Source organism: Acinetobacter sp. 5862 (genome assembly GCF_024494585.1).
GTDB lineage: Bacteria > Pseudomonadota > Gammaproteobacteria > Pseudomonadales > Moraxellaceae > Acinetobacter.
Genome location: NZ_JANHGP010000053.1, coordinates 114,015 through 171,685, shown reverse-complemented (window position 1 = coordinate 171,685; position 57,671 = coordinate 114,015). Strand labels below are relative to the sequence as shown.

Genomic DNA, 57,671 nt, shown 5'->3' with positions numbered 1-57,671 from the left:
AAATATTGTTGCTGAAGGCGATGAAGATCGTGGGGTGATTGTAAATACAGCTTCAGTTGCTGCTTTTGATGGGCAAATTGGACAAGCGGCTTATTCTGCATCAAAAGGTGCTGTAGTTGCGATGACGCTTCCGATTGCGCGCGAGTTAGCACGTCATCAAATTCGTGTTTTAACCATTGCACCAGGGATTATGGAAACTCCAATGCTGAAAGGCTTACCGCAAAATGTACAAGATGCCTTAGGGCAAATGGTGCCTTATCCATCACGTTTGGGACGTCCTGAAGAATTTGGTCGTTTAGTTGCACATATTGCTGAAAATTCATATTTAAATGGTGAAGTGATCCGCTTAGATGGCGGTATTCGTATGGCTGCGAAATAAATTTATTTAAATCATTTATAGATTTATTTATAAAACAGTTGTGAATGAAAATTTACAACTGTTTTTGTTTTGATATGGTTTATTCATAAACTAGCTTTGAGTTTTAGTCATTTCTGCTGGTTTTTGTACAATTTTGCAAATCATTCATTCACTCAATAGGGGGGTATAGATGAAATATCCAATTTTGATCTGTTCTGCATCTAGCTTGTTTTTAAATGGTTGTGTTGGAAATATGAACCCAACAGGCGGCAACTCAAATCCTCATTCTTCCAACTGTACGTTCACTTATGCAGTAACCTAAATCATGCATGTTATGCGTCAATGAAGGTGCTCCTAAGCGAGCATGGTGCTGCCAATAAATAGCTTTTAAATCAGTATATTTCTGATGGACATACATCTGTCGCTTTCGCCAAACATAGTATCCCGAAGTGCTAACACTTAGACATTTACAGGCACAAGAAACCGTAACCTTAGTCACAGCTATAAGCTGTTAAAGTCGATAAAATATGTGATTTTGTAATCACTTCGAATATATTACTCAATTATCGGATCATAAAATCAGCATTAGGTTTATATATGCATATTGATTTAAACAGCGACTTAGGCGAAAGCTATGGTGCTTGGAAAATGGGAAATGATGAGCAGATTCTTGCGATCGTGAGTAGCGCTAATATTGCATGCGGTTTTCATGCAGGCGATCCTGTCAATATGTTAAATACCTTAAAACAAGCGGCTGCTCAAAATGTTAGTGTGGGAGCGCATGTTTCGTATCCAGATCGGGTTGGTTTTGGTCGCCGTAATATGGATGTATCTTATGATGAATTATACGCAGATGTCCTTTATCAAATCTCAGCGCTGCAAGGGTTGGCTCAAGTCGCTGGAACAAAAGTGACTTACGTCAAACCACATGGTGCTTTATATAACACTATTGCCACCAATTTAACTCAAGCTCAAGCAGTGATTGATGCAATACAGCATTCAGATAAAAAATTAGTGTTAGTTGCATTGGCGGGTTCGCCTTTAATTAATTTTGCTCGTAAGCAGGGAGTTGTCGTTATTTCTGAAGCGTTTGCTGATCGTGCTTATCATCGTAATGGTGAACTAGTTTCACGCCGTTTAGAAGGTGCTGTTTTACATGATGCAGAAGTCGTAGCTCAACGTGTACTGAGCATGATTCAGAACGGAGGTATTGAGTCGATTGAAGGGGATTTCACTACAATTCAGGCAGATACCATTTGTTTGCATGGTGATACCTTTGGGGCGGTACAAATGGCAGAAAAGATTCGCCAAGTATTGTTAGAAAATCAAATTGAAGTTCGTGCTTTTAGTCTTTGAATGAGTTTTAAACATTTTAAAAGAGCTGTTTTATGCGATTTCTATCCGTTAATTTAGATTGTTTTTTGATTGAGCTTGAAAGTTTAGAAGAAACAATGGCGGTTCATTACTGCTTAAAACAAGCACAGCATCCTCATATAAAAGAACTTATTCCTGCGGCACGTAGCATACTGATTTATTTTGATTCGTTATTGGTCGAGATGCATACAGTGATCCGATGGATTTCAAGCCAAAAAATCAGTCAGGATACTTTGCGTCAAGGGAAGGAAATCGTTATCGGTGTGCGCTATAACGGTATTGATTTAAATAATGTTGCTGAATATTTAGGAATAAGTACTGAACAAGTCATTCAGAAACATACCAACTCTTATTGGCAAGTTGCATTTATTGGCTTTGCTCCCGGCTTTGCTTATCTAACCAATCCTGAGCAAGTATTTAGGAGTATTCCACGCTTAGCATCACCACGTAAAAAAGTTAGTGCAGGGGCAGTAGGTTTAGCAGGCGAATATAGCGGTATTTATCCTCAAGATAGTCCGGGAGGATGGCAGTTGATTGGACAGACTGATGAGATATTGTGGGATATTCATCGACAACAGCCTGCTTTATTACTGCCGAGTGATCATGTCATCTTTAAGGATGATAGTCATAATCCAACCCAAATTTGTATGCCTGCTCAGAGATTTTCTCAAAGAAAATCGATTAAAAAACCTGCTGTGTTACGCGTTAAAAATGTTGGCTTACAAGTATTGATCCAAGATGAAGGACGTAAAAATTTAGCTGAGCTAGGCGTGGGGCGGGCAGGTGCTATGGATCAAAAGGCATTTCGTCAGGCAAACTTAATTGTTGGCAATCCACAGAATGCAGCCGTCATGGAAGTTTTAAATGGTGGATTGCGATTACAGGTTTTAGAAGCAACAGTTATTGCTGTGACAGGTGCGGAAACGGAAGTCTGGATTACTTATATTGGCGCGGATAAAGTTAAAGTGGCTTTGTATCAGCCAATTGCTTTAGATTATGGTGATGAAATTTATATTTCAGCACCGAGTGCAGGGATTCGTAATTATATTGCGCTACGTGGCGGTATCGCTGTTGAGCAAGTACTAGAAAGTGCTAGTTATGATTCTTTGGCTGAATTGGGTACAAAACCAATTCAAGTGGGTGATGAGATTCATTTTGCCCAATTAAAAACGCAGCCTGTCAGCTTAAATCTAATACCGATTAAATTACCTAAACGAGATGAGATTATTGAAATAGATCTCGTGTTAGGGCCGCGTACAGATTGGTTTGCCGAAGAAAGCCTTGATTTATTGTTTAAACAAACTTGGTTAGTGAGCACAGAGAGTAATCGAATTGGATTGAGATTAGTGGGTGATCAGCCTTTAACGCGACAATTCGAGCAAGAATTACCGAGCGAAGGTTGTTGTACAGGTGCTTTGCAAATTCCTCCAAATGGTCAGCCTGTATTATTTATGAATGATCATCCTATTACAGGTGGTTATCCTGTGATTGCGGCGGTCGCATCCTATCATTTGGACTTAATTGCACAGATTCCAGCTGGTTGCCATATTCAATTTCGTAAAATTTATGATTTCATGGATGTCAAAAAAGATGCATAAAAAACATAGGTTGCTGATTGCGAATCGCGGAGAAATTGCTGTACGCATTATTCACGCATGTAAAGATATGGATATTACATCAGTGGCGATTTATGCAGATGATGATATTGCCAGTTTGCATGTTCAACTTGCAGATGAAGCTTGGGCATTATCAGGACAAACAGCACAGCACACTTATTTAGATATCAATAAAATTATTGACATTGCGTATAAAGCCCAAGTGACCATGATTCATCCTGGTTATGGTTTTTTATCAGAACGTGCCGAATTTGCCCAAGCTGTGATGGATGCGGGGCTGATTTGGATTGGACCATCTCCTGAAACTATCCATAAACTTGGTGACAAAATACAAGCGCGTAAAATTGCACAGTCGGTAAATGCACCTTTGGTTCATGGTACTGAACAACCACTTCAATCAGCTCAAGAAGCCGTATATTTTGCGAAACAGTATGGTCTGCCGATTGCGATAAAAGCTGCTTATGGCGGTGGTGGACGTGGTTTAAAAGTTGCTTGGCAATTGAATGAAGTTGCCGATTTATATGAATCGGCTGTGCGAGAAGCATTCGCTGCTTTTGGTCGAGGAGAATGTTTTGTTGAACAATATTTAAATAAGCCTCGGCATTTGGAAGCACAAATTATTGCTGATCAACAGGGACATATTGTCGTTGTAGGAACGAGAGATTGTTCTTTACAACGCCGTAATCAAAAGCTAGTCGAGGAAGCACCTGCACCATTTATTAATGAGCATATTGAAGCTCAGTTAGTGCAATCTGCTATTGCAATTTGCCGCGCTGCAGATTACGTCGGGGCAGGTACCGTCGAGTATTTACTTAGTCAAAATGGTCAACTTTCGTTCTTAGAGGTTAATACACGTCTACAAGTTGAGCACACAGTTACTGAGCAAACTACGGGCCTAGACTTAGTTGTAGAACAAATTCGAATTGCTTTAGGTCAACCACTTTCGATTCAAGAAATGCCAAAACCAATAGGACATGCAATTGAATTCCGAATTAATGCGGAAGATCCAGCACGTGGTTTTATCCCAGCATTTGGACAGCTTACTCGTTTTCACCCACCATCAGGAATTGGTATTCGTCTTGATACGGGGGTGATGACTGGAAGTGTTGTTTCAAGTCATTTTGATTCTTTAATTGCGAAATTAATTGTGACTGGTGCAACTCGCGAGATTGCAATTCAACGGGCTAAAAGAGCGCTTGCCCATTTTGAAATAGAGGGCATTGCTTCAGTATTACCATTCCATCGTGCAATCCTGTCAGATGCTGACTTTATTGATGAATTTAAAGTACATACACGTTGGATTGAACAAGATAGTCGCCATGATTATCCTCACTATTCACGTAGTAAACTGAGCAATCAAGTTGAATTACAACGTTATCCAATTGAAATAGATGGAAAGTTGCATCAGATTGGCTTACCAAATGGATTTTTTAGTTTAGTCGGGACACCCCCACCCAATCAGAAACAAAATGATTCTGATCAGAACCCAAGTAGTAATAGTGTCTTAGCACCGATGAGTGGTGTAATCACCGTGTGGAAAGTTCAAGAAAATGATCATGTAAACCAAGGTGAGACAATTGCAATTATGGAAGCAATGAAAATGGAGGTCCCTGTGATTGCTCCACAAACGGGGAAAATTCAAAAGCTGATAGAGATTAATCAGACTGTTGAAACGGATTCAAAAATTGCTGAGATAAATTAGAGTTTTTGTATATAAGACAGCTAAAGGATATGCCATTAAATCTCTAAAATGAGATCTAATGGCTTTGGCTAAATTAACGACGTTTATTATAAACTGCCAGAGCAGCAGGTAAATTTTTACGCATATCACTAATACGTTGACTATTTGATGGGTGAGTTGATAAGAATGATGCACCACCAGCACCATCTACACGATCCATTTTTTCCCAAAGACTAATTGCTGCATTTGGATTATATCCTGCTTTTGCCATCAGCATTAACCCACCAAAATCAGCGCGACTTTCTAAATTACGAGAATAGGGTAAACCAATACCAATTTGACTACCTAAAGCAATTGCCGCATTACCTGCTTCACCAATATTCGCACCCGCATAAGTCGTACCAATCCCAATCGCTAAGTTTGTAAGTGCTTGTGCACCAATTTTACTTTTGGCATGTTCTTCTAAGGCATGGGTCATTTCGTGTCCCATAATTGCTGCGATTTCATCATTGGTCAAATTCAGCTTGTTCACAATACCCGTATAGAAAACGACTTTCCCACCTGGCGCAACATAAGCATTTACAGTATCTGATTTTAGTACTGCTAACTGCCAATCAAAACGCTGACCGGTTTGGTTCATTTGGTCAGCATACGGTTTTAAGCGCAAAAATACTGAATTAATACGTTGATAAGTATTTGAGCTCATATCCAATTGATTCTTGGCACGAGCTTCCTGTGTCATCTTTGCAAAGCTTTGAGCCGACTGAGCATTTAATGTGGCACTGTCAGCACCTGCCATATCTGCAAATGATGCACAACCTGAAATCGTTATTACAGTCATTGCACAAAGGCTTAAAGCCAATTTTTTCATACTTATTTGCTCCAAATCAGTATCTTATAAATATACCCATGATTAACAAGAATTATAAAAAAAGTTCGCAAGGCTTTATATTCTGATTATCTCTATAATCATAGTAATTATGTAAGCAGAATTGATGAAAAGCTAAATAGCTTAGCTTCATCTGGATAAAATTAAAGCCAGTGGTTTGCACTGGCTTTGAAATTAGCTTAAAGCTAGAGGGGATTAATCCTCATCATCAAATTCATCTTCAGAAAATGCGTTATCATCTAAAGAAGTATCAAAAATTAAAATTGCTTTACCATCAGTTTGAATCATGCCTTGATCTTCAAGTGTTTTTAAAACACGACCAACCATTTCACGTGAACACCCCACAATACGACCAATTTCTTGACGTGTAATACGAATCTGACGACCATTCGGTAGAATCATTGCCTCAGGCTGCGCAGATAAGTCAATTAAACAACGCGCAATACGACCAGATACATCGATAAATGCTAAATCAGTGACTTTACGCGTTGTATTCTTCAGACGGCGAACAAGCTGAGCAAATACAGCATAGCTCAGGTCAGGGTATTGCTTGCTGAGTTCGTGGAAATTTTCATATGAGATTTCTGCAATTTCGCAAACATCTCGAGTACGTACTTCTGCGGTACGTTGAGGGTTATTTTCAAACAGCCCCATTTCACCAAAGAAATCACCTGGATTGAGATATGCAACAACAATTTCACGCTCATCATCTTCACGTAATATGATTGACACTGAACCTTTTAATATTAAATACAGTGATTTTGATTCCGTTCCAGCGTCAACAATCGTGGTGCGTTTAGGGTATCTATTAATATGAGCACGTTTTAGCAATGCTTTAACTGACTCAGGTAATTGACCTGGAGACAACGCATCAGTGCTAAGATGTGAAAAATTTGAAGTCATGCTTAAAATTTCCGAATTTGGATAAAACCGATCGCACAGGCCCCATGGAGCCTTTTCTACACAGAAGAGATGAAATTCCTTATCAACTCATTTTATGTTAGTGTACAAGAACTGAAGTAAATTTATAACGTTTTTCGGGTAGTTGCAATGCAAACAAGTGTACATTGGTTAGAGAATGTTGCTTTTGAAGCGAAATCAGAAAGTGGTCACAGTGTAGTGATGGATGGTTCTGCTGAGTATGGTGGTGAAAACCGTGGGCCACGTCCTATGGAGTTGATTTTAATGGGACTTGGTGGGTGTGCTTCGTTTGATATTGTGACTATTTTAAAGAAATCACGCCAAGATGTGACCGATGTTGTATGCCAGTTAAAAGCGGAGAGAGCTGATTCTATTCCTGCGGTGTTTACAAAAATTCACTTACATTTCGTAGTAACAGGTAAAGCGGTTAAAGCAAAGCAAGTTGAAAAAGCAGTTGAGCTTTCAGCAGAAAAATATTGTTCTGCGAGCAAAATGTTGTCTGATGGTGGTGTAGAAATCACACATGACTTTGAAATTGTAGAAGCTGATTAAGACTTAATTATTAAGTTTAACTAAAAAGTGATCTATTTGTTTTAGATCACTTTTTTATCGACATAGTTTTTATTTCAGTAATAATTGTGGGTCTACCCGTGCATCATTTAAACTCATTCCCCAATGTAAGTGTGGACCAGTGACTCGACCTGTATTTCCTACTAAACCTAAAAGTTCACCTTGAGTAATATGTTGTCCCTTTGAAACTTCAATTTTACTGAGATGGCAGAACATACTGATTAAACCTTGACCGTGATCAATCAAAACAGTCTTAGCATTGAAAAAATAATCACCCGTTTGAACGACAATGCCATCTGCTGGCGCTACAACTTTTTGGCCAATTGGTGCTGGAATGTCTAGACCTGAATGTGGGGGCGCGTTCTTCATTATTAAAGAAACGTTTGCGTCCGAATGAGTTAATAAATTTGCCTGCTGTTGGTGGAATAAAACTTGGAAATTTAGTCCAATAGCTTTGACTGAAAGAATTATAAATCTCATTTTGTTCTTTTGCTTCCGAAGCATATCGATCAAGTTGATTTTGATTCGGATTAACATAGTCTTGGTTTTTTACATTGAGGTGTTGTTCAGCATATTGATATGGCAGTATTTCAATCTGTATGGGCATAGTATTGGTTGTTAGGCTTAACCTTCCCAATGGGGTAGAAAGAGGAATTCCAAAAATAGCGTATCGTTGAGTGCCTTCTTGTATAATTAGAATCGGTTTTTTCTCATAGAAAAACTTGGGTAATCGTTGATGGAATTGGAATAACGGCTATACCGCCTGCATGTCGTAAATTCTGTGGTAATTGAGCGATAGCCATCTGAATAGGGAAAAGCAAATACTAGCTATTACAATTCTTCTTAAATGCATAACGATCATTTTTAAATGAAGTAAAGACTTAAGGTAAAAGTTTCACCCTAAAATAACAATATGGATATTGTTTAAATCAGAATAGATAGAAAATTATACAAAATATACTTGAAATAGATTGTTTATATACCCATATTATTACTGAGTTTTATAAAGTTTAATTTAAACAAAATATTGAAAAATATATAAATTTTATTTGAAATTTTAAAAAGTGTTCCCATCTTAGTGATAAGTTAAAAATTTGTTGTGAGGAATAACAAGAATGCGCTTTGAAAAATTTACGAACCGTCTACAGCAAGCTCTTTCAGATGCACAATCATTGGCAATGGGTAAAGACCATACTTCTATTGCGGGTATTCATATTTTATCGACTTTACTAGAAGAGCCTGCCAATTTAAGTTTGTTGCAGCAATCAGGTGCACGCTTGCCAGAGTTAAAACAAAAGTTAGAACAAGCAATAAGAAATGCACCGACTTTATCAAATCCAACTGGAGATATTAATCTTAATCCTGAAGCGGTAAAGATCTTAAATTTAGCTGATCGTTATGCGCAAAAAGCAGGTGATGAATTCTTATCAACAGATTGGGTGTTATTAAGTTTAGCGGAAACGGGTGAAACCAAAACGATATTAAACAGCGTTGGGGTAACACCAGATAGTTTACGCAAAGTAATTGAAAATATTCGAGGAAATGACAAAGTCATGAGCAATAATCATGAAGATCAACGCGATTCATTGAATAAATATACCATTGATTTAACAGAACGTGCTTTGGCTGGTAAGCTTGATCCAGTTATTGGTCGTGATGATGAAATACGTCGCACGATACAGGTTTTATCACGCCGAACTAAAAATAACCCAGTCTTGATTGGTGAACCTGGCGTGGGTAAAACTGCGATTGTTGAAGGTCTAGCGCAACGAATTATTAATGGTGAAGTTCCTGAAAGTCTAAAAAGTAAACGGGTATTATCTTTAGATATAGGTTCGTTGCTTGCAGGCGCTAAATATCGTGGTGAGTTCGAGGAACGTTTGAAAGCCGTTCTGAATGATCTTGCAAAACAAGAAGGTGAAATCATTCTATTTATTGATGAATTACACACGCTTGTAGGTGCAGGAAAAGGCGATGGTGCAATGGATGCAGGTAATATGTTGAAACCTGCTTTAGCACGTGGTGAGTTGCGTTGTGTTGGAGCAACAACTTTAGATGAATATCGTCAATATATTGAGAAAGATGCTGCCCTAGAGCGTCGTTTCCAAAAAGTACTCGTTGATGAACCAAGTGTGGAAGATACCATTGCGATTTTACGTGGTCTAAAAGAAAAATATGCAACGCATCATGGCGTTCAAATTTTAGACTCAGCAATTATTGCAGCTGCAAAAATGTCGCATCGTTATATCACGGATCGTCAATTGCCTGATAAAGCCATTGATTTAATTGATGAAGCTGCTTCACGTATTAAAATGGAGATCGATTCTAAACCCGAAGCTTTAGATAAACTTGATCGCCGTTTAATCCAATTGAAAATGCAATTAGAAGCAGTGAAGAAAGATGCAGATGCTGGCAGTAAAGCTGAAGTGAATCATCTTGAACAGCAAATTGCTGAAAAGCAAAAAGAATATAATGATCTAGAGGAAATTTGGAAAGCCGAGAAGACACTCGTTGAAGGTGATAAGAAAGCTCAAGTTGAATTGGATCAAGCCCGTGTTGCTTTAGAAAAAGCAAAACGTGAAGGTGATTTGGCTGAAGCAGCACGCTTACAATATGGCGTGATTCCTGAGTTGCAAAAACGCTTGGAACAAGCGGAAGTCGCTGAGGAAAATGAAGAACCGAAGCTAATTCGTACCAAAGTGACTGAAAATGAAATTGCTGAAGTAGTGAGTGCGGCAACAGGCATTCCTGTGGCGAAAATGCTACAAGGTGAACGTGAAAAACTACTGAATATGGAAGAGTTTTTACATAACCGTGTAGTCGGGCAACATGAAGCCGTGGTTGCAGTTTCCAATGCAGTCCGCCGTTCACGTGCAGGTCTATCTGATCCGAATCGTCCGAGTGGATCATTCTTATTCCTTGGACCGACAGGTGTGGGTAAAACTGAGTTAACTAAAGCATTAGCAAACTTCTTGTTTGATAGTGATGATGCAATGATTCGTATCGACATGTCTGAATTTATGGAAAAGCATTCTGTCAGCCGTTTAGTGGGTGCTCCTCCGGGATATGTGGGTTATGAAGAAGGCGGGGTTTTAACAGAAGCTGTTCGTCGTAAGCCATATAGTGTGGTGTTATTTGACGAAGTGGAAAAAGCTCATCCAGATGTATTCAATATCCTGTTACAGGTATTGGATGATGGTCGCTTAACTGACTCTCAAGGCCGTGTTATCGATTTTAAAAATACGGTCATTGTGATGACATCTAATTTAGGCTCACAAGATGTACGTGAATTAGGTGAAGGTGCAACTGATGAGGAAGTTCGAACAGTGGTCATGAGCGCTGTAACTCAGCATTTCCGTCCAGAGTTCATTAACCGTATTGATGAATTAGTCATTTTCCATTCGTTGAAAAAAGCTCAAATTCGTGGTATCGCGGACATTCAATTGGATCGTTTACGTTCACGTCTGAGCGAACGAGATATGGCTTTAACTGTTGATGATAGTGCATTTGATCTATTGATTGATGCTGGTTTTGATCCAATCTATGGTGCACGACCACTAAAACGTGCAATACAGCAACAAGTTGAAAATAACTTGGCTCAGAAAATCTTATCTGGTGAATTCCAGCCCGGAGATAATATTCTGATTAAAGGTGATAGTGGTCAGCTTGTGTTTGATAAAATGAAACTTAGCTAAATCTAATTTGAATGATTGGCTAAAAAGATGGCGATGAAAATCGCCATCTTTTTTTATATCAGTGCAATTTATCTGATTTCTTAAAGAATATTATCAATGACATTGCGATTTTATGAAAAGCTTGCTAGTTTCGGAATAAATAAGAAAAAAATTCAGGATGAATTAAAATGGAGAATAAGCAGCATTATTACACTTATATTGGTGTAATTGTGTTCATAACAGCATTTCCGATCGTAGGTTGGGCTGCACAGCCGATGACAGAGGGAACTTTGGCCTTACAAACAGGTATGTTGACCAAGGCGCTGCCTAATATTATTGAGAAAGCACAGCGAGATGCGATGCAGCCAGAAGAGGAGCGTTGGCGTACGCAACGTGTTTTAAGCGATCGTAATTTACGTGAAATAAGAATTAGTATGCTTGCTGAAGGTGCTTTATCGCCTTATGAAGAACAAAAGAAAACGTCTGTAATGGATGTGCGGGAAAAGAAGAAAGCAAGTATGAAGCCCCATGATGAGGCTCCAGATAACTTCATGATTTATGAGTTTGATTCTCCTAATGTAAAAAGAACCAAATTCACATTTAAATAATGAGAAAAATCATTCCTTAAATTTGATTATGTTGGATTTTCCAAGCACGATGAATTTTTTGATTACGTTTAAAGTCTAAGCCTATCGTTTCAGAAGTAATTTCTTCGACATGATAGATTGCTTCGATTTCTTCATCTAACTCAAACCCACGATAGTTATTTGAGAAGTACAAAGTACCATCACTGGTTAAACGATTCATTGCACGTTTAAGCAGGGAAACATGATCACGCTGTACATCAAATGTACCATAAAACTTTTTTGAGTTAGAGAAAGTTGGAGGATCAATGAAGATGAGATCATATTGTTCATGACCTTCTTTTAACCATTCAAAGCAATCACTCGAAAAGAACATATGTTGTTCATCAGCATGATCTACCGTTAAACCATTCAATACAAAATTTTCTTTTGACCAATTCAAATAAGTATTTGATAGGTCGACACTCGTGGTACTTGCTGCACCGCCAAGTGCTGCATGTAAGCTAGCAGTTGAGGTATAGCTATAAAGATTAAGAAAGTGTTTGCCACGTGCTTCTTTGGCAATTCTTAGACGAATTTGACGATGATCTAAGAATAAACCAGTATCTAAATAGTCTGTTAAATTGACGAGAATTTTAGCTTTGCCTTCCTGTACAATAAAACGTTTAGACGCAGTGCTTTGTTTCTCATATTGATTGGTTCCCGTTTGCTTTGCACGGGTTTTGATAAAAATTGCGTCACGATTTAAGCCAGTCACTGCACGAATGGCAGCTAAACCCAAATTAAAACGTTTTTTTGCTTTTTCAGGATCAATTGTTTTTGGTGGTGCGTATTCCTGAACATGCAAACGATCTCCATATAAATCGATGGCAATGTTAAAATCAGGTAGATCGGCATCATACAAACGTAAGCAAAAAATATTTTCTTTCACAGCCCATTTTTTTAAGGCTTGCATATTTTTTTGCAAACGATTGGTAAAGTCTTCTGCACCTTCAATTTTTTCAAATTGCTGAGGTTGCCACGTCGCTAAGAATGGTTGAACTACGGCTGCAGGTTTTACTGTGCCGAAACGGATATAAATTGGAAGTTTACCATTCATCAAACGTAAAGTTTGAGGTTCGGTGATAGCCAGTACATCTGCTTGTTCAATTTGTGCTGCAATCACGGCAACAGGCTGATTTGGAAAATTCTTCTGTAATAATCCTGATAAACCTAAATAGAATGATCGACTAGAGGCCTTATCACCTAAACGTTCCCCATAAGGAGGGTTGGTGACAACAAAGGCTTTTTTACCTTCAGCATGGAAATCATCCCAATCTGCTAAAGTCCGTTCTTCAATTTGAATTTGGTCGAGTATTTTTTCAAAACCTGCTGCAATGATGTTTTGGCGAGTGGCTTTAACCGCTTCCCAATCCGCATCGTAGGCATAAAACTTGGGTAGAGGTTGCTCTAAAGCCTTTGCATGACGTTCTGCTGCTTCTGCTTTCAGTGATAACCACAATTCACGATCATGTCCATGCCAACCATTGAAGCCAAAGCGACGTACTAAGCCTGGTGCACGATCGGTTAAAATCATTAATGATTCAATAATGAATGTTCCTGAACCACACATTGGGTCAAGAATAATGTCAGGCTGATATTGTGCTAATTGAGCTTTTTGTAGAATTGCCGCTGCCAGATTTTCTTTAATTGGCGCATGGGTCATAAAACGGCGATAGCCACGCTTATGCAGAGAATCACCTGATAAATCTAGGCAGTAAGTATGCTCAGTTTTGCCAGCCAATACATAAAGTGTAATTTTGGGTTGTTTAATATCAATACTTGGGCGTTTGCCAACCGCCTCCATAAATGAATCAACAACACCATCTTTAACTCGTAGTGTAGCAAACTGTGTATTGACTTTAATTTCGCGTTCTACATGTAGGCGAACAGCAAAGGTACTTTGTGGTGCAAAAACAAGAGACCAATCAAAGCTAATCGCACCCTCGTAGAGTTCTTCTGCAACATCACGCGCGTCATGTGTGAATTCAAGTTCATGGGTATGTATTGGTAACAACACACGAGAGGCTAAACGAGACCACATACAAACGCGATAGGCATTCTCAAGTGTGCCTTTAAATATTAAACGCCCAGCAAAACGTTGGATATTTTGAATGCCTAAATTCCCAAGTTCTTGTTGTAATAAGGTTTCAAGCCCGTCAGCACAGGTCACCCAATAGTCTGTTAGACGTGGTTTAGCGTTCATTCAAATTTCCAAAAACATTTTTAGCAATCGACTATTTTAACTGATTTTGGAAGAGAAATACGGTTTTTCTTTTGATGTTTAGCCTTATTATGTTCCATAGATTAATTCTAATTTGTGGTCTAAGGCATATTGTGAAACTCTTTGGATTAGTAATACGGTATTACTTATTTAGATTGAATCACGTCTTTGCTTTAAATTTTCAGCATATGTTTTTTACTTATCAGATAAGTTCACCATGTCATAAAATAATTTTTATTTGTTTTGAATGGTTGGTACATATTTTGCTTTCTAAAGCTGGATTATCAAGAAATACTTCTCCCAACGATGTGAGGACTTTATGAAAGCAAATACGAACCATGAACTTGTACTAAATGCCGAAGCTTTTTCTGTTGCAACTCAAATGTATGTGCGTTTAAGACGAGTCTGTAGTCGTGTGATTGATGTGATGTATTTGGTGCATGACCAAGCTTATGCTAGATATATTATGCAAATTGCACTGGAAACGCGCGATGCCGAATTAGCGCATTATGTTGAGCGTTTAAGTCATTTGCTTGATTTATATCCTGAGTCTGAATCAACATTATTTGTAGCAGAACCAAAGCAAACAAATGATGAAGAACTTTACTTTGCCGAAGTCACTGAAGAGGAAATCTATCGGGCACAAGTATCGCATCACTATATTGGTGCGCTCCGCTAGCCGAATCTGTTGCAACTCTCTCATTTAATGCAACATAATGGTGAAAAGTTGTTCTGCGAAAGTAGAGAAATTGGGCTACACTATGCAAGTTTTGGTGATTCGACCTATAGGAATCTTTTATGCATATTGCAGCCCTGCATCAACCAAGTCAGGTTCAATTGAATCAACAAGGAAATTTAAAGCACTTCTTAACCATTGAAGGTCTTTCTAAAGAAAGCCTGACCAAGATTTTAGATACCGCACAAAGTTTTTTAGACGACAATAATAATTTGATTAACCGTCCGTTGTTAGAAGGGCTGACGGTAATGAATCTTTTTTTTGAAAACTCTACTCGAACTCGCACTACATTTGAGGCAGCTGCAAAACGTTTGTCTGCAAATGTTCTGAATATCGATATTGCACGTTCAAGTACCTCTAAAGGTGAAACCTTACGTGATACGCTTTGGAATTTGGAAGCGATGGCTGCGGATATTTTCGTAGTTCGTCATTCATCTTCTGGGGCAGCACATTTTATTGCTAAAGATGTTTGTCCTAAAGTGGCAATTATCAATGCAGGTGATGGTCGTCATGCGCATCCAACGCAAGCGATGCTAGATATGCTGACCATTCGCCGTGAAACCAAGAAGCCATTTGAAGATTTAACTGTGGCGATTATTGGTGATATTAAACATTCGCGTGTAGCACGTTCCAATGTGGCTGCTTTACAAACACTAGGTTGCAAAGATATTCGCGTGATTGCACCAAATACGCTGTTACCGGTTGGTTTTAATGAATATGGCGAAAATGTACGCCTGTTTAATAAAATGGATGCAGGCGTAACAGACTGTGATGTGATTATTGCATTACGAATTCAAAATGAGCGTATTGATTCACCTGCATTATCTTCACAATCTGAATTTTACAAAATGTATGGACTTAATAAAGAACGCTTGGCGCTCGCTAAACCTGATTGCATCGTTATGCATCCTGGTCCAATGAACCGTGGTGTTGAAATTGATTCAAGTATTGCGGATGGAGATCAATCGGTTATTTTGAAACAAGTAACCAACGGTATTGCAGTACGAATGGCGGTACTGGCACTTGCGATGCAAGGGCAGTTACAAGAACAAGGTTTAATTGAAGCGATTGCACTTTAAAGGATAGATCACATGAGTATTGTAAAAATTGAAAATGTCCGTGTGCTCGATCCAATTCAAAAAACTGATCAAGTTCAAACGGTTTATATTAAGAATGGTAAATTCGTTGATAGCGCAGATCAAATTGATGAAACGATTGACGGTCAAGGTAAATGGTTAATCCCAACCATGGTTGACTTGTGTGCACGCTTACGTGAGCCAGGGCAACAACAACATGGGACGTTAAAGTCAGAAGGTAAAGCTGCGCGTGCAAATGGTATTTTACATGTCATTACTCCACCAGACTCAAAGCCAATCGTACAAGATAATGGCGCACTTATTCATGGTCTGATTGAAAAGGCACAATTAGATGGTGGTATTTATCTACATATTATCGGTGCACAAACTCAAGGTTTGAATGGGAAGCAGCCGGCTAATATGGCAGGTTTAAAGAAAGGTGGTTGTACTGCTGTTTCTAATGCCAATGCAGCATTTGAAAATGATGATGTTGTGATTCGTACTCTTGAGTATGCTGCTGGTTTGGATTTGACCGTTGTCTTCTATGCCGAAGAGCCACAGCTTGCAAAAGATGGTTGCGCGCACGAAGGTTTTATCGCTTCTCGTCAAGGCTTACCAATGATTCCAGCGATCGCGGAAACAGTTGCAATTGCTAAATACCTTTTGATGATTGAAGCAACAGGCGTGAAAGCACATTTTGGTTTATTGTCTTGTGGTGCGTCAGTTGATTTGATTCGCGCAGCTAAAGCTAAAGGTTTGCCAGTCACTGCGGATGTTGCGATGCACCAATTACATTTGACTGAACAACTCACTGATGGTTTTAACTCACTTGCGCATGTTCGCCCACCATTACGTTCTGAGCAAGATAAAGCTTTGTTACGTCAAGGTGTGAAAGAAGGCGTGATAGATGCAATTTGTACTCATCATGAACCATTAAGTAGCTCAGCAAAAATGGCGCCTTTTGCAGAAACACAACCAGGAATAACGGCTTTTGATACTTATGTAGCTTTGGGTGTACAACTGATTCAAGAAAGTCTGTTTGAACCATTAGAATGGGTTGAAAAAGTGACTTCAATTCCAGCGCAGGTTGCAAATATGACTGAACGTTGGCAGCAAGAAGCAGGTTGGGTGTTGGTTGATCCAGAACTAGAATGGGTAGTATCAAAAGAGACAATTTTATCTCAAGGTAAAAATACACCTTTGCTAGGCCAGACCTTGAAAGGTAAAGCGGTACAGACATTCATCTAAACTTTGTTTCTGAGCAGAATAGGTTTTGTGACTTATTCTGCTTAACTTTTTAGTGATTTAATTCATTATTAGAAATTTTCCGTAAATAATTTAATAATGGATAGCTTTGCTTGTATATAGGTCGAATAAAAATGAGAATTACATTTATTGGTGCAGGACGCGTTGCTTATCATTTAGCAAAAGTATTACATCCTGATCACCAGATTGTACAAGTTTTTAGTCGTGATTTAGAAAAAGCAAATCGTTTAGCATCTTTAGTGGAAGCTACTGGGATTAATCATTTTGATCAATTAAATCCCAATACTGATCTCGTTATTATTGCCATATCAGATCAATCCATAGCTGATGTTATTCAGAAAATTAATCATTATTTACAGCAAGCATTAATTGTTCATACCTCAGGAAGCACCAGTTTAGAGGTGCTTTCAACAGTACATGAGAGATCTGGCGTATTTTATCCCTTACAAACTTTTAGTCATGAGCGTGCGATTGATTGGGCAGAAACACCTATGTTTGTCGAGGCAGTTCGGCACAATGACTTGGAGTTGCTCGCTTCATTAGCACATAGTCTGACTTCGAAGGTTTATCAATATAGTTCTCAACAACGTCAGACATTACACATGGCTGCTGTTTTTGCATGTAATTTTAGCAATTACTGTTATGATCTTTCTAAACAAATTGTTGATGAGCAACAGGTTGATTTTTCTTTACTTTATCCATTGATTTTAGAAACTGCTCAAAAAGCAACGATCAATAATCCTAAAGAAATGCAAACAGGTCCTGCAATGCGTGGTGATGAAAATATTCTAAAAATGCATCAACAGTTATTAGAAAAGAATTCAGGAAGCGATCTTGTGGATGTTTATAAACTTTTAAGTGAAGGTATTATGAAACGACATTTACATGGAAAATAATGATAGGGAAACCATTTCATTTTATTTGTGATGGACAAAATTTGAATGATTTTTAATATCAAGAGATGTTAGAACATCATGTATTTGTATTCTAGAAAATCGAGCGATTATCTGTAAATACATTGAGCTGATATCATTTGTTAAATATCAGCTTAAAAAAAGAATGTAAATGTGCCTCAAGCTTAATCAATTTTTCTGTTTAAAACGATGTTTACATTTGAGACAAAGATAGTCTTGGAAAATATTTTTGTCGATCGCCACACCTGCTTTTTTCCCAAAAATATTACCCGCGATTCCTCCAGTAATTCCGACACTAATTGCACCTACAAATGTTCCAATAGTCCCACCCACAATGACGCCTAATGGACCTGCTACAGTACCAATCGTGGCACCAACTGATGCACCTGTTGCAGCTCCACCCACTGTTCCAGCCGTAGTTCCCGCCGCTGTCATTAGAACTCCGCCTGTTGTTTTTAGTAATTTGTTATGATCACGTACTTCGATTTCTGTAGAACCACATTTAGGGCATTGCAGAGTTTTTTCCATAAAACCAACCTATCTTCATCTTTGGGCTAAATCATTGCACAGAATAGAGCACTCATTGTTTATGAAACGATAATTTCTTCATTTGAGATCAAAATGATTCATTATTTATTTTAGCTAAACATGAATAAAAAATATTTATAGATCATGTAAATAGAGGGCTGTAAATTTGAACACATTTGATTTTACAAAGTAAGCATATAGGTTTGATAGGTACAGCTTTTATAAGTTGTTTTAATAATTCACTTTTTGTCTTTTATATTTGAAATTTAAAATTGAGTTGGTTTTTAATAGGTTGAAATAGCATTAAATGTTGATATTTAATGCTATTTTTTAATTTTGATGAATTACTACTTTATTTTTTTGAAAATAAAGTCATTGATCTTATGACCAGATTCAAGTCCACGACGCTCAAATTTGGTTACTGGACGCCATTCAGGGCGAGGGTAGCTATTACCTTTACCTGCTAAATTTTCCATGTCTGGACGATTATCTAAAATATCAAGCATCCATTCTGCGTATGGCTCCCAATCAGTAGCAGCATGGAAGGTACCCCCAAGCTCTAACTTCTGTTCAACCAGTTGCATACGTTCATGAATCACAAAGCGGCGTTTAAAGTGACGCTTCTTCTGCCATGGATCTGGGAAGTACAGTTGCACACAGTTAATGCTGTTGTCAGGCATTTCACGTAATACTTGAATCGCATCTGCGTCAAGTACAAATAAATTCTTCAAGCCAGCCATACCAGCTTCATACACGCATTGTGCAATTCCTGGTACATGTACTTCGATTCCGACAAAATTACGTTCTGGATTGGCTTTTGCCATGAGTACCAAAGAACGCCCCATACCAAAGCCAATTTCAACAGTTAAAGGTCGTTCAGGATGTTCAAAGTGTTGACGTAAATCACCAACGGGGTATTCCAAAATTAAATCACGATAATCTTCTAAAGCAGTCCGTTGTGATGTATTAAGCGGAGCTGAACGACGCATAAACGTCACAATTTCACGGTGCTCAGGCAAATTGTCGAGTTCCGTAATTTGCGTTTCTAACTGATCGTTTGACATGATTCTGGAGATATAAATATAGAAATGCAGTATTTTAAGTGTTCATCAGGTCAAGTCAAATCTTTAAATGATTTTATTTGATCATTTGTTTTTCCAAACGATCAAAAACTTGTAAAAAAATCTTCATGTTTTTGTCACAGAGATTGAATAGCCTAATGTCGATTTAAACATTAAGTAAAAATTTATGAAAAATTTTAAATTCCATTCGATTGCAATTTGTTTCGGCTTATTGGGGGCTTCTTCGGTATTTTCTGTGGCACATGCCCAGTTGATGTTTAGCCAATATATTGATGGTAGTAATAATAAAAAAGGATTAGAAATTTATAATCCAGATCAAACAGCCGTTAATTTAGCTGATTATGAGATTCAACAGTTTAATAATGGTGGTACATCTAAGCCATTTGTCTATCCTTTAGTCGGAAACCTTGCGAGTAAGGGGCGCTTTTTAGTTGGACATACTGCCTTACAAACTGAGTTAGGGGATAAGATCAATCAAGTCGCTGCACTTTCGTTTAATGGCGATGATGCCATTTTATTGGTTTATAAAAGCAAAGTGGTAGATCGTTTTGGAAGATTGGGTGAGCAACCAGCTTCTGGTGGCTGGGGCACAACAACAATTAGTAAAGCGAATAGTTTTACTCGCTTGCAAACGGTAAATCCTGTAGCTGAGGTTGATCCTAAAACTATATTTGATCTTGATAATTCTTGGCGTGCATGGAAGGATCGGAATGATTTTTCAAATCTAACAGGCTCAACAATACCTCCTATTACTGAAATAGTCAGTTGCTCAAGTACGGACACCACGATTGCAGATTTAAATAATAAAGCAACTCAAGGGCAAAACTATACGCTCCGTGGTGTGATCACTGCTGATTATCGTTATGAAAATGGTTTCTCTGGTTTTTATATTCAAACTATTGATAGTAAAGCTAAACCAAACGTGAGTAATGCGATTTTTGTGTATATTCCAGCGAGTAGCTCTGTGAAAGGCGGGCAAGTTGGGGATGAAGTGATCTTACGAGGACGTTTGACTGCGTATCAAAACCAATTACAGATTGATCAGTTACAGCAAGATATTTTGACCTGTAATGGCAATATGGCAAATCAGGTACAGCCAAAAAGTGTTGATTTACCGTTTCATAGTTTGACTGAATTAACTGCCAATTCACCGCAACTTTATCAAGGGATGTTGGTAAAACTACCGCAAACTTTAACCATCAGTGAAAATTATAACTATGGTCGCTTTGGTGAGCTGTCACTGAGTAAGGAGCGATTATTTATTCCAACAAACTTATATCCACCTTTATCTGCTGAGGCAAAAGCATTAGCACAGAAAAACTTATTATCGAAGATTATTTTAGATGATGGTTATAACAATCAAAACAGAACGCCTTGGTTGCCGCAGAGCTTCAGTGCAACAAATAGTTTGCGCTCTGGTGATCAACTTAAGAACATTGAAGGGATTTTAGAATACCGTTTTAATGGTTGGCGCATTCAGCCTATTCAGGGACGTAGTCTCCCAGAATTGGTCACTAAAACACCATCAAGACCAAATGTTGCCACTAAAGATACGCAGTTGATACGTGCAGCAGCATTTAATGTCTTAAATTATGACAATGGCAAAACAGGATTTCCAACTGAGCGTGGAGCATCTAGTCAATCTGAATTTGATAAACAGCATCTGAAAATTATTAAAGCTTTAAAAGCAATTGATGCCGATGTATACGGTTTGATGGAAATTGCAAACAATGGCTATGATAAAAATAGTGCAATTGCATATTTAACCCAAGCTTTAGGCGCTGATTGGAAATATGTAGTTCCTGAAAATCAGGATCGTTTAGGAACAGATGTGATTGCTGTTGCCATTATTTATAACAGCAAACGTGTAAAACCTGTGAACAAGCCAGTTGTACTTGATTTAGGTGATAAGAATAGATCGACGATTGCGCAAACTTTCCAACCGATTTCTGGAAAGCAAATGTTCACGATTATTCCTAATCACTTGAAATCTAAAGGATGTACAGGTGTTGATACGAATACAACAGATGCTGATCAAAAAGATGGGCAGGGTTGTTGGAATCCAACACGTGTGAAAGCTGTTGAACAACTCGTTCAATGGATGGCAAAAAATCCAACTCAGGTTGAAAAGCCAAACATCTTAGTTTTGGGGGATATGAATAGTTATGCTAAAGAAGATCCGATTCAGGTGTTTGAAAAGGCAAATTACAAAGTTCTATTAAATGACAAAGTTGTAGGGCAAGGTGAGCAGGCTTATAGTTATGTGTTTGGTGTATCAAGTAATGCGGAAGGCTATGGCGGCGCAGGCAATTTAGATCACGCAATCGCAGATGCAAATTTATATAGTAAAGTAAAAAAAGCATTTACTTGGCATATCAATGCAGATGAACCAACAGTCTTAGATTACAACGAAGAATATAAAACCGATGCACAAAAAGCATTATTTTTCTCAGAAGATGCTTATCGCTCTTCAGATCATGATCCTGTAATTGTTGATCTTGATATGAGTGATGCCGAGAATAAACCTTCACCGTCAAATACTTCATCGGGGAGTTTTGGATGGTTATCGATCTTAGGTCTTTTGGGTCTTGCAAGTTTTTCCAAGCGCTCGAGAAAAGATAAAGTGTGATCTATGCAAAAAGAGGAGGATAGAAGTAATCTATTCTCCTCAAAAAATGATCTATTTGAGCAGGATATATACGATGATAATAAAAAGTTGACATAAGACTACTTGCAAAATCATGTAATTTCACTAATAGTCAGATCATTCAGTATTTTTTACTTTTTTTGACAAATTTGTGGAAACACATTTTGCAAATTATGGTAAAGCATTTTAGAACATCAGAGTTAGATAACAAGGATCAATTATGAAGTTGTATTACTCACCTGGTGCTTGCTCATTGGCAGCACATATTATTTTAAATGAAATAAATGTAGATTTTGATTTAGAACGCGTTGATCTAAAAACACATAAAACCTCGAAAGGGGTAGATTATTATGAAATTAACCCGAAAGGTTATGTTCCAGCTTTAGAGATTAATCCTGGTTTAATCTTAACTGAGAACGTTGCAATTTTACCGTTTCTGGCACAACACGATCCTAAACAGGATTTAATCCCACCATCGGGCATGGGGCGTGCCAAAGTCCTTGAATGGTTAGGTTATTTAAATTCTGAGTTGCATGATGCTTATGCAGTTTTCTTTAGTGGTAAGTTAACGGATGATGAAAAAACCAAAGCATATGCTGAGGTAGATCGTTTACTGAAATATATCGACAATTATTTAGCTGAATCAGAATATGATTATTTAGTGGATGATAATTTTGGTCCAGCAGATGCGTATTTATTTGTACTTACAAATTGGTCAAATCATATTGAACACGATTTAACACCATATATTCATATTATCGCTTTGCGTAATAAAGTCGCTGAACGTCAGTCGGTTCAAATTGCAATGCGTGATGAAGGATTACTCGGTTAGTTTTCTCTGCATTAAAAAAGCCTCTGTGATCAGAGGCTTTTTTATAATCAAAAGATTATTGTTGCGCTTTTTCTTTTACATCAGCAGCGCCGTTTTCAACTGCACCAGCAACTTTAGCAGTTGCATCACGTGCAGCGGCTTCAGTTTTTGCAGCAGCTTCAGCAGTTGCATGAGCAGTATGATCAGCAGCAGCATCGATTTGATCAGCAGCAGTATCAACTGCTGTAGCTACATTGCTTGTTGCAGCATCAGCAGCATTTTTCACATCAGCGCCAGCTTGTTCAGCAGCGTTTTCTAAATGTTCGCCAGTAGTTGCCCCAGTTTCAGGCGCTTTATCTTTATTACAGCCTACAAGTGCAACAGTAGCAGCGAGACCTAATGCAACAAGTAATTTATTCATTTTTCGTTCCTTTTCTTCGTGGCATCCAATAGGTATGGATAGCGAAAATATAAACATAAACTGTATGAATAATAAAGTTGAAAATTTGTTGATAACTTGTAAAAACACGCACTTACATTTTTGAAATGTAAATGCGTGCACATGTTTTTAGATTATTTTAAACATCAGAGCGAATCATATAATCAAAAGCTGATAAAGAAGCTTTGGCACCTTCACCTGTGGCAATGATGATTTGCTTGTAAGGTACGGTGGTACAATCCCCCGCAGCAAACACACCTTTGACATTGGTTTCATTACGATCATTGATCACAATCTCACCACGATTGCTGAGTTCAACCGCACTGTTCTTCAAGAAATCTGTGTTTGGCAATAAACCAATCTGCACAAAGATTCCTGCAAGTTCTACCGTATGTTCAACATCAGTCGCGCGATCTTTGTATTTCAACGCAGTGACTTGTGAACCATCTCCGACCACTTCAGTACTGAGCGCATTCAAAATCACAGTGGTATTCGGCAAGCTGTTTAGCTTGTCTTGTAGCACTTGATCTGCACGAAGCTTGGTATCAAACTCAACCAACGTCACATGCTCAACAATTCCTGCAAGGTCAATCGCAGCTTCTACACCAGAGTTACCACCACCAATCACCGCAACACGTTTGCCTTTGAATAATGGGCCATCACAGTGTGGGCAGTACGCAACACCACGGGTACGGTATTCTGCTTCACCCGGTACATTCATTTCTCTCCAACGTGCGCCTGTTGAAAGAATAATGGTTTTCGATTCAAGCTTAGCTCCATTTTCCAATTCAACTTCAACCAGACCATTGGCGGTCTGATCTGCACCTGTGATCTTGCTGACACGTTGCAAATTCATGATATCCACACCGTACTCACGTACATGGGCTTCCATATCTTGAGCAAACTTTGGACCTACGGTTTTTTGAACCGTGGTGAAGTTTTCAATGTCCATAGTATCCATGACCTGACCACCAAAGCGTTCAGCCACGATACCTGTTTTGATCCCTTTACGTGCTGCATAGATCGCTGCTGTACCACCTGCAGGACCACCACCAATCACCAATACATCAAAAGCATCTTTGGCATTGAGTGCTGCGGCATTTTTTTCAGCTGAGTTGGTATCTAACTTCGCCACGATTTCTTCCAAAGTCATACGACCTTGTCCAATATGTTCATTGTCTTGAAACACCATCGGTACAGCTAAGATTTTGCGTTCTTCAACTTCTTCTTGGAAAAAACCACCATCAATCATGGTCGCCGTTGCATTCGGGTTATAGATTGCAATCAAGTTGAGTGCTTGAACCACATCTGGACAGTTATGGCAGCTCAATGAAACAAACACATCAAAGTTTGCTTTTAAGTTTAAGCCTTTGATCTGGTTCAAGACTTCATCAGAGACTTTAGGCGCATAACCCGATACTTGTAATAAAGCCAAGATCAAAGAAGTAAACTCATGTCCCATTGGTAAGCCAGCAAAGAACACACGTGGTTGTTCACCTGCTTTAGCTACACCGAAACTCGGACGGCGAGCGTTTGAACCGTCAAAACGCGCCGTAACTTGGTCAGAAAGTTCTGCAATTTCAGTCACGAGTTCTTTGATTTTTGCAGCTTTGTCTGATTCATCTAAAGCCGCAACTAACTCGATTGGACTTTCTAAACGTTCTAAATAGGCTTTTAACTGGGTTTTAATATTTTGGTCTAACATGTAAATCTCCAAACTCTCAGCAGTTCAAGTCAGCTAAATTTATTCAATGAAGCCATAGTACGAAAAAATAATGAATAGGTAAAACAGTATGTTTTTATGGGTTTGATCGGATTTTTGAATTTAAGATAAAATAAACATTTTGAAGATTTTTATACCTAAAAATTTGAATATATTCAAACTTGTTATATAACTGCAATTATTTCATGGCATAGCCTAAAGGAAAAATAGCATGGCATTACAACGTGGCATCTACCAACACTATAAAGGGCAACTTTATCAGGTTTTCAACGTAGCGCGTCATAGCGAAACCGAAGAAGAATTGGTGGTGTATCAATGCTTATATGGAGATTACTCGATGTGGGTACGTCCACTCAGTATGTTTACCGAAACAGTTCAGCTTGAAGATGGACAGGTGATTCCACGTTTCAAATTGATACAGATCACTTAATTGTTTTATTGGGTCTTGCATCGCGATAGGCGATAGTGTTGTGGGCTACATCCCATCATTTTATTAAATGCACGGGTGAAGTTTGCAGGGTTGGAATAACCCAGTTCATAGGCAATATGGGTGATGGTAAAGGTTGAATTTTGTAGAAGGTCGATAGCGCGTTCAATGCTGATCTGCTGTTTTAAGGCATGAAACTCGACACCCTGTTGCTGTAAATAGCGTTGCAGGGTTTTGGTAGAAATATTTAGAACTTGAGCGCATTCAGTTAATGTTGGAATCTGATTGGCTTGTCTTAGCATCATGCTGACCCATTCAACAATTTCGCCCTGATGGTAAATTTTTTGAATCTGTTCCTGACAACGTTGTTCAACCACTTTTAGGCTATGAGCGTCCGCCAAAGGTAAGGAAAGTGCCAACTGTTCTTGATCAATCACGACACGGATGCCAGACATCCACGTATAGTTAAAATGAAAGCTGGCTTTGACTAAATGTAGATAACGTTCCTGATACACAGGTTCAGGAATGCTTAGATAAACCTGATAACGTTGTAGTTGCTGTCCAGCCAGTTCCAGCAGGCTGTAGTAAAAGCCAACCGCGATTGCTTCAATATGAAATGCTAAACATTGCTTATTCATTTGCAAGATTGGTTCAAGTAATAACTCAACCTTATGTTGATTAGCTGGAAATTGAATCGATAGCTTAAAGCTTGGCATAATTAGCCGAAAATATTGTACAATTAATCTCAATGCATGTTCTAAATTTGGACTGGTCATTAATGCATATCCAACCAAACTATGCGAACTGAGTTTTAGATTTTTACCGAGTTCAAAAGCCAAATCTTCTGTATTAGGTAGGCTCAGGCCAAGTGCAATAAATTGTTCAATTTGTTGAATTGATAAAAGCTCAGTTTTAGAAAGTTCGTTATGAAATGCGTTTAATACCTGATTATCATATTGATGAGTACCGATCAGAATTTCGATCAACCGCAAGTAATAACGAGACGGAATAACAGGGATTTGCTGTTTTTGCACAATAAAAAACCACTAAAGTCTTAAAATGATAATATCAAGTCTTAAAATGATAATATAGAGTGACTGCAAAAGAACACAATCAATTCAAGCAAAACATTTTGTGTTTGATTGAGGAGTTTCTAATGAATATGCATACTCAACTGGATGTAGAGCAAGCAACAACAACTTTTAAAGATAAAAAACGTCATTTGTGGTTATTGGGTTTGGCAGTACCGACCATTGCAATGGGTGGTTTAGCAGGTTATCAATTTGGACCGAAAAAAACCAAAAAATTCTTTGCCTCTTTTGGCCCATTATTTATTCATGGTGTTATTCCTGCATTGGATAAGTTAATTGGTGAGGACACAGAAAATCCACCACTTGATGCGATTGCAGATTTAGAAGCTGATCCATATTATTCTCGAATTGTTAAACTTTTTATTCCATTGCAATATGCGACCAATATTTACGGCACTTATTTGGCAAGTCGTAAAGGTACATCACTTGCAGATCAAGCGTTATTGGGTACTTTGGTGGGGATGGTGAATGGTATTGCCATCAATACGGCGCATGAATTGAGCCATAAAAGTGGTCGTCTCGAACATTATTTATCACATTTGGCATTAGCTCCATCGGGCTATAATCACTTCCGTATTGAGCATCCATATGGTCATCACCGCCGTGTTGCAACGCCAGAAGATCCAGCATCATCTCGACTTGGTGAAACTTTCTGGAAATTTTTACCGCGTACAGTGATTGGTAGTTTCAAATCTGCGATCGAAATTGAGAAAAATCGTTTAGAGCGTAAAAAATTGCCATTCTTCTGTAAAGAGAATGAATTGATTCATGGTTGGGCGATGTCTGCTGTGTACCATGCTGCTATGTTTAGCAAATTTGGAGTGCGTTCAGCACCGTTCCAAGTGACTCAGGCTGCCTATGCGATTACTTTGTTTGAATCAGTGAATTATATTGAGCATTATGGTTTAAAACGTGAAAAGAAAGCCAATGGTCAATATGAGCGTACTTTACCTGAGCATAGTTGGAACAATAACAATGTAGTGACTAACTTGTTCTTGTATCAATTACAGCGTCACTCAGATCATCATGCAAATCCAACACGTAGCTTCCAAACTCTACGTCATTTTGAAAATGCACCACAGTTACCAGCGGGCTATGGAGCGATGATTTTACCAGCCTTTATTCCTTCATGGTGGTCAAAAATTATGGATGATCGAGTAGTAGAGCATTACAAAGGCAATATGGAGAAAATTAATATTCATCCAAACGCAAAAGAAAAAATATTAGAGAAGTATGCTGAACAAGTTGAAGTCGAAGCTGCTTAATCAATTTAAATAAAAAAACCAGCCTTAATATAGGCTGGTTTTTTTATTTATGAGGCTAAAAGATAAAGTCGTTTAAAATGCAGATCAAACTCAAGGTATTTATGGACAAAAGCAGTCTTATCAGTTGTGCGTAGCAAATTGTCATAGATAAATTCTGGAACAGGATGATAAAGCTCGGCTGTGCCATTGCTGTAAAAAATTTTTAAGTAGCGTGAAGAAATATCATATTTCCAAAAGGTTACAACAACAGTTTTTTCCATATATTTTCCCTCATTTTAGTTTGATCATTTAGTACATACGAAAAACTCTTTATGTTTCATAATTTGACATTACTCCATGTAAAGCAGGCTGACAATTGATAATTGAATTTCGTTATAAATTTATAAGTATAAGAATTGTAAAAAATTTACTATTTAATTGAGATCGATGTATCGCAAAAAGGTGAGCAAATGACAAATAAAAAGAAACCACTCTTTTAGAGTGGTTTCTTTTCAACATTGTTAAATCTAAAAATTAGATTTTACCAACGAGGTCGATCGATGGAGCAAGAGTCGCTTCACCTTCTTTCCATTTAGCTGGGCAAACTTCGCCTGGGTGGCTTGCTACGAATTGAGCAGCTTTAAGCTTACGTAAAGTTTCTGAAACATCACGTGCAATTGCATTGTCATGAATTTCAGCAGTTTTAATTACGCCTTCTGGGTTGATGATGAACGTACCACGTAAAGCTAAACCAGCTTCTTCGATATGCACATCAAAAGCACGTGTTAATTGATGTGTAGGATCGCCAACTAATGGGAATTGAGCTTTACCTACAGCAGGAGAAGTTTCGTGCCATACTTTGTGAGAGAAATGAGTATCAGTTGTTACGATATAAACTTCTGCACCAGCTTTTTTGAATTCTTCGTAGTTCTCAGCAGCATCTTCAACTTCAGTAGGACAGTTGAAAGTAAATGCAGCAGGCATAAAAATTAGAACAGACCATTTGCCTTTAAGATCAGCATCAGTGACTTGAATGAATTCACCGTTACGGAATGCATCAGCTTTAAATGGTTTAACTTCAGTATTAATTAAGCTCATCATTGTCTCCATGATTGAGGTTTTATTGAGAGGCTAATGCCTTATTTGTTTACGAGGTTAAGAATAAATAATTTTTAGTTATTGGGGAAATAGTATTTTTACATGACTAAAATCGGAAAATTGAATGAATCAATATAAAACGATTTTCACCCTAAGATATAAGCCTATTTGACTCCAATAAGATGAAGCAAATATGACGAATACCTAAAACTAACTCGCATAACAACATGCAGTCGATAGTATTAAAATTCAAGGGTAAAATTGAAAAAATCTAAAAAATATAGAGAAAACCAAGATATACACTTAGATTTTTACCTATGTTTTGCTTGGTTTAAAAATAAGAAAATGCAAAAGTACCCTTGTGTATCAATTGAATAGTGCATGTTTTTGAAAAGAACTAAATGTGGTTGCTTTGCATAGCAACGCTTTAAGGCGTAAAATAGCTGATTAGTTTATTTTCTAGGAAAGCTGTTCAGTGCAGAGTCATTTAAATGTAGATCAATGGGTTATGGCACGTGACCGTCACCGTTTAAATCGACTGCGCAAAGATAAAAAAACACCACCAGCGGAAATCAAAAAACTTTTTCAACAGTCAAATGACAAAGTCAAACAACGCTTAGCGCGTATTCCCCAAATTAAACTCAATCAAGATTTACCTGTTACTCAGTATGCAGATCGCTTGATCGAAGCGATTCAAAAGCATCAGGTCATTATTGTGGCGGGTGAAACGGGTTCGGGTAAAACCACGCAGTTACCACAAATTGCTATGCTTGCTGGTCGTGGTCTCACTGGGATGATTGGGCATACTCAGTCGCGACGTTTAGCTGCTCGTAGTGTCTCGCAACGTATTGCAGAAGAAGTTGGGCAGAAACTGGGTGAGGCGATTGGCTTTAAAATCCGTTTTAATGAGCAGGGATCGCAAGATTCTATCGTGCGTTTGATGACGGATGGTATTTTGTTGGCTGAGCTGACGAACGACCGCTTCCTTTCAAAATACGACACCATCATTATCGATGAAGCCCATGAGCGTTCACTGAATATCGATTTCATCATGGGTTATCTCAAACAGTTATTACCAAAGCGTCCTGATTTAAAAGTAATCGTGACGTCAGCGACTTTAGATGTAAATCGTTTTAGCCAATACTTTAATGATGCACCGATTTTTGAAGTAGAAGGGCGCAGCTTCCCTGTTGAAGTACGTTATCGTCCAATTTCGGAACTCAGTATTATTGGTAGTGATGATGATGAGTTTGATGATTTTGAAGAGAACTTACCACGTGCTGTTGTACAAGCGGTCGAAGAGTGTTTTGCTGATGCTGAGAGTAAAGGGCATCCAGAACATGCTGATATATTGATTTTTGCCAGTACAGAGCAAGAAATCCGTGAATTACAAGAAACCTTACAGAAGTATGGTCCTCGGCATACTGAAGTGTTGCCTTTATATGCGCGTTTGGCACTCGCCGAGCAGCAAAAGATTTTCAGTCCAAGCGGTAAAGGTCGCCGTATCATTATTGCAACCAACGTTGCTGAAACAGCATTAACCGTTCCTAATATTCGGTATGTGATTGATAGCGGTTTTGCTCGTATTTCACGTTATAACTACCGTTCACGTGTGCAACGCTTACCGATTGAAGCGATTTCACAGGCAGCAGCCAATCAGCGTAAAGGTCGTTGTGGTCGTATTGCTGCGGGTGTGTGTATTCGTCTATACAGTGAAGAAGATTTTTTAAGTCGTCCTGAGTTTACCGAACCAGAGATCAAACGAACTAACTTAGCTTCTGTTATTTTGCAGATGCAAAGTCTTGGTTTAGGTAGTTTAGAAGCTTTTGACTTTATTGAGCCGCCTGATTTTCGTTTGGTGAATGATGGACGCAAGCTTTTGATTGAGTTAGGTGCATTAAGCGAACGTAAGAACGATTTAACTAAAGTCGGTCAAATGATGGCACGCATGCCGATTGATCCACGATTAGCACGTATGCTGATTGGTGGCGCTCATTTTGGTGTACTGAAAGAAACTTTAATTATTGTCAGTGCCTTGGCGATTCAAGATCCACGTGAGCGTCCTGCGGACAAGCAAATGCAGGCCGATCAGAAGCATGCCTTATTCAAAGAAGCGGACTCAGACTTTTTATTCTATTTAAAACTTTGGAATACGCTGCAAACCAGTCCTGAAACACAAACTGAAAATAAGCGCCGTCAATTTGCGCGTCAACATTTTTTAAGTTGGTTACGTTTACGGGAATGGAAGCAAACCCATCAGCAATTAGTTGAGTTGGCTGAAGGATTAAAGCTGAGCTTTAATGAAAAGGCAGCCAATTACGAAAATTTACATCGAGCATTATTAACAGGTTTACTGTCATTTATCGCCAATAAAACCGATGAACGTAATACCTTTATGGCGGTACGTCAGCAGAAAGCCAAAGTATTTCCTGCCAGTACACTGCATAAGACCAATACTGCTTGGGTGATGGCATTTGAGATGGTGGAAACTTCTCAAGTGTATTTACGAACTTTAGCAAAAATTGATCCTGAATGGATTTTATTAGCTGCACGTGAGCTATTGAAATATCACTATTTCGAACCACATTGGTCGAAAAAAGCAGGCATTGTGAATGCCTATGCGCAAATTTCATTGTTTGGTTTAATTATTGAACCAAAACGTATGGTGAATTTTGAGAAAGTTGATCAAGCCGCAGCCCATGAAATCTTTTTACGGGATGCCTTAACGACTGGTAATTTGGGTATTACACCGCCATTTTTAAAACACAACTTACTTAAACTTGAAGAAGTTGAGCGTGTTGAAGATAAACTGCGTCGTCGTGATTTAGTGGTCGATGAAGAAACTATTTATCAATTTTATGCAGCGAAAGTCCCAGAAGAAATTGCCAGCCGCCGTAGTTTTGAAGATTGGCGTGCAACAGTAGAGCCAGATCATCCGCGTTATCTTTTTGTAGAAGATGATGCCTTATGGATGAATGATCGACCAACCACACAGCAATTCCCAGATTATTTACATAATGGACAATTGCGTTTAGCTGCGAGCTATCGTTTTGATCCAAGCCATGATGAAGATGGTGCAACGGTTAAAATTCCTGTGCAGGCTTTGCCACAAGTAGATGAAAAACAATGGTCATGGGGGATTCCTGGGTGGCGTCAGGATTTAATTGAGGCTTTGCTCAAGGCGTTGCCTAAAGACAAACGTCGTAATTTAGTTCCGATTCCAGATACTGCGAAAAAACTGATGCAAGGTGTCGATGCAGTACATTTGCGTGAACATCTGTTTAGTTACTTGGCTTTTGCTCTGCGCGGTGAGCAAATTACTGAAAAAGATTTTTCTTTTGAACGAATTGATCAATATCTTGTACCTTTTATTAAAGTTGTGGATGAAAAAGGCAAACTCATTGCGCAAGGACGTGATTTAGACGAACTCAAAGCGCGTTGTCGTGTCGAAACTCATCGTCCTGTGAAGCAGCAAAAGGGTGAGTTCCAGACTTTTCCTGAAAATTTTGTATTTGAAGCGTCTCAAAAAGTCACGGGAGTGGTCGTAAAGCAATATCAGGCTTTGGTTCCAAGTAAAGTTTTTGCTGAACTTGATGTTAAAGATGAGTCGGGTGTGGTGATTCAAACCTTTAATGATCAGGATGAAGCAATTAAGCAACATCGTGAAGGCGTGATTCGTCTTTTACACATGCAATTGGGGGATTTAATTCGTCAATTGAAAAAACAGATTTCCAAACCATTAGCTTTGGCATATTCGCCTTTAGGTGATCGGGCGAAGTTGGAACAAATGCTGGTTTATGCAACCTTACAAGTTTCAATAAAATCCTTGCCTAAAGATACAGCGGAATTTAATCAGCTAATGGCTGATGTAAAAAAGCAATTCTTAGCAGATGGTCAAAAAGTTTTAATTGATATTACTGAGATTTTTACTCAATGGCAGCAAATTCGTCGCGAGTTATTGGTTTTAGATCAGGATATCTTTGGTCGAAGTGTGGATGACATAGAAGACCAACTTGATTTAATGTCGTTGGCGAACTTTGTCTACAGTAAACCTGTTGAGATGTGGCAGGAATACCCACGGTTTTTAAAAGCATTGCTATTGCGTTTGGATCGTTTGCCAAATAATCTACAACGTGACCTCGCTGCAATTGACGATATTGATCCATGGATGGACAAAGTATTTAAATTTAAAAATGATCCTAAAATCAAAGAATTGTATTTGATGTTGGAAGAACTTAGAATTTCCTTGTTTTCTCAACCGATGAAAACAAAGATGCCAATTTCACCAACTAGATTGCAAAAACTATGGGATCGATTAGCAATCGGTTAAACTGAGCAATAATGAAAGTTAGAAGCATTCTTTACAGGAGTTTTACATGGGCATTCGTATAACAGGTACAGGGTTATTTCACCCAACCGAATCTATTTCTAATGAAGAGTTGGTTGAAAGTTTAAATGCTTATGTAGAACAATTTAATCAAGAAAATGCTGACAAAATTGCAGCAGGTGAGATCGAAGCATTGCGTGGTTCAAGCCCAGAATTTATTGAAAAAGCTTCTGGTATCCAACGTCGTTATGTGGTCGAAAAATCGGGTATTCTTGATCCAAAACGCTTACGTCCACGTTTACAAGAGCGTAGTAATGATGAGCTTTCACTTCAAGCGGAGTGGGGCGTCATTGCTGCAAAACAAGCGATGGAAAATGCAGGTGTTACCGCAGAAGATATCGATGTTGTCATCTTAGCTTGTTCAAATATGCAACGTGCCTACCCAGCGGTTGCAATTGAAATTCAGTCAGCTTTGGGCATCCAAGGTTATGCTTATGACATGAATGTGGCTTGTTCTGCTGCAACATTCGGTTTGAAGCAAGCCTATGATGCAGTGAAATGTGGCGCACGCCGTGTATTATTACTCAATGTTGAAATTACCTCAGGTCATTTAGACTACCGTACTCGTGATGCACATTTCATTTTCGGTGATGTTGCGACGGCTTCAATTATCGAAGAAACTGAAACTAAATCAGGCTATGAAATCCTAGATATTCATTTGTTTACTCAGTTCTCAAATAATATTCGTAATAACTTTGGTTTCTTAAACCGTAGTGAAGATGCTGTTGTTGATGACAAATTGTTTCGCCAAGATGGTCGTAAAGTTTTTAAAGAAGTTTGCCCATTGGTTGCAAAAATTATTACTGCACAGTTAGAAAAACTTGAATTAACTCCTGAACAAGTGAAGCGTTTCTGGTTGCATCAAGCCAATGCCAATATGAATGAGTTAATTTTAAAATTGGTTGTTGGTAAAGATGCTGATTTAGAACGCGCACCTATTATTTTGGATGAGTTTGCTAACACTTCTTCTGCGGGCGTAATTATTGCGATGCATCGTACAGGTGAGCAAGTCAATAATGGCGAATATGCTGTGATCTCTTCATTTGGTGCAGGATATTCGGTTGGTTCGATTATCGTACAAAAACATATTGCTTAAGCTTTTAAAATGAACAAGATTAAGGAGCAATTGATTTGCTCCTTTATTTTTTTAACTTAATCGCCTATTTCACAGTTATAACATTCATCACCTGAAATTGGTGTGTCGCAAACCCCACATATTTTCTCTCCCCCATACTCATAATCATCACAAGTATCGTAGTCATTATTATAATGATGTGCATGATAAACTTTAGATTTATTATAAGTGCTTGTGTGCTGTTGATTAAAGTTTTTATAATGTGGGCGAGCATCTAAAAATTCGATTTTATTCGCATAAATTTCAGTAATATAACGTTGCTGATGATGGGAATCAGTCCATTGACGAGTACGTAACGCACCCTCAATATAAATTTTTGAACCTTGCTGTAAATATTGTTTGGCGATTTCTGCTAGATGATTCGACAACATAACATGATGTAATTCAGTTTGTTCTTTACGCTGACCTGATTTTTTGTCTGTCCAAGATTCATAGGTAGCAATTGAGAGTTTGGTAAATAATTCTTGTTGCCCTATAATAACTACCGTTTCAGGATTTTGATTTAATTCACCTATTAAAATAACTTTATTAATACCACGCATTTGTATTTATCCTATTGTATATTCTATCTATTATAGAATATACAATAGTATTTACTAAGCTTCCACTGTTTGAACCGCAATTTTCTTGGCTGGATCAATTTTACGTCGCACTGCTGGGACAGGTTCACCATAATACTGGCGGTCCGCAAAGTAGCTTGAACGAACCATCGGCGCTGACCAAATATTTCTAAAACCTAATTTACGACCATGTTCAGCATAACGCTCAAACTCTTCTGGTGTAACAAAACGATCAATCGGTGCATGCTGTTTAGAAGGTTGTAGATATTGACCAATAGTCACGTAATCTACGTCGTGCGCACGAAGATCATCGAGTAAAGCAATCACTTCCTCTTCTGTTTCACCAATCCCCACCATCAAACCACATTTCGTTGGTACGTCAGGACAGTATTCTTTAAACATTTTTAAAAGATTTAAAGAATGTTGATAGTCAGAACCTGGGCGCATTGCTTTGTATAAGCGAGGAACAGTCTCGATATTATGATTGAAAACATCGGGTGGACATTCGGTCATGATGCGTAAGGCAATATCCATACGCCCACGGAAATCTGGAACTAAAATTTCTAATAAAGTTTTTGGACTGAGTGCGCGCGCTTCTTTAATACAATCCACAAAGTGTTGAGCACCACCATCTAATAGATCATCACGGTCTACAGAAGTAATCACTGCATACTTAAGACCTAAGTTAGAGATGGTTTCAGCCATGTGACGTGGTTCATCAGGGTCAAGTGCGTTTGGTCGACCATGCGCCACGTCACAAAACGGGCAACGGCGAGTACAAATATCACCCATGATCATAAAAGTAGCAGTACCACCACCAAAACACTCAGGGAGGTTAGGGCAGGCAGCTTCTTCACAAACAGTATGGAGTTTTTGCGAACGTAGAGTTGTTTTTATACGCTGAACCTCTTCAGGTGCAGTCATTTTGACGCGAATCCAGTCTGGTTTACGAGGCACTTCAACCGTAGGTATAACTTTTACAGGAATTCTTGCGACTTTTTCTGCGCCACGAAGTTTTATGCCCTGTTCAGGTTTACGGTGTTCAGACATATTATTTTCTACAACCTATTGCTTGAGATATTCGATTATTATAGTCAAATTTATTGGTTTATAGGATGAATTAGGTATTCATTTTGAAAATGTGAATATATAAAAATATATGGTTGAGAAATACATCAAGCCATAGCATATTAGTTATCATATATATAGAAGTAAACAGCGAAGAGACAAAGGAGCTTTGAATGCCACGTAAGAAAGAGGTCGTTGGTGGGAATGTTGTAAAATTTGATGCAGTAATTCTCGGTTCTGGCCCAGCTGGTGAAGGCGCGGCAATGAAGCTAGCTAAAGCAGGTAGACGTGTAGCGATCGTTGATATACGTGATCAACTTGGTGGTAATTGTGCTCACGTAGGAACAATTCCGAGTAAAGCATTACGTCAAACAGTATCAAGTATTATTCGATATCAACGTGACCCAATGTTTCAAAAGGTCGGTGAGTGGAAACAATTCACCATGAAACAAGTGCTACGTAATGCACATAAGGTAATTCAACAGCAAGTTGATACGCATACACGTTTCTATGATCGCAACAAAATTGATGTGTTTCATGGACGTGCTTATATCCAAGATAAAAATACGGTTTTGATTTTTGGTCAGGACGGAATCAAAGATACGATCATTTGTAAGCAAATCGTGATTGCAACAGGTAGTCGTCCTTATCAACCACAAGGTTTAGATTTTAATCATCCGCGTGTATTTGATTCAGATAAAATTCTTGATTTGGATTATTCAATTCAAAAAATCATTATTTATGGTGCTGGTGTGATCGGTTGCGAATATGCCTCGATTTTCATTGGTTTAGACCATAAAGTTGATTTGATCAATACTCAACAAAAGCTTTTAAGCTACCTTGATGATGAAATCGCAGATGCATTGTCATATCACTTACGTGAACAAGGCGTATTGATTCGACATAATGAGCAAATTGACCGCTTAGAAACCTTTGATGATCATGTGGTTTTACATTTGCTGAGCGGTAAGAAGATTAAAGCTGATGCAATTTTATGGTGCAACGGTCGTTCTGGTAATACAGATGGTCTTGGTTTGGAAAATGTCGGTCTAACACCGAATAACCGTGGTCAGCTGATGGTCAATGATCAATACCAAACTGAAGTTGATAACATCTATGCTGCAGGGGATGTTATTGGTTGGCCATCACTTGCATCGGCTGCTTATGACCAAGGGCGTTGTGCAGGTGCAAATATGGTTGGTGAGAAAAATGTTAAGCCAATTAAAGATGTACCAACAGGTATTTATACAATCCCAGAAATTTCTTCAATTGGTAAGAACGAGCAGCAATTAACTGAAGAAAAAGTACCTTATGAAGTAGGTCAGGCTTCATTCCGTCATCTAGCTCGTGCCCAAATTACGGGTGATACTGTCGGTGAATTAAAAATCTTGTTCCATCGCGATACTTTAGAAGTACTAGGTATTCACTGCTTTGGTAATAATGCGGCAGAGATTATTCACATTGGGCAAGTGGTGATGCATAGTCCAAACAATACGTTGAAGTACTTCGTTGAAACGACATTCAACTATCCAACGATGGCAGAAGCATATCGTGTAGCAGCTTTGAATGGTATGAATCGTTTATTTTAAATGGCGATGGATTTAGTTCGATAAGCAACAAAATGCCAATCAACTTGATTGGCATTTTGTTATCGGGATTTAGTTAGGAAATTTGCGATGAAAACTAAAATAAATAATCTAATTCTTGTAGTAATCATTTTGTTGCTTGCAGCTTATTTGAGTTTCGATTTTAAAGAAAAGCAAAATACTAGAATTACTAGCAGCACCACACAAACTTCAGTTTCAAATACTAATATTTCTGTCGATGATCAAAACAAGATCATGCAGGCTTATCAACAGCAAAGAAGCAATATTCAAGTTCAAGCGCAGGGTATTGTGAAAGCAGTTTTACCAGATGACAATCAAGGTTCAAAACATCAGAAAATGATTTTAAAGCTTGAGAACGGATTGACTGTGTTGATTGCCCACAACATTGATTTGGCGCCAAAAATTGAAGGACTTAAAAAAGGCGATAAGCTTGAGTTTTTTGGTGAATATGAATATAACCCAAAAGGCGGTGTGATTCATTGGACCCATCATGATCCACAAAGAAAACATATTGACGGATGGTTAAAATATAAAGGGAAAATATATCAATGATATTTTCCTTTTATCACTCATTCTATTTGCATGTTCTCAATCAGCTTGTAAGCGCTAATTTCTGACGAGATTTCCATTTAGGTAGGACTTTAGCTAAATAAGCGTCCATGCACCATACAGGGCCAATGAGGAGGAATTGTAAGTCTTTAAAGAAAGAAGGCTTTTTCCCTTCAACTTTGTGACCATAAAATTGGCCAATCCAAGCTATCACAAAGACACCAATATAGAATCCTACGCCTACAGGTAAAATAATAATGAGCCATGCCATAACGGCTAACAGTGCAGCCATTGCAACAGCCAAAACAATATCTAAGCGAGCATAAAATACTAAAGTGAGTACAAGAAGCAAAGCGGTGAGTAGGGTGCTAAAATGAGCCAAAATACCAATAATTGAAAAAAGAATAGCTGGGACACAAACCCAATGAATTTTTTTATTGGTTTGATTTTGATGGCTGTCACTATACTCATCAAACCACGTATCAATTGACTTCATGTTAGTTCCTTTACTGTATTCATTTTTATTTGCTCAATATAACGAATTAAATAAAAAGGGTCAAAATCATTCGCGGATTTGATGTTGCCCCAAAGAATAACTGTAATTTCTAAATTCTTTTGTCTCATAATAAAAAAGCCACACTAGGTGGCTTTTTTTGGAGAGTGTAAAACTAAGTTATTAAGAACTTGGCCCATCAACTCGTTCGATGCTCACATTACTAGTACCAGAACCAGACATACCAAGTTGCTTTGCAGCACCATAAGATAAATCTAGTACTCGGTTACCATGGAATGGACCACGATCATTTACTTTTACTACAACACTCTTGCCGTTGTCTTTATTTGTTACACGGATATAACAGTTTAAAGGAAGGCTACGGTGAGCTGCAGTTAATCCATTCATATCGAATGTTTCACCGCTTGCTGTTTTACGACCATGAAACTGACGTCCATACCAAGATGCAACGCCACTTTGGCTGAATTTACGAACTGTGTTTGAAGCAACAGCATTCAGTTTTTCAATCACTGAAGGCTCGTCTTCAGGAATATCGATTTTTGCAGCAATCGTTTGGCGACGGATTTGGTCACCTGAACGCTCAGTGATTGAAAGACTATTAACGTTTGAAAAACGCGAATTAAAATTTTGAGAATCTTTGCTTAGTACGCGGGCAGCTAAATTAGAACCATCCACATCATTATTCATTGATGTCGATTGTACCATTTCCGCATGTAACGGGCTTAAACTTAAGCCTGCCGTCAGCGCTAGAATATATTTTAGCGAAAACTGCATTGTATAAACTCCTAGAGAACATGCTTTTCTATTTCAAAAAACAACTTTGAAACATAGTGCACATGTCTAATTATTCACTTTTGCAATTACTTTACTTGAGTGGATAATATTCATCGCTTACGAAGTGTGTCTAGTCTTTAACGATAAATAGTTACAAAAAGGGCAAAAACTTACAGTTTGTGGTTAAAAAATAATCAATATTGTAACAAAATATATTTTTTGCTGAATATGTGATCTTTTTGCTTAATTTTTTTATTGACTTTTCAGAATGTTATAAAAAAGCTAGTCTATCGACTAGCTACTTCGGTGCCCAATAACCATACTGCTGTTGCATACATACGACTTTTATTATAAGTCGTAATCACTTGGAAATTTGGATAAGTAATGTAGTAAATTGGACCAAATTGGTCTTGTAATTGAATGACATTGACTAAGTCTAAATCATCAATTTTTACCAAAGGGTCAACAGGCGAAACCCCTAGTCTTTTCAATTCTCCATAGGGAATAGGTTGGGTTAAATCCTTGGAAATAATACTATCTGGGTTGTTGCCTAAGTAACGGGCTGGAAACCCAATTGGTTGATCGCGCTGCCAACCGTGTTGAGCTAAATAGTTAGCAATAGAGCCAATAGCATCTGTTGCTGAATTTCTTAAATCAATGTGACCATTTCCATCATAATCTACGCCCAACTTTTGAATATTGCTTGGCATGAATTGCGGATAACCAATAGCACCCGCATATGAACCAACGATACTATTTGTTGGATAGCCTTCCTTATATGTCCATGCGATCAGTGCCGCCAGTTCATCACCAAAATAGTCGGCACGGCGTGGGTAGCCAAATGCCAGCGTTGCAAGCGCATCTCTAGTGACGAAAGAGCCCTTATTCGCACCATAACCTGTTTCTACACCTAAAATGCCCAGAATGACTGTTTTAGGTACGCCAAACTGCTGTTCAGCACGATTCAACGCATCTTGATATTGATTTTTAAAGTTTGCCCCGCGTTGAATAGTGCCATCAACAAGAAACATTGAACGATATTCATACCAAGGTTTACTTTCGCCTGGGCGAGTCATGATATTGAGAATATTAGGTAAATCTTTAGCGCCACTCATGGCTGCATCAATTTGTTCACTCGTTAAATTATAAGTTGATATTGCTTTCTGCTTAAAAGCAAAGTAATTCGGATGTGTATAAAATTCATTTGCTTGAGCCCAATTACTGCTGACAAATAAACTGGCACTCAAACCAAGCAATTTAAAAGTTTTATTTAAATTAGGAAGAAACATATGTTTATAAAATTCCTCATTATCGATGTGTATGAATAGACATCACCAGTCCAAAAGTAGACATCAGGGTAATAATTGCCGTCCCACCATAACTCATGAAGGGTAAGGGCACACCAACTACGGGTAAAATACCACTGACCATACCTGCATTTACAAATACATAAACAAAAAATGACAAACCAAATGCGCCTGCAACCAAGCGACCATAGTTATGGAAGCTTTGTAAGCCAATTTGGAATGTTCTAAAGATAATTGCACAATAAAGAATAATAAGCAGTGTCACGCCAATTAAGCCAAATTCTTCAGAATAAGCGGCAATAATAAAGTCGGTATGGCCTTCAGGTAAGAAATGTAGATGAGATTGGGTGCCTTCTAAGAACCCTTTACCTGAGAATCCTCCTGAGCCAATCGCAGTTTTAGACTGAATAATGTTCCAACCTGTGCCAAGAGCATCTGCTTCAGGATCTAATAATGTAAGAACACGCTGACGTTGATAATCATGTAGTAAAAATTCCCAAGCAATTGGAATAATAATTGCGGCTAGACCTGCTGCTGCAGCGATGAGTCGCCAAGATAAACCACTTAAAAATAGTACGAAAATACCACTGGCCAGAACCAGTAGTGATGTACCTAAGTCAGGTTGTTCTGCAATAAGTAGAAAAGGTACGACAATCAACATCAATGACAGTACAACTTGTGAAAGGCTCGGAGGTAATGCTTTTCGTGATAGAAACCAAGCAATCATCATTGGCATACCAATCTTCATAAATTCACTGGGTTGCACACTGCCGAAGCCAGGGATATCAATCCAACGTTGTGCTCCCATACGGACTTCGCCAAAAATGACGACTGCCACTAAGGAAAGTACACCAAACACATAAAAATAAGGTGAAAATGCCTGATATACCTTTGGGGGGATTTGAGCCAAACTAAACATAACAATAAAGCCAATCCCAAAGCTCATTGCTTGCTTACTGACTAGTCCGACATCTTGCGCAGAAGCACTATATAATACTGTGAGTCCAAGTAAGGCATTTAAAACCAAAAAAGAACAAAGCCAAGGATCGATATGCAATTGTTGCCAACGAGAGGGCTGTGCAGCTGTACTTAAGCCATCACGAGGTGCTTGACGTAAAAATTTGTATTGTGAGCTTGGGGACATGTGATTCTAAATCAGGTAAATCAAGGCTTCGCGAATGCTAACATAAATGCGGATTTAGAGCGTGCAAATTTAGAAAATGTGAGATCTATAAGTATCCAGTTTATAATTGGAATGATCATCTGTTATCTATGAATTATATTAAATAATTATTATAAATCAATATTATATATTAAATTTTATATTGCATGCACCTAATAAAAAGCGATGGTTCCATGACCATCGCTTTTGCATCATTTGGCGAATTACTTTTGAACCAATAACTGATCAAAATGTTTTGCAAATACTTCAAGTTCACCTTGGCTTAAACCTGGGATGAGCTTATTGATCACAATGTGAACGGCTGTTTCGACGCCACTGGTTGCAACGCTCGCAACACCACGTTTCATCATGCCCAGACCCAGCGTTTTGTTAAATTCGGTCATGAAGTGGTGAATCAATGCATCAGCAAAAGTTTTAAATTGCTGGGTTAATGCATCACGTTGTGCCTTGCCATTTCCAGCAGCGACTTCTGCAAAGCTTTTCTTCATGTCAGCGACCAGCGTATCAGGCAGAACCGTACCAAGACGTTGTTGACCCTCATTGTCAGTAAACAGGCTTTTTTCCATAAACGACAACGATTCAAGAACCTGCTCGTTTGGTGCCTTGCCTAATAACTGTTTAAGTAAAGTCTCAACAATGCCACGGATTTTGATTGCAAGCTTCTCGGTAGTGTCACGCTTATCACTTGGCGGAAATTGTTGAACCAGCTTAATCAGCATGTTGTCCAGTAATTCATCCGTCAATTGTAAAGAGATTTTGTCACGTAAAGGGTATTGTGGTTCTTTACTGTCACGGCTAGCCTGTGCAAGTTGAATATCCTGACTCAAACCTGCTGATGGAAGAATACCGAAATAACTGGTCATTGAAACATTTCCTCTATATCAAATTTATTCGTTTTATTGTCTCGCCAAGCGAATTGGCTCGGGCATCCATGACAAGTCTGATACACGGCATGGGTTAATATCCAAGCCTCCACGGCGTGTATAGGTTGCATAGACCATCAACTTTTCAGGTTGAAGCAATTGCCAAATATCAGCAAATATTTGCTCGACACATTGCTCATGGAAACCATTGTGCTGACGGTACGAGATAATATAGGCTAATATGCTGCGATAACAAGGTTTTTTACCTTGAAAACGAATAAAAATCGTACCCCAATCTGGTTGTCCTGTGACTGGGCAATTACTTCTCAAAAGATGAGAGTAAAGTTCAATTTCAACACTTTCTTGGGTCGCAGGATCTAATCTTAATAGAGTTGAATCTGGATGCTCAGATAGGCGCTCAGGGATGAGATCATCAATACAAATCCCCTGCGGTTTAGAAATTTCTAAATCATCAACTTGGAATAATTGTAGTTCAACTTTTCCACCCGCCGCATTGGATAAGTCACGTTCAACCGTTTCGACAAAAGCTTGTTGAGACTCAAACTGCGTAAAGTTCATGCTATTGAAATAAAGTTTAAGTGACTTTGATTCAATTAAGTTGGGGGAGTTGGCGGGTAAGGTTAAACGACCAATCGCCACTTGTGGTAAACCAAGATGATTCAGCCATGAAATTTCAAATACATGCCACCAATCTTTACCTTGTGTAATTCCTTCAACATGCAAATACTGTTGACGAGACTCAGCACGAGCAATTGGAAATAAAACCTCTGGCTGATATTGAGTAGGGTATTGGGTGTCTTTACCCAATAAAGAATATTCAACACTCATTCACGCATTCCTGAACCACGAGCTAATAAATGATAAGCAACTGCATAGAGCGCAACACAGCATAGGGTAACGATACTTAGTGAGAACGTTACATTGACGTCACTGTGCCCTAAAATGCCAAAACGGAAAGCATTAACCATATATACAATTGGATTGACTAAAGATAAATTTTGCCAAAATGGGCTAAGCGCACTAATCGCATAAAAGACACCACCTAAATAGGTAAGTGGAGTCAATACAAAAGTCGGGATAATAGAGATATCATCAAATGACTTCGCATAAACCGCATTGATGAAACCACCAAGCGAGAATAATAGTGAAGTAATAATGACAGTATATATAGTCACGAATAGATTATAAATTTCTAAGTGAGTAAAGAATAAACTCATGATGGTCACAATCAAACCGACCAACACACCACGACATACGCCACCAATCACATAGCCCCAAAGAATCAGGTGTAAGGGCACAGGGCTCATGATCAGTTCTTCAATACTTTTTTGAAATTTGGCACTAAAGAAGCTTGAAGAAACGTTGGCGTAGCTATTCGTGATCACCGCCATCATAATTAAGCCTGGCACAATAAATTGCATATAGCTAAAGCCGCCCATTTCGCCAATACGAGAGCCAACTAAGTTGCCAAAAATCACAAAATATAGGCTCATTGTGATTGCTGGTGGTAATAAAGTTTGTGGCCATATCCGCATGAAACGGCGAATTTCTTTAACAACCAAAGTCCAAAGTGCTGTTTTTAATTGATTAAAGTTCACTGATTCGCTCCAGCAAGATTTTTCTCGACCATTTTCACGAATAATTCTTCCAAACGATTGGATTTATTGCGCATACTGCTGACTTGAATATTTTGTGATTGCAGGATCAGGAACAGATCATTCATGTTATGCGCCTTGTCCATAGTGACTTCTAATGTCATTGGATCAATTAAATTAAATTTGAAGCCGATGATATCCAGTTGCAAATTTTCAATAGGTTCAGCGAGGTCACAGATGAATGATTCTTCATTGAGTTGATTAAGAAAGCCTTTCATGGTGGTATCTTCTTTAATCACACCACGATCAATAATTGCGATGCGACGACACAGCATCTCAGCTTCTTCTAAATAATGTGTCGTTAAAATAATTGATGTACCTTTTTCATTCATTTCAGTGAGAAAATCCCACATTGAACGACGTAACTCAATGTCCACACCCGCAGTTGGTTCATCTAATATAAGCAACTTAGGTTCATGCATCATGGCACGTGCAATCATCAAACGACGCTTCATACCACCTGAAAGCATACGTGATTGAATATTACGTTTTTCCCATAAACCGAGTTTTTCTAAATAATATTCAGCACGTTGTTCAGCATGTTTTTTAGGAATGCCGTAATAACCTGCTTGTGTCACTAAAATATCGAAAGTTTTTTCGAATTGACCGAAGTTAAACTCTTGAGGAACAACACCAAGACATTGTTTCGCATGGGATGGATGGGTATCTAAGTTGTGCCCAAAGATTTCCACTGTACCCGATGTTTTTTTGGTTAAAGAGCTAATGATACTAATCGTTGTAGATTTACCCGCACCATTGGGACCTAATAATGCATAAAATTCACCTTCAGGTACGGTCAAATCAATACCTTTTAACGCCTGAAAACCATTACGATAAGTTTTGGACAAATCGCTCAACACCAAAGCATCAGTCATGAACGTCTCACGTTGTTAAATAGAATGACTATTTTGAGTGATATGAAAAAATAAACCAAGTAGAAAAATAGGTTTCTGGCGTTTTAGAAATAGAACGATTAATTCGATAATTTTGTAAAATGATCTACTTTTAAATTGTTAAATATTAAATTTTTTATTTATTATCAAACTCTTAGAGTTTTAATTATCGCATCAACTATAGGTACGATTATCAAAATAATCGTAAGCAATAGAGCGTAGCTTTTAAGACTTTTGTTGTTAGCTTAAGACTTAACGATAAATTGATTTTGAAAAGAAGAATTTTTATTAAAAAAGTAATTAAATAAATACAGCTAATTAATAATAGAGAAAAGCCAACGATTTGTTTTGGCATCTTTACGGTAACTTTTTTGAGTAATTTAAGGTTTACCGCAATCTTTACCGCATCAATTACGGTAATAGTTGGGAAAGCATGGGAAGTTATGATAATAAACTTAAATTAAGAGTTCTTATTGTGCAATGCTTTTGATATGAATTGAAAAACGAATTTGGTGCGCTCAGCGGGACTCGAACCCACGCCACAGGCTTCGGAGACCTGTACTCTATCCAGTTGAGCTATGAGCGCATACATGTGTGGCACATCATAGGCAAAAAATACATAGAGGTAAATATAAAGACATAAGCAATATGATCTATTGTTTATTAAAACAACGATTTTGAAGCTTAATTGCCAAAATATTTAAATCATGTTTGCAAATGCTGTACCGAATAATTAATCAACTTCAACGTTTGATTCAATTGTGTTGGAGGAATTCTTGATTCTTGTAGAAAAGTAATCCATTGCATTTGGCAAGCTTTTAATTGCTGTAGGTTTTTGATCATCTGTATTTTTTGTATTAATGGCCGCGCCATTAAACCACAATAAGTTGTTAAGGTTTGAATCATAACTTGTTGAATTTCAACAAAAGGAAGCTTTTCTAACGTAATAATTTCTGCTTCAAGATTTTCTGTTGGATTAGATATGTTTTTATTTTGATCTGGTTGAATATGTGGGATTGCTGTAGAAGTATTATTGTCTGCTGCTGTGACTTCTTCTTCAATATGTATGGATTCGGGTTGTTGATGTGCTAATAAGCCCATATCAATCAGTTGTTGAACTAATTCCGTAGGTGCTATTCTTTCTTTATATCCATGATCAAGTTCTTGAAAATCTTCATGATCAATCAAAAGCAATAAACGACGCTGCCGTGGAGTTAAAGCACTATCACGTTGTTGCAGGGCATTTTGCCCGAGTTCCGTTTTGAAAAAATTAGACATTTCTTAATCCCCACAAGCCCAAGATCTAGCATGAGGATTAAGATAAGGTTAAAAAATGACAATAATATTAACAATTTATTAAATATCATTGTCTTGATTGGAATGACTGGAAAATAATTTAAAAAAATTTTCTAAGAGGGCTTATCTAACTAATTTTGTTTCCAATGCCTTACGTAAATAGAGATCAAGATCGTCTTGGCGTAAAAGCCATTGGATATAATCCGCTGGAAGATCTTGAATCGCAGTACCTTTGTGTTTACCAAAAGTAATATTCTTCGGAATACGAGCTTCTTCTGAAGCTATATAAAGCTGTTCAATATTTTCAATGTTTAATTGATGAATGATATGCATCAAAATATTAGCTGTTAAAATAATGTCAGCATCAGCTCTATGAGCACCTTTGAGCATTTCTCTAGCTTTATCACTCCCCTTGGAGATCAGATAAATTAAGGCTGAAATATTATGTGCTTCCGCATTTTCCCAAACACGACGTGCAAGTGCTAAAGTGCAAATTGGTTTAATTTTTGATGTATCTACGCCGCACTTTGCAATAGCTGTAATATCGTAATCAACGTTATGACCGATAATATATTGGGTTTGTTCAGGCAGTTGAAACTCACTGTAAAAAGGTTGATCAGCTAGGTCTGATTCTAATATGTGATGCACCGCCATCGCGGCATAAGAGATAGGTTGACCAACTTGATACAGCTGATCAAAAATCTTTTTCTTATCTAAGCTCAGCTTTCCATGCTCAATTTCAATTGGCGCGTAAGCAATTTCTATAGGCAAACCATTTAATGTATGTGTTTCCGTATCTAAAATAATGGCTTGCATAAAGTTGAACCTAATTGGGTAGGATAGTCTCTCAGACTTTTTATCTTACAAGAAATTTAGGATGAGCTGTGCTTAATCATGCTTAGATTGATTGGATTTTAAATAAATTAGTAGTGTATTGCGCAAATAAAAAACAAATATAAAAGGATATAAAAAATACTTGAAACAATTTTGTAATAGGCGTAATTGTTATGGACGTAGTTGCCTTAGAAAAATAACATCTAAGGAAAAAATCAAAAAAGAAGATAGTTAAGGAAAAACTAAATGAAAATTAAACTATTAACGGTTGCAATGCTGAGCACGACTTTGTTTTTGACAGCTTGTGGTGGCGACGATAATGAATCGACAGTTTTTGTACCTAAACCTGAGATTCCTGAAAATAATATCAAAGACCCTGTTGTTGGCATGCCAACAGTATATACAAAAAGTGATTTTAGTCTTGTAGCGTCAGAAAGCTCTGTTATGACTTATAAAATGTTAGGTCAAAATGGTCAAGAAACGACGGCAACAAGTTTAGTTTTTGTTCCGAAAGGGACGATGCCAGCGGATGGTTGGAAAATTGTCGCTTGGGCGCATGGAACAACCGGTGTGGCTGATATATGCGCGCCGAGTCTTAATGTGACTAATGAATATGTTTATGCAATGATTAGTAAATTTTTGGCAGCAGGTTACATTGTCGTTGCACCTGATTATGAAGGGCTTGGTGAACCGAGTGGGCATGAACTTCATCCATTTTTAAATGTAAAAAGTGAGGCATATTCTATTACAGATGCTGTAGTAGCAGCCAGATCATATTTATCTAGTCAAGGAAAAATGACATCACGTCAATGGATGACGGTCGGGCATTCACAAGGTGGGCAAGCCGCATTAGGAGCAGCTCAATATGCGAGCCGCGCAAAATTAGACTATAAAGGAACGATTGCTGTAGCACCCGCATCTAATCTTGGTGCAATTTTAACAAATGGAGAGCTATCTGTAAAAGATGCGCCTGTAAACTTTCAAATTCCAGTTTATGCACAACTTGATACTTTTACTGCATTGATTACTGCAGGTCTAAGAAATAATAATTTAACATTCAGTTATTCAAATGTATTTAAATCACCAACTGACTTAATTGCGAGTAAAGCTGAGTCAAACTGCTCAGGTGCGTTAGGCAATGAGTTTGTTAGCGGGATGCAAAATTATTTAAAAACAAATGTTGATTTGAAAAATTACCCACGTACCCAAACAAACTTTATGGCTTTACCTTTGGTGAAAGAGTTTTTAGAAAAAGATTCTCAACCTGCACAAGTCAAGCTTAATCAACCTGTTGTTATTTATCAGGGAGCAAAAGATACAACTGTACCAAAAGAAGCAACGGATGCTTTAGTATTTGATGCAGCTAATAAGGGATCTACTATTCGATATGTAACAAATCCTGAATGGGATCATGGAACGGCATATGTGCTTAATATTGAAAATATTGTGAATGATGTCAAATCAGTAATGCCTGCTAGTAATTAAGAATTTAAGTTTTATAAAAGCCCAATTCTGTGTGTTGAGGATTGGGCTTTTCTGTCTATTTTTTAATGACCACGGTTTCCCAACCGTCATATTCACCATTTAACTGATTCGCTAATTGCGAAAGCTGTAATGTACAGTGATCTATTGATTGCTGATCAACAAATTCAGTTTTAGAAATTTGTAATTGGTATGGAAAACCATCATATTCCTCTATTTTGTTTCTTTGATTTATTTGAAAATCCCACGATAATATTATTTCCACAAATTTATGCAAATCCACTTCATTTTTAAAATATATCCAATGATCTATAGCTCGAGCAACTTTAAGATTATCTCCATGATTTTGAAGATTTTCAATTACAGATCGATTCGAAATGGTTTGCATAATTTCTTTACTTGGATACATATAATTGAAATATGTTGACCAATTTGAATCAAGTTTCTGACCAAACCTATAACGATATTCTGGATAAAACTGCATTACCTCATTAATGATATGTTCTGGATTTGTTCCATCTTCACAATAAAAATATAAATCTCTTAAATGATTATGTGTTAAACGACCAACATACAAGATAGCAAGTTCGCTTGTAAGAGCAGGAATAATTTGATCTTCTATTTGAGCGAGATGTTCAAATTCTTCACTTGAAGATAATCCATCCTCTCTTGAGCAGTTCATCTTTATTTCAACCCAAAGTAGGGTTGATCTATTGGTTATAGGGGCAATTTTAGCCAGAGCTAGATTTAGAAAGTAACTTGCAGGAACTTCATCTATTTGGCACATATAAAAGTTCCAGTCTTCTGGAACTTCAAGAGCTAAATCAGGTGAATCATTTTTTTGTAAATCTTCTTGAAAAGTATTGTTTTTTTTATGCCAAAATTTTAAGAAAGAAAACATATTTAGCTCTTGTGAATTTTTATCGATAGCTTAACAGCTAAATTCAGTCAAATTCACGAATAATTAAATAAATATCAAGCTCTGTAACAGTAAACTTCATGCTATAATTCGCACCAATCTTTAGCACGGCTTAAAAGCCCTAATTTATAGGACCCTCCGCTAATGTTTGCCAATATCTCTATTGCTGAATTTGATCCAGAATTAGCTCAAGCGATTGCTTCGGAAGGCGACCGCCAAGAAGCTCACATCGAGTTAATTGCTTCTGAAAACTATTGCTCTAAAGCTGTAATGGAAGCTCAAGGCTCGAAACTTACTAACAAATATGCAGAAGGCTATCCAGGCAAACGCTATTATGGCGGTTGTGAATATGTTGACGTTATTGAGCAACTTGCAATTGACCGTGCGAAAGAGTTGTTTGGAGCAGATTATGCAAACGTACAACCACATGCAGGCTCACAAGCAAACTCAGCAGTTTACTTAGCGCTTCTTAATCCTGGTGATACAGTATTAGGTATGAGCTTGGCTCACGGTGGTCACTTGACTCACGGTGCTAAAGTTAGCTTCTCTGGTAAAACTTATAATGCGATCCAGTACGGTTTAAACCCTGAAACAGGTGAAATCGATTATGAAGAAGTTGAGCGTTTAGCTTTAGAACATAAGCCACGTATGATCGTAGCTGGTTTCTCTGCTTATAGCCGTGTTGTAGATTGGCAACGTTTCCGTGATATCGCGGATAAAGTTGGTGCTTACCTTTTTGTTGATATGGCGCATGTTGCTGGTTTAGTTGCTGCTGGTGTTTATCCAAATCCAGTTCAAATTGCTGATGTAACGACAACGACTACACATAAAACACTTCGTGGTCCACGTTCTGGTTTAATTCTTGCGAAAGCAAACGAAGAAATCGAGAAGAAACTTCAATCAGCTGTATTCCCAGGCAACCAAGGTGGCCCTTTAATGCACGCAATTGCTGCTAAAGCAATCTGTTTTAAAGAAGCTATGGCACCTGAATATAAAACTTACCAACAGCAAGTTGTTAAGAATGCTCAAGCAATGGCTGAAGTATTCATTGCTCGTGGTTATGATGTTGTATCTGGTGGTACTGATAACCATTTATTCTTATTATCTTTAATTAAACAAGAAGATGTAACGGGTAAAGATGCTGATGCATGGTTAGGCGCTGCTCATATCACAGTAAATAAAAATGCTGTTCCAAATGACCCACGTTCTCCATTCGTGACTTCTGGTATTCGTATTGGTACGCCAGCTGTAACCACTCGTGGTTTTGGTGAAGATGAAGTTCGTGACCTTGCAGATTGGATCGCTGACATTATCGACAGTAAAGGTAATGAACAAGTGATTGCTGATGTGAAAGCGAAAGTTGAAGCAGTGTGCGCTAAATTCCCAGTTTATGCTGCGTAATTTGTTTCGCTAAATAAAATTCTAAACACACCTCAAACTTTGGTTTGGGGTGTTTTTTTATGGTGATGATTTATTGGAGCTAGCTAAAAGAATTCAATTTTTCGGTTGAATCTTTTTGTATTGATGTTACTTGAATAATTCAGCATGTGTTCCAGTACGAGTAAAGACGATTTGTGTATCTTGAGGGCGAATTCAAACATGAGGTGCGACAGTTTCAAAAGCCTTATGATAATCAACAAGCCGAGCAAATTTCTCTAATTGTTAAAAACGTAATACTAAAAAGCAAGTTTGGTGCCAGTGTTTTGCCTAAGTCCGTAAATATTGCTTTCTTTTTAGAGATGATAATCGATGATTGATATGTGATTGAGTGATTCACTTATATTGTGTAAGCCTCTAATTACCTAATAAATTTAAGCTATTAAATTTAATTTGCAGTTGATCCTTGCTCTCTATGTGTAAAGGATCAGGTTTAATACAATCAATAGGGCAAACTGCAATACATGTGGGTGATTCGTAGAAGCCGACACATTCAGTGCAACGTTGCGGCTCAATTTCGTAGATTTTTGCACCTTCATAAATCGCTTGATTCGGGCATTCTGGCAAGCACATATCACAGTTGATACATGCTGTGGTAATGAATAGCGCCATATTTAATCTGCCGAATATGCAAGTGCATCAGTTTTTAACTGCGTTTTGGCGTGTGGAAGATGACGGATTAATAAGGCATAAGCAATATCGATATCTGCTGAAAGTGGGATTTCCACAATATGTCCAGAACCTTTTGCATTGTCGATTGGATGACCTTTTAAATCACGCATTTCAGTCAAAGTGAAGACAAGATTACCTTTGGGAGTCATGAGCTCAAGAGTGTCGCCAACTAAAAACCGATTTTTAACTTCGACTCGAACATAATCTCCGTTGCGTTCAATTACCTCACCACAAAATTGTTGATAGTCGAAATGTGATGAACCATCCCCATAATTTTGGTAATCGCTATGCACATGGCGACGTAAAAATCCTTCTGTATAACCACGATTTGCCAAACCTTCAAGTTGATCCATTAGACTTGAGTCAAATGGTTGACCTGATAGCGCATCATCAATTGCTTTACGATAAATTTGAGCTGTTCGAGCACAGTAAAAATAGGATTTTGTTCGTCCTTCAATTTTAAGTGAAGCAATTCCCATATGAGTCAAACGATCAACATGTTGAATGGCACGTAAGTCTTTCGAGTTCATGAAATAAGTACCATGTTCATCTTCTTCAGCTGCAAACATTTCTTCATCATTACGTTGTACTAAAACACTTTGAACTAGATCATCTTGAACTTTATTGGAACAGCATTGTTTGGATGGTTCTATCTGCTGAACAGGAATCACGTCACCATTGGTATCTTCTTGTGCTTCGTGAATTTTATATTCCCAACGACAAGCATTGGTACATGCGCCTTGATTTGCATCTCGTTTATTCATATAACCTGAGAGTAAACATCGTCCTGAATAGGCCATGCATAGCGCGCCATGTACAAAAACCTCAAGTTCAATTTCTGGTACATTTTTCTGTATTTCTTCAATTTCTTCCAATGCGAGTTCACGAGAAAGAATGACTCGGCTTAAACCATAGTCTTTCCAGAATTTTACAGTTGCCCAATTAATCGCATTGGCTTGTACCGAAAGGTGGATAGGCATGTCAGGGAAATGTTCACGAACCATCATAATTAAGCCTGGATCCGACATAATTAATGCATCAGGTTGCATCGCAATAATTGGCTCGATGTCACGAATAAAATTTTTAAGTTTGCTGTTATGTGGCTGAATATTGGCAACAACATAGAATTTTTTGCCTAATGCATGTGCTTCATCAATTCCGATTTTTAAATTTTCATGATTAAACTCATTATTACGAACACGGAGACTGTAACGTGGTTGTCCTGCATAAACTGCATCTGCTCCATAAGCAAAAGCATAACGCATATTTTTAAGTGAACCAGCAGGAGAGAGTAATTCAGTAATCATGATGCAAAAGGCATATAAAAAATAAGGAATTATTTTAAAAATATAATTACTAAGATTCAACCAAGCATTTTGCTCGGAATTATAGCTGTTTTTCTCTCATATAAAAAAATAACTCTAGAATTACTGCAACTTTATAATTTATATTGGCTTTGTTGCACAAAGGTTTGAAAGATAATGCTACCCTAATTGAGCTAAATTTAAGTGATAACTTGGATATGGGTTTTATTTAATTGTTTGAATTTATTAAAAAATTTATAAATGTGCATGAATCTAATTCATCTGACTAGGAAAACTCCTTGCCGTGAATTTATCACCTAATAATTTGATGCAATGCATTTTGGTTTCCACTAAACTTCGATGATGATAACCAGACCATTTTTTCCAAAGTGACTTAGCTACCCGTTTGAATGTTTTTTAATAATTCATTCCTCTCTCTAAATATCTTAATTTCTTATCTTTCCAAAGCTTTGCATGCTTCCTAGTAGTAATGACTGCATGTGCATCTCGATCTAAAAAGATTTGTCGGCTCGGAATATCAATATGCTTTTGTCGTCTACAGAGGGTGGAGTAATCTGGTGCTGTCCAATTCAAACATTAGTTGTACGGTAGGTTTTAGTCACAGGCTTCTTCAACTAGAAATTATATTGCTGAAGAAGCCTTCAAGAATAGCTTTGTGCAACAAAGCCTTCTAACATCAATAAAAATGACGATTAAGATTGAATTTTAAACTATATCTAAATATTCACTCTATGCTAGGCTTAAGAAAAAAGGATAAGCCTATGGATGCCATTGAAATAAAAGATTTCTCAGCTCTGACTGGGTATACAAATGCCATTTTAGCAATCGATGAGTGGCTTGAACACAAACCTTATTTCTATGTGATTAAGGATCAGTATTTGATTGATGAGGCTATTCGTGTTGAATATATCATTATTCAATAATTTTGAATTTAGAGGAGCTTATAAATGACAAAAAACCGATTGTTTATAGACTTATCTATTATGTATTGTTGATCTGAAATTGGGGTTTTTGTTTCAAGTAATAGACATAATATTTTGATTTATTTGTTATCTTTAAATTTTTGCAAGATTTCAAATTATGAAGAAAATTCTATTTTTAGCTTTAGCACTTACTACATTAACAGCGTGTTCTTTAACACCCAGCAAGGATGTTACTCCACCTAAAATTGGTATGGCAAATCCTGCAAGCCAATACTGCGTTGAACAAGGAGGTCAGCTTGAGATTCTCAATGAGGCAAATGGTCAGGCTGGATATTGTAAATTGCCTAATGGGCAAGTGATTGAGGAATGGGCATTTTTCCGTGCAAATCAAAGTAAATGTGTTGCTGATGAAGCACAAAAACTTGTAGGGCAGTCTGGTTTAACCGAACAGCAAATTAAGCAAAAAACCAAGTCCGGAATTGTGCGCAGTGTAGGACCAAATCAGCCCGTAACGATGGATTACCGTGAAAATCGAGTGACGGTAATGATTGATCCGCAATCTAAAAAAATTCTTAGTGCAAATTGTGGTTAATTGGTGAAATAAGTTCTTGCTTTCAAGTTGGTATCTACCAATTTGAAAGCTTTTCTCATCTAAATGAAAGATAGACCTTGATAAATCTACTTTTGTACCCATCAATTATAATATTGCAGTAATATTTTCCGTTTTGGCTTTGACCAAAAGTATAATCACTGTATTTATTTTCTAATTTTTGAGATAGACGAAACTTTGACATGAATCTACTTCTTATCGTAGTGTTTGGCGCAATTGCTGAGATATTAGTATGGATCGGCGTGGGCGACCTTGTTGGGAGTATGTGGTACGTATTCTTTTGGTTTGTTATAACTTTTTTCGTGGGTTTGAATCTCGTTCGTTCTAGTACATCTAATATTATGCCGCAATTGCAACAAATGCAGATGACAGGTCAACTTGGAGCTGATCCTGCTGTTACTAAAAAATTAGCAATTGCAATGTCGGGTTTCTTGTTAATGATTCCTGGTTTAATTTCTGATGTATTGGCTGTATTGGTTTTAATTCCTGCAGTTCAAACAGCGTTTAGAAATATGTTGATGAAAGCAATGGCAAAGCGTCAACAGGCGATGATGGATCAAATGATGGGTGGAATGGGTGGTAATGCTGCTGGTCAGAATCCATTTGCTGATCTCATGCGTCAAATGCAGGACATGCAGAATCAACAACAAGGTGGTGGTCAATATCGTGACTCAACCATTATTGATGGCGAAGCGAGAGAAGTTCAACCTGATCAAAAGAAAATTGAATTCAAAGATGTTAATTAGTCGTTGATACGCTTAAAAAGCACATCCTAGTTGATGTGCTTTTTTATGCTTTATTTTTTACACTTTGCTCTTGTTTAGATTCTGTTTTGTCTGGTGTTTGTTGTTCTTTGCTCTGAGGTTGATAGTGGGTAGGAGGGAGATTTGTTATTTCATTTTCAGATTGTTTATATGAACGACTTCGATTAGCTCGTTCACGAAATCCACCTTTATTGATCAATTGAGCCATATTGATGTCATCTATGATTCGAAAGATATATTTTAACAAATTATGTGAAAGATCAAAATAATACTGAGCGTTAGTTGAATCTAGCTTTGTATATCTTCTTTACAATGTATCGAAGAGAATTGTTAATTTGAATGAATTGCCTTTAAAACTAGATTGAATTCTGATTTTTTTTCTCATAGGATAAAAGTGAGACGAAAGAAATTGTTGTAAATAGTAAGTGGATGGAGGAATGATGTTATATCAATATCATTGCGCATGTTGTGACAAGGTAGTCGCTTCAACAGATAAGGAATGCCCTTATTGTGGTTCTCAGCATATTAGAAGTCCTTATGGTTTATGGGTGTTCTGTGTGGCTACATGTTTTGTAGTTGTACTTGTAATTAAGATGGTACATGTATATTCATTACATTATGAGGAAGATCAAACAACTCAGACAAGTTCTTTATTTGAAATGTTTAAACAAGATAGTGCTGAATCTAATAAATAATAATAAATAAAAAAGTTCGCAATTTGCGAACTTTTTTATAAGCGATAAACTTATAGTCCCGCAGCATCTTTAAGAACGTCGACTTTATCTGTCTTTTCCCAAGTAAATGCAGTGTCTGAACCCTCACGACCAAAGTGACCATAAGCAGCTGTCTGCTTATACATTGGCTGAATTAGGTTCAGCATACGAGTGATACCGTATGGACGTAAATCAAAGTGCTCACGAACCAATTGAATGATTAATTCGTCTGATACTTTACCTGTATTAAATGTATTGATTGAAATCGAAGTCGGTTCAGCAACACCAATTGCATAACTGACTTGGATTTCACATTTATCCGCTAAACCAGCTGCAACAATATTTTTTGCAACATAACGACCTGCATAGGCCGCAGAACGGTCAACTTTTGATGGATCTTTACCAGAGAAAGCACCGCCACCATGACGTGCCATGCCGCCATAAGTATCTACAATAATCTTACGACCAGTTAGACCACAGTCACCTACAGGACCACCAATCACAAACATACCTGTTGGATTGATATGGAATTTTGTACCTGCATGGAACATTTCAGCAGGAATAATCGGTTTTACGATTTCTTCAATCACAGCTTCTTTTAAGTTAGCTTGACTAATTTCAGGATCGTGCTGAGTTGAAAGTACCACAGCATCTAGACGAACTGGCAGACCATTTTCATAAGCAAATGTTACTTGGCTTTTTGCATCAGGGCGCAACCAAGGTAAAGCACCTGAACGGCGTAATTCTGCTTGACGCTCCATTAAACGATGCGCATAAGAAATTGGGGCAGGCATGAGTACGTCAGTTTCACGACTTGCATAACCGAACATTAAGCCTTGGTCACCAGCACCTTGATCTTCAGGTTTCTGGCGGTCAACACCTTGTGCAATCTCAGGAGATTGTTTACCGATCATATTGATCACGGCACAAGTTGAACCATCGAAACCTAAATCAGAATGATGATAGCCAATTCCATTGACGGTTTGACGCACAATTGCTTCAAAGTCGACATTTGCTGTCGTTGTAATTTCACCAGCAAGAACAACCGCACCTGTTTTTACTAATGTTTCACAAGCGACACGCGCATACGGGTCTTCTTTTAGGATTGCATCTAAAATAGCATCACTAATTTGGTCAGCCATTTTGTCTGGATGACCTTCGCTTACAG

General features: G+C 37.8%; 53 protein-coding genes, 1 tRNA gene and 3 pseudogenes (2 of these 57 cut by a window edge). 26 read left to right on the top strand and 31 right to left on the bottom strand.

Going from position 1 to position 57,671, the window contains the following annotated elements:
* Both NO346_RS10390 and NO346_RS10385 read left to right on the top strand, forming a co-directional pair.
* On the top strand, positions 1-379 hold the 3' end of the coding sequence (locus NO346_RS10390) for an SDR family NAD(P)-dependent oxidoreductase (RefSeq protein ID WP_087545215.1). 392 nt of this gene lie to the left of the window's left edge; 379 of the gene's 771 nt are visible here — the last part of the coding sequence; its start codon lies off the left edge, out of view; its stop codon occupies positions 377-379.
* A gap of 169 nt (positions 380-548) precedes the next feature.
* Positions 549-680: a hypothetical protein gene (locus NO346_RS10385; RefSeq protein WP_256415116.1), complete on the top strand. Its 132-nt coding sequence runs from the start codon at positions 549-551 to the stop codon at positions 678-680.
* Here the strand turns inward: NO346_RS10385 and NO346_RS10380 are convergent.
* Positions 642-848: pseudogene (locus NO346_RS10380) on the bottom strand (IS3 family transposase); the annotation flags it as partial. The gene NO346_RS10385 and the pseudogene NO346_RS10380 overlap by 39 nt on opposite strands.
* 107 nt (positions 849-955) lie before the next feature.
* Here NO346_RS10380 and NO346_RS10375 point away from each other — a divergent pair.
* From NO346_RS10375 to NO346_RS10365, 3 genes are read left to right on the top strand one after another with little or no spacing between them, the layout of a single operon-like run.
* Entirely contained in the window at positions 956-1,714 is a 759-nt protein-coding gene (locus NO346_RS10375) for a LamB/YcsF family protein (RefSeq protein ID WP_256415115.1), read from the top strand.
* A 32-nt stretch (positions 1,715-1,746) separates the two neighbouring features.
* On the top strand, positions 1,747-3,330 hold the full coding sequence (locus NO346_RS10370) for an urea amidolyase family protein (RefSeq protein WP_256415114.1): 1,584 nt from the start codon (positions 1,747-1,749) through the stop codon (positions 3,328-3,330).
* Positions 3,323-5,050 carry a biotin carboxylase N-terminal domain-containing protein gene (locus NO346_RS10365; RefSeq protein WP_256415113.1) on the top strand — a complete coding sequence of 576 codons (1,728 nt, stop codon included), beginning with the start codon at positions 3,323-3,325 and terminating at the stop codon, positions 5,048-5,050. The genes NO346_RS10370 and NO346_RS10365 overlap by 8 nt, the downstream gene beginning before the upstream one ends.
* A gap of 73 nt (positions 5,051-5,123) precedes the next feature.
* On the opposite strand, the gene NO346_RS10360 is transcribed toward NO346_RS10365, so the two are convergent.
* Positions 5,124-5,900: a M48 family metallopeptidase gene (locus tag NO346_RS10360; RefSeq protein WP_087537355.1), complete on the bottom strand. Its 777-nt coding sequence runs from the start codon at positions 5,898-5,900 to the stop codon at positions 5,124-5,126.
* 213 nt (positions 5,901-6,113) lie between these two features.
* A complete protein-coding gene (crp, locus tag NO346_RS10355; protein ID WP_004662603.1) occupies positions 6,114-6,821 on the bottom strand; it encodes a cAMP-activated global transcriptional regulator CRP in 708 nt (235 codons plus the stop codon).
* 147 nt (positions 6,822-6,968) lie between these two features.
* Here crp and NO346_RS10350 point away from each other — a divergent pair, with 147 nt between their 5' ends.
* The gene (locus NO346_RS10350) at positions 6,969-7,391 is read left to right on the top strand and encodes an OsmC family protein (RefSeq protein WP_004662601.1); all 423 of its coding nucleotides are present in this window, start codon (positions 6,969-6,971) and stop codon (positions 7,389-7,391) included.
* 69 nt (positions 7,392-7,460) lie between these two features.
* On the opposite strand, the pseudogene NO346_RS14950 reads toward NO346_RS10350, so the two are convergent.
* Positions 7,461-8,262 (bottom strand): annotated as a pseudogene (locus NO346_RS14950) (peptidoglycan DD-metalloendopeptidase family protein).
* A gap of 262 nt (positions 8,263-8,524) precedes the next feature.
* Here NO346_RS14950 and clpB point away from each other — a divergent pair.
* Positions 8,525-11,104: an ATP-dependent chaperone ClpB gene (gene clpB, locus NO346_RS10340; RefSeq protein WP_256415112.1), complete on the top strand. Its 2,580-nt coding sequence runs from the start codon at positions 8,525-8,527 to the stop codon at positions 11,102-11,104.
* 167 nt (positions 11,105-11,271) lie between these two features.
* The gene (locus NO346_RS10335) at positions 11,272-11,691 is read left to right on the top strand and encodes a hypothetical protein (RefSeq protein WP_256415111.1); all 420 of its coding nucleotides are present in this window, start codon (positions 11,272-11,274) and stop codon (positions 11,689-11,691) included.
* A 16-nt stretch (positions 11,692-11,707) separates the two neighbouring features.
* On the opposite strand, the gene rlmKL is transcribed toward NO346_RS10335, so the two are convergent.
* Positions 11,708-13,912, bottom strand: a complete 2,205-nt coding sequence (rlmKL, locus tag NO346_RS10330; protein WP_256415110.1) for a bifunctional 23S rRNA (guanine(2069)-N(7))-methyltransferase RlmK/23S rRNA (guanine(2445)-N(2))-methyltransferase RlmL — start codon at positions 13,910-13,912, stop codon at positions 11,708-11,710.
* Positions 13,913-14,249: 337 nt separating this feature from the next.
* On the opposite strand from rlmKL, the gene NO346_RS10325 reads away from it, so the two are divergent.
* From NO346_RS10325 to NO346_RS10310, 4 genes are all read left to right on the top strand, one after another.
* Positions 14,250-14,609: a hypothetical protein gene (locus tag NO346_RS10325; RefSeq protein WP_005159614.1), complete on the top strand. Its 360-nt coding sequence runs from the start codon at positions 14,250-14,252 to the stop codon at positions 14,607-14,609.
* A gap of 119 nt (positions 14,610-14,728) precedes the next feature.
* The gene (locus NO346_RS10320; RefSeq protein ID WP_005159617.1) at positions 14,729-15,745 is read left to right on the top strand and encodes an aspartate carbamoyltransferase catalytic subunit; all 1,017 of its coding nucleotides are present in this window, start codon (positions 14,729-14,731) and stop codon (positions 15,743-15,745) included.
* Positions 15,746-15,757: 12 nt separating this feature from the next.
* Positions 15,758-16,990, top strand: a complete 1,233-nt coding sequence (locus NO346_RS10315; RefSeq protein ID WP_256415109.1) for a dihydroorotase — start codon at positions 15,758-15,760, stop codon at positions 16,988-16,990.
* Between the two features lie 131 nt (positions 16,991-17,121).
* A complete protein-coding gene (locus NO346_RS10310; protein WP_087547504.1) occupies positions 17,122-17,904 on the top strand; it encodes a Rossmann-like and DUF2520 domain-containing protein in 783 nt (260 codons plus the stop codon).
* Between the two features lie 186 nt (positions 17,905-18,090).
* Here the strand turns inward: NO346_RS10310 and NO346_RS10305 are convergent, their stop codons facing one another.
* Both NO346_RS10305 and trmB read right to left on the bottom strand, forming a co-directional pair.
* Positions 18,091-18,450 carry a hypothetical protein gene (locus NO346_RS10305; RefSeq protein ID WP_256415108.1) on the bottom strand — a complete coding sequence of 120 codons (360 nt, stop codon included), beginning with the start codon at positions 18,448-18,450 and terminating at the stop codon, positions 18,091-18,093.
* A 347-nt stretch (positions 18,451-18,797) separates the two neighbouring features.
* Positions 18,798-19,514 (bottom strand): tRNA (guanosine(46)-N7)-methyltransferase TrmB, encoded by a 717-nt coding sequence (trmB, locus tag NO346_RS10300; RefSeq protein ID WP_004662584.1) that lies wholly within the window; start codon positions 19,512-19,514, stop codon positions 18,798-18,800.
* 184 nt (positions 19,515-19,698) lie between these two features.
* Between trmB and NO346_RS10295 the strand changes: the two genes are divergently transcribed.
* Together NO346_RS10295 and NO346_RS10290 are read left to right on the top strand one after the other, a co-directional pair.
* Positions 19,699-22,161, top strand: a complete 2,463-nt coding sequence (locus NO346_RS10295; RefSeq protein ID WP_256415107.1) for an ExeM/NucH family extracellular endonuclease — start codon at positions 19,699-19,701, stop codon at positions 22,159-22,161.
* A gap of 238 nt (positions 22,162-22,399) precedes the next feature.
* On the top strand, positions 22,400-23,011 hold the full coding sequence (locus NO346_RS10290; protein WP_004662579.1) for a glutathione binding-like protein: 612 nt from the start codon (positions 22,400-22,402) through the stop codon (positions 23,009-23,011).
* A 55-nt stretch (positions 23,012-23,066) separates the two neighbouring features.
* On the opposite strand, the gene NO346_RS10285 is transcribed toward NO346_RS10290, so the two are convergent.
* Positions 23,067-23,411, bottom strand: a complete 345-nt coding sequence (locus NO346_RS10285; RefSeq protein WP_087545240.1) for a hypothetical protein — start codon at positions 23,409-23,411, stop codon at positions 23,067-23,069.
* 157 nt (positions 23,412-23,568) lie between these two features.
* A complete protein-coding gene (gene ahpF / locus NO346_RS10280) occupies positions 23,569-25,134 on the bottom strand; it encodes an alkyl hydroperoxide reductase subunit F (RefSeq protein ID WP_256415106.1) in 1,566 nt (521 codons plus the stop codon).
* Positions 25,135-25,363: 229 nt separating this feature from the next.
* On the opposite strand from ahpF, the gene NO346_RS10275 reads away from it, so the two are divergent.
* Positions 25,364-25,582, top strand: a complete 219-nt coding sequence (locus NO346_RS10275) for a DUF1653 domain-containing protein (RefSeq protein WP_039046993.1) — start codon at positions 25,364-25,366, stop codon at positions 25,580-25,582.
* Between the two features lie 5 nt (positions 25,583-25,587).
* Here the strand turns inward: NO346_RS10275 and NO346_RS10270 are convergent, their stop codons facing one another.
* Complete coding sequence (locus NO346_RS10270) at positions 25,588-26,613, bottom strand: AraC family transcriptional regulator (protein ID WP_256415105.1); 1,026 nt, start codon at positions 26,611-26,613, stop codon at positions 25,588-25,590.
* A 122-nt stretch (positions 26,614-26,735) separates the two neighbouring features.
* Here NO346_RS10270 and NO346_RS10265 point away from each other — a divergent pair, with 122 nt between their 5' ends.
* Positions 26,736-27,935 (top strand): alkane 1-monooxygenase, encoded by a 1,200-nt coding sequence (locus tag NO346_RS10265; protein ID WP_256415104.1) that lies wholly within the window; start codon positions 26,736-26,738, stop codon positions 27,933-27,935.
* 47 nt (positions 27,936-27,982) lie between these two features.
* Here NO346_RS10265 and NO346_RS10260 read toward each other — a convergent pair whose 3' ends face one another.
* On the bottom strand, positions 27,983-28,195 hold the full coding sequence (locus NO346_RS10260; RefSeq protein WP_005159645.1) for a KTSC domain-containing protein: 213 nt from the start codon (positions 28,193-28,195) through the stop codon (positions 27,983-27,985).
* Positions 28,196-28,448: 253 nt separating this feature from the next.
* Positions 28,449-29,012 (bottom strand): alkyl hydroperoxide reductase subunit C, encoded by a 564-nt coding sequence (gene ahpC / locus NO346_RS10255; protein ID WP_004662563.1) that lies wholly within the window; start codon positions 29,010-29,012, stop codon positions 28,449-28,451.
* Positions 29,013-29,487: 475 nt separating this feature from the next.
* Between ahpC and hrpA the strand changes: the two genes are divergently transcribed.
* On the top strand, positions 29,488-33,342 hold the full coding sequence (gene hrpA, locus NO346_RS10250; RefSeq protein ID WP_256415103.1) for an ATP-dependent RNA helicase HrpA: 3,855 nt from the start codon (positions 29,488-29,490) through the stop codon (positions 33,340-33,342).
* A 46-nt stretch (positions 33,343-33,388) separates the two neighbouring features.
* Positions 33,389-34,495, top strand: coding sequence for a beta-ketoacyl-ACP synthase III (locus tag NO346_RS10245; protein ID WP_256415102.1), 1,107 nt, complete (start codon positions 33,389-33,391; stop codon positions 34,493-34,495).
* 56 nt (positions 34,496-34,551) lie between these two features.
* Here NO346_RS10245 and ssb read toward each other — a convergent pair whose 3' ends face one another.
* Positions 34,552-35,076: a single-stranded DNA-binding protein gene (ssb, locus tag NO346_RS10240; protein ID WP_256415101.1), complete on the bottom strand. Its 525-nt coding sequence runs from the start codon at positions 35,074-35,076 to the stop codon at positions 34,552-34,554.
* A 54-nt stretch (positions 35,077-35,130) separates the two neighbouring features.
* Positions 35,131-36,144: a lipoyl synthase gene (lipA, locus tag NO346_RS10235; protein ID WP_256415100.1), complete on the bottom strand. Its 1,014-nt coding sequence runs from the start codon at positions 36,142-36,144 to the stop codon at positions 35,131-35,133.
* 191 nt (positions 36,145-36,335) lie between these two features.
* Between lipA and sthA the strand changes: the two genes are divergently transcribed.
* On the top strand, positions 36,336-37,751 hold the full coding sequence (gene sthA, locus NO346_RS10230; RefSeq protein WP_005159656.1) for a Si-specific NAD(P)(+) transhydrogenase: 1,416 nt from the start codon (positions 36,336-36,338) through the stop codon (positions 37,749-37,751).
* Between the two features lie 87 nt (positions 37,752-37,838).
* Positions 37,839-38,321, top strand: coding sequence for a DUF3465 domain-containing protein (locus NO346_RS10225; RefSeq protein ID WP_256415128.1), 483 nt, complete (start codon positions 37,839-37,841; stop codon positions 38,319-38,321).
* A gap of 40 nt (positions 38,322-38,361) precedes the next feature.
* On the opposite strand, the gene NO346_RS10220 is transcribed toward NO346_RS10225, so the two are convergent.
* The 11 genes from NO346_RS10220 to NO346_RS10170 form a co-directional block, all read right to left on the bottom strand.
* Entirely contained in the window at positions 38,362-38,814 is a 453-nt protein-coding gene (locus NO346_RS10220) for a DUF962 domain-containing protein (protein ID WP_004662548.1), read from the bottom strand.
* 180 nt (positions 38,815-38,994) lie between these two features.
* Positions 38,995-39,606, bottom strand: a complete 612-nt coding sequence (locus NO346_RS10215) for a septal ring lytic transglycosylase RlpA family protein (protein WP_256415099.1) — start codon at positions 39,604-39,606, stop codon at positions 38,995-38,997.
* Between the two features lie 287 nt (positions 39,607-39,893).
* Entirely contained in the window at positions 39,894-40,895 is a 1,002-nt protein-coding gene (gene mltB / locus NO346_RS10210; RefSeq protein ID WP_256415098.1) for a lytic murein transglycosylase B, read from the bottom strand.
* A 19-nt stretch (positions 40,896-40,914) separates the two neighbouring features.
* Entirely contained in the window at positions 40,915-42,057 is a 1,143-nt protein-coding gene (gene rodA / locus NO346_RS10205; RefSeq protein WP_005159663.1) for a rod shape-determining protein RodA, read from the bottom strand.
* A 242-nt stretch (positions 42,058-42,299) separates the two neighbouring features.
* Positions 42,300-42,959 carry a hypothetical protein gene (locus NO346_RS10200; protein WP_087545902.1) on the bottom strand — a complete coding sequence of 220 codons (660 nt, stop codon included), beginning with the start codon at positions 42,957-42,959 and terminating at the stop codon, positions 42,300-42,302.
* A 33-nt stretch (positions 42,960-42,992) separates the two neighbouring features.
* Positions 42,993-43,808, bottom strand: coding sequence for an NADPH-dependent 7-cyano-7-deazaguanine reductase QueF (gene queF, locus NO346_RS10195; RefSeq protein ID WP_256415097.1), 816 nt, complete (start codon positions 43,806-43,808; stop codon positions 42,993-42,995).
* The gene (locus NO346_RS10190; RefSeq protein WP_249571185.1) at positions 43,805-44,578 is read right to left on the bottom strand and encodes an ABC transporter permease; all 774 of its coding nucleotides are present in this window, start codon (positions 44,576-44,578) and stop codon (positions 43,805-43,807) included. Before NO346_RS10190 ends, queF begins: the two co-directional genes overlap by 4 nt.
* The gene (locus NO346_RS10185) at positions 44,575-45,510 is read right to left on the bottom strand and encodes an ABC transporter ATP-binding protein (RefSeq protein WP_005159668.1); all 936 of its coding nucleotides are present in this window, start codon (positions 45,508-45,510) and stop codon (positions 44,575-44,577) included. The genes NO346_RS10190 and NO346_RS10185 overlap by 4 nt, the downstream gene beginning before the upstream one ends.
* 528 nt (positions 45,511-46,038) lie before the next feature.
* Positions 46,039-46,114, bottom strand: a tRNA-Arg gene (locus tag NO346_RS10180).
* Positions 46,115-46,233: 119 nt separating this feature from the next.
* Complete coding sequence (locus NO346_RS10175) at positions 46,234-46,806, bottom strand: hypothetical protein (RefSeq protein WP_256415096.1); 573 nt, start codon at positions 46,804-46,806, stop codon at positions 46,234-46,236.
* 141 nt (positions 46,807-46,947) lie between these two features.
* Entirely contained in the window at positions 46,948-47,640 is a 693-nt protein-coding gene (locus NO346_RS10170; protein WP_005159674.1) for a 3'-5' exonuclease, read from the bottom strand.
* 264 nt (positions 47,641-47,904) lie between these two features.
* Here NO346_RS10170 and NO346_RS10165 point away from each other — a divergent pair, with 264 nt between their 5' ends.
* Entirely contained in the window at positions 47,905-49,143 is a 1,239-nt protein-coding gene (locus NO346_RS10165; RefSeq protein WP_256415095.1) for an alpha/beta fold hydrolase, read from the top strand.
* A gap of 55 nt (positions 49,144-49,198) precedes the next feature.
* Here the strand turns inward: NO346_RS10165 and NO346_RS10160 are convergent, their stop codons facing one another.
* On the bottom strand, positions 49,199-50,041 hold the full coding sequence (locus tag NO346_RS10160) for a DUF695 domain-containing protein (RefSeq protein ID WP_256415094.1): 843 nt from the start codon (positions 50,039-50,041) through the stop codon (positions 49,199-49,201).
* 162 nt (positions 50,042-50,203) lie between these two features.
* On the opposite strand from NO346_RS10160, the gene glyA reads away from it, so the two are divergent.
* Positions 50,204-51,460 (top strand): serine hydroxymethyltransferase, encoded by a 1,257-nt coding sequence (gene glyA, locus NO346_RS10155; protein WP_256415093.1) that lies wholly within the window; start codon positions 50,204-50,206, stop codon positions 51,458-51,460.
* Between the two features lie 393 nt (positions 51,461-51,853).
* Here glyA and NO346_RS10150 read toward each other — a convergent pair whose 3' ends face one another.
* From NO346_RS10150 to NO346_RS10140, 3 genes and pseudogenes are all read right to left on the bottom strand, one after another.
* Positions 51,854-52,108 carry a YfhL family 4Fe-4S dicluster ferredoxin gene (locus NO346_RS10150; protein ID WP_087535898.1) on the bottom strand — a complete coding sequence of 85 codons (255 nt, stop codon included), beginning with the start codon at positions 52,106-52,108 and terminating at the stop codon, positions 51,854-51,856.
* 2 nt (positions 52,109-52,110) lie between these two features.
* On the bottom strand, positions 52,111-53,475 hold the full coding sequence (gene yegQ, locus NO346_RS10145; RefSeq protein WP_256415092.1) for a tRNA 5-hydroxyuridine modification protein YegQ: 1,365 nt from the start codon (positions 53,473-53,475) through the stop codon (positions 52,111-52,113).
* Between the two features lie 197 nt (positions 53,476-53,672).
* Positions 53,673-54,000: pseudogene (locus tag NO346_RS10140) on the bottom strand (IS5/IS1182 family transposase); the annotation flags it as partial.
* 254 nt (positions 54,001-54,254) lie between these two features.
* Here NO346_RS10140 and NO346_RS10135 point away from each other — a divergent pair.
* From NO346_RS10135 to NO346_RS10125, 3 genes are all read left to right on the top strand, one after another.
* Positions 54,255-54,416 (top strand): hypothetical protein, encoded by a 162-nt coding sequence (locus NO346_RS10135; protein ID WP_005159687.1) that lies wholly within the window; start codon positions 54,255-54,257, stop codon positions 54,414-54,416.
* A gap of 157 nt (positions 54,417-54,573) precedes the next feature.
* Positions 54,574-55,008 (top strand): DUF333 domain-containing protein, encoded by a 435-nt coding sequence (locus tag NO346_RS10130; protein WP_256415091.1) that lies wholly within the window; start codon positions 54,574-54,576, stop codon positions 55,006-55,008.
* Between the two features lie 200 nt (positions 55,009-55,208).
* The gene (locus NO346_RS10125) at positions 55,209-55,772 is read left to right on the top strand and encodes an FxsA family protein (protein ID WP_087535895.1); all 564 of its coding nucleotides are present in this window, start codon (positions 55,209-55,211) and stop codon (positions 55,770-55,772) included.
* 43 nt (positions 55,773-55,815) lie between these two features.
* On the opposite strand, the gene NO346_RS10120 is transcribed toward NO346_RS10125, so the two are convergent.
* Positions 55,816-55,998 (bottom strand): hypothetical protein, encoded by a 183-nt coding sequence (locus tag NO346_RS10120; RefSeq protein WP_256415090.1) that lies wholly within the window; start codon positions 55,996-55,998, stop codon positions 55,816-55,818.
* A 229-nt stretch (positions 55,999-56,227) separates the two neighbouring features.
* Between NO346_RS10120 and NO346_RS10115 the strand changes: the two genes are divergently transcribed.
* Positions 56,228-56,485, top strand: a complete 258-nt coding sequence (locus tag NO346_RS10115) for a hypothetical protein (protein WP_256415089.1) — start codon at positions 56,228-56,230, stop codon at positions 56,483-56,485.
* A 50-nt stretch (positions 56,486-56,535) separates the two neighbouring features.
* Here the strand turns inward: NO346_RS10115 and metK are convergent, their stop codons facing one another.
* Positions 56,536-57,671 carry the 3' portion of a methionine adenosyltransferase gene (gene metK, locus NO346_RS10110; RefSeq protein ID WP_256415088.1) on the bottom strand. The gene runs 31 nt beyond the window's last position, so 1,136 of the gene's 1,167 nt are visible here — the last part of the coding sequence; the start codon falls outside the window, past its right edge — the gene reads right to left on this strand; the stop codon is at positions 56,536-56,538.

Excerpts from the sequence above, each read along its gene's own strand:
- rodA (WP_005159663.1), bottom strand. The coding sequence starts at position 42,057 with ATGTCCCCAAGCTCACAATACAAATTTTTACGTCAAGCACCTCGTGAT.
- NO346_RS10185 (WP_005159668.1), bottom strand. The coding sequence starts at position 45,510 with ATGACTGATGCTTTGGTGTTGAGCGATTTGTCCAAAACTTATCGTAAT.
- NO346_RS10320 (WP_005159617.1), top strand. The coding sequence starts at position 14,729 with ATGCATATTGCAGCCCTGCATCAACCAAGTCAGGTTCAATTGAATCAA.
- NO346_RS10260 (WP_005159645.1), bottom strand. The coding sequence starts at position 28,195 with ATGGAAAAAACTGTTGTTGTAACCTTTTGGAAATATGATATTTCTTCA.
- NO346_RS10295 (WP_256415107.1), top strand. The coding sequence starts at position 19,699 with ATGAAAAATTTTAAATTCCATTCGATTGCAATTTGTTTCGGCTTATTG.
- NO346_RS10245 (WP_256415102.1), top strand. The coding sequence starts at position 33,389 with ATGGGCATTCGTATAACAGGTACAGGGTTATTTCACCCAACCGAATCT.
- NO346_RS10130 (WP_256415091.1), top strand. The coding sequence starts at position 54,574 with ATGAAGAAAATTCTATTTTTAGCTTTAGCACTTACTACATTAACAGCG.
- yegQ (WP_256415092.1), bottom strand. The coding sequence starts at position 53,475 with ATGATTACTGAATTACTCTCTCCTGCTGGTTCACTTAAAAATATGCGT.
- NO346_RS10215 (WP_256415099.1), bottom strand. The coding sequence starts at position 39,606 with ATGCAGTTTTCGCTAAAATATATTCTAGCGCTGACGGCAGGCTTAAGT.
- NO346_RS10385 (WP_256415116.1), top strand. The coding sequence starts at position 549 with ATGAAATATCCAATTTTGATCTGTTCTGCATCTAGCTTGTTTTTAAAT.
- NO346_RS10370 (WP_256415114.1), top strand. The coding sequence starts at position 1,747 with ATGCGATTTCTATCCGTTAATTTAGATTGTTTTTTGATTGAGCTTGAA.
- NO346_RS10170 (WP_005159674.1), bottom strand. The coding sequence starts at position 47,640 with ATGCAAGCCATTATTTTAGATACGGAAACACATACATTAAATGGTTTG.
- ahpF (WP_256415106.1), bottom strand. The coding sequence starts at position 25,134 with ATGTTAGACCAAAATATTAAAACCCAGTTAAAAGCCTATTTAGAACGT.
- NO346_RS10200 (WP_087545902.1), bottom strand. The coding sequence starts at position 42,959 with ATGACCAGTTATTTCGGTATTCTTCCATCAGCAGGTTTGAGTCAGGAT.
- NO346_RS10350 (WP_004662601.1), top strand. The coding sequence starts at position 6,969 with ATGCAAACAAGTGTACATTGGTTAGAGAATGTTGCTTTTGAAGCGAAA.
- sthA (WP_005159656.1), top strand. The coding sequence starts at position 36,336 with ATGCCACGTAAGAAAGAGGTCGTTGGTGGGAATGTTGTAAAATTTGAT.
- ssb (WP_256415101.1), bottom strand. The coding sequence starts at position 35,076 with ATGCGTGGTATTAATAAAGTTATTTTAATAGGTGAATTAAATCAAAAT.
- NO346_RS10125 (WP_087535895.1), top strand. The coding sequence starts at position 55,209 with ATGAATCTACTTCTTATCGTAGTGTTTGGCGCAATTGCTGAGATATTA.
- rlmKL (WP_256415110.1), bottom strand. The coding sequence starts at position 13,912 with ATGAACGCTAAACCACGTCTAACAGACTATTGGGTGACCTGTGCTGAC.
- NO346_RS10225 (WP_256415128.1), top strand. The coding sequence starts at position 37,839 with ATGAAAACTAAAATAAATAATCTAATTCTTGTAGTAATCATTTTGTTG.
- queF (WP_256415097.1), bottom strand. The coding sequence starts at position 43,808 with ATGAGTGTTGAATATTCTTTATTGGGTAAAGACACCCAATACCCTACT.
- ahpC (WP_004662563.1), bottom strand. The coding sequence starts at position 29,012 with ATGAGCTTAATTAATACTGAAGTTAAACCATTTAAAGCTGATGCATTC.
- NO346_RS10120 (WP_256415090.1), bottom strand. The coding sequence starts at position 55,998 with ATGGCTCAATTGATCAATAAAGGTGGATTTCGTGAACGAGCTAATCGA.
- NO346_RS10305 (WP_256415108.1), bottom strand. The coding sequence starts at position 18,450 with ATGGAAAAAACTCTGCAATGCCCTAAATGTGGTTCTACAGAAATCGAA.
- NO346_RS10115 (WP_256415089.1), top strand. The coding sequence starts at position 56,228 with ATGATGTTATATCAATATCATTGCGCATGTTGTGACAAGGTAGTCGCT.
- NO346_RS10325 (WP_005159614.1), top strand. The coding sequence starts at position 14,250 with ATGAAAGCAAATACGAACCATGAACTTGTACTAAATGCCGAAGCTTTT.
- NO346_RS10220 (WP_004662548.1), bottom strand. The coding sequence starts at position 38,814 with ATGAAGTCAATTGATACGTGGTTTGATGAGTATAGTGACAGCCATCAA.
- lipA (WP_256415100.1), bottom strand. The coding sequence starts at position 36,144 with ATGTCTGAACACCGTAAACCTGAACAGGGCATAAAACTTCGTGGCGCA.
- crp (WP_004662603.1), bottom strand. The coding sequence starts at position 6,821 with ATGACTTCAAATTTTTCACATCTTAGCACTGATGCGTTGTCTCCAGGT.
- trmB (WP_004662584.1), bottom strand. The coding sequence starts at position 19,514 with ATGTCAAACGATCAGTTAGAAACGCAAATTACGGAACTCGACAATTTG.
- NO346_RS10285 (WP_087545240.1), bottom strand. The coding sequence starts at position 23,411 with ATGAATAAATTACTTGTTGCATTAGGTCTCGCTGCTACTGTTGCACTT.
- mltB (WP_256415098.1), bottom strand. The coding sequence starts at position 40,895 with ATGTTTCTTCCTAATTTAAATAAAACTTTTAAATTGCTTGGTTTGAGT.
- glyA (WP_256415093.1), top strand. The coding sequence starts at position 50,204 with ATGTTTGCCAATATCTCTATTGCTGAATTTGATCCAGAATTAGCTCAA.
- NO346_RS10335 (WP_256415111.1), top strand. The coding sequence starts at position 11,272 with ATGGAGAATAAGCAGCATTATTACACTTATATTGGTGTAATTGTGTTC.
- NO346_RS10310 (WP_087547504.1), top strand. The coding sequence starts at position 17,122 with ATGAGAATTACATTTATTGGTGCAGGACGCGTTGCTTATCATTTAGCA.
- NO346_RS10275 (WP_039046993.1), top strand. The coding sequence starts at position 25,364 with ATGGCATTACAACGTGGCATCTACCAACACTATAAAGGGCAACTTTAT.
- NO346_RS10290 (WP_004662579.1), top strand. The coding sequence starts at position 22,400 with ATGAAGTTGTATTACTCACCTGGTGCTTGCTCATTGGCAGCACATATT.
- NO346_RS10315 (WP_256415109.1), top strand. The coding sequence starts at position 15,758 with ATGAGTATTGTAAAAATTGAAAATGTCCGTGTGCTCGATCCAATTCAA.
- NO346_RS10150 (WP_087535898.1), bottom strand. The coding sequence starts at position 52,108 with ATGGCGCTATTCATTACCACAGCATGTATCAACTGTGATATGTGCTTG.
- clpB (WP_256415112.1), top strand. The coding sequence starts at position 8,525 with ATGCGCTTTGAAAAATTTACGAACCGTCTACAGCAAGCTCTTTCAGAT.
- NO346_RS10265 (WP_256415104.1), top strand. The coding sequence starts at position 26,736 with ATGAATATGCATACTCAACTGGATGTAGAGCAAGCAACAACAACTTTT.
- NO346_RS10135 (WP_005159687.1), top strand. The coding sequence starts at position 54,255 with ATGGATGCCATTGAAATAAAAGATTTCTCAGCTCTGACTGGGTATACA.
- NO346_RS10375 (WP_256415115.1), top strand. The coding sequence starts at position 956 with ATGCATATTGATTTAAACAGCGACTTAGGCGAAAGCTATGGTGCTTGG.
- NO346_RS10175 (WP_256415096.1), bottom strand. The coding sequence starts at position 46,806 with ATGTCTAATTTTTTCAAAACGGAACTCGGGCAAAATGCCCTGCAACAA.
- NO346_RS10365 (WP_256415113.1), top strand. The coding sequence starts at position 3,323 with ATGCATAAAAAACATAGGTTGCTGATTGCGAATCGCGGAGAAATTGCT.
- NO346_RS10165 (WP_256415095.1), top strand. The coding sequence starts at position 47,905 with ATGAAAATTAAACTATTAACGGTTGCAATGCTGAGCACGACTTTGTTT.
- NO346_RS10160 (WP_256415094.1), bottom strand. The coding sequence starts at position 50,041 with ATGTTTTCTTTCTTAAAATTTTGGCATAAAAAAAACAATACTTTTCAA.
- NO346_RS10360 (WP_087537355.1), bottom strand. The coding sequence starts at position 5,900 with ATGAAAAAATTGGCTTTAAGCCTTTGTGCAATGACTGTAATAACGATT.